Origin of the sequence: Streptomyces sp. NPDC127092 (assembly GCF_042722475.1) — a bacterium.
Lineage (GTDB): Bacteria > Actinomycetota > Actinomycetes > Streptomycetales > Streptomycetaceae > Streptomyces.
This window is the reverse complement of sequence record NZ_JBHXFE010000020.1, coordinates 1-55,444: the sequence shown is the minus strand read 5'-3', so window position 1 is coordinate 55,444 and position 55,444 is coordinate 1. Positions and strand designations below refer to the sequence as shown.

The window sequence follows — 55,444 nt, the reverse complement described above, 5'->3', positions numbered from 1 at the left end:
GGCCTCCTCAAGCCCACCTCGGGCAAGATCACCTTCGACGGCCAGGCGCTCAACGGCGTCCCGGCCCACAAGGTGGTCTCGATGGGCCTGGCCCACTCCCCCGAGGGCCGGCACATCTTCCCCCGGCTCACCATCGCCGAGAACCTCCAGCTGGGCGCCTTCCTGCGCAGCGACAAGGACGGCATCGAGCGGGACATCCAGCGCGCCTACGACCTCTTCCCGATCCTGGGTGAGCGTCGCAAGCAGGCCGCGGGCACCCTCTCGGGCGGTGAGCAGCAGATGCTGGCGATGGGCAGGGCGCTGATGTCCCAGCCCAAGCTGCTGATGCTGGACGAGCCCTCGATGGGTCTGTCGCCGATCATGATGCAGAAGATCATGGAGACCATCGCCACGCTCAAGGCGGAGGGCATGACCATCCTGCTGATCGAGCAGAACGCGCAGGCCGCGCTGTCCCTCGCGGACCAGGCGTACGTGCTGGAGGTCGGCAAGATCAAGCTGTCCGGCACGGGCCAGGACCTGCTCGTCAACGACGACGTCCGCAAGACGTACCTCGGCGAGGAGTAGCACTCCGCCACGAACAGAAGGCCCGCCCCACAGTGACGTGGGGCGGGCCTTCTTCCCGTTCGCGTACGGGGGCGCCTACTGCTCCTTGGCCTTGGCGGCCTTCTTCTCCTCGGCGTCCTCGATGACGGCCTCGGCGACCTGCTGCATCGACATGCGGCGGTCCATGGAGGTCTTCTGGATCCAGCGGAACGCGGCCGGCTCGGTCAGCCCGTACTGCGTCTGCAGGACCGACTTGGCGCGGTCGACGAGCTTGCGGGTCTCCAGGCGCTGGGAGAGGTCGGCGACCTCCTTCTCCAGGGCGCGCAGCTCGGCGAAGCGGGAGACGGCCATCTCGATGGCCGGCACCACGTCGCTCTTGCTGAACGGCTTCACCAGGTACGCCATGGCGCCGGCGTCGCGGGCGCGCTCGACGAGTTCGCGCTGGGAGAAGGCGGTGAGCATGAGGACCGGGGCGATGGACTCGCCCGCGATCTTCTCGGCGGCCGAGATGCCGTCGAGGACCGGCATCTTCACGTCGAGGATGACGAGGTCGGGGCGGTGCTCACGGGCCAGCTCGACGGCGCGCTCGCCGTCTCCGGCCTCGCCGACGACGGTGTAGCCCTCCTCCTCCAGCATCTCTTTGAGGTCGAGGCGGATGAGGGCCTCGTCCTCGGCGATGACGACGCGGGTCGTCAGCGGCGGGACGTGCGACGCGGTCGCGGCGTCGTCGTCGGCGGCGGGCTGGGGCGACTCGGGGGCGGTCACGCGGGCTCCTCGTTCAAGGCCTCGTTCCTTGCGGATGCGAGGCGGATACAGCTCACCATGAGCCTACCCACCTCCTGTAAGGTAGGGACACGGCGGGTAACCGCCGCCCTTCATTTCGAAGGAAGCCCCGGTAGCCCAGCGGTAGAGGCAATGGTCTCAAACACCATCTAGCGTGGGTTCGAATCCCACCCGGGGTACATTAACGCGATTTCCAAGGTCACGCTCCGACTGCGGCTTCCGGGGGACGGCCCGGCGGACAGTCCGAGGCCGACGCGGGACCGGTCCGAGGGCCTGTTCAGTTGGTGACGGGGTCCCCGATGTGGTGGACCCTGACCATGTTGGTGGAGCCCGGCACGCCCGGTGGTGAGCCGGCCGTGATGACCACGATGTCCCCCTTCTTGCAGCGGCCGATCCGCAGCAGTTCCTCGTCGACCTGGGCGACCATGGCGTCGGTCGAGTCGACGTGCGGGCCGAGGAAGGTCTCCACGCCCCAGGTGAGGTTGAGCTGGGAGCGGGTCGCCGGGTCGGGGGTGAAGGCGAGCAGCGGGATCGGCGAGCGGTAGCGGGACAGTCGCTTGACGGTGTCGCCGGACTGGGTGAAGGCGACGAGGAACTTCGCGCCGAGGAAGTCGCCGATCTCGGCGGCGGCGCGGGCGACGGCGCCGCCCTGGGTGCGCGGCTTGCTGCGTTCGGTCAGTGGCGGCAGGCCCTTGGCGAGGATGTCCTCCTCGGCGGCCTCGACGATCCGGCTCATGGTGCGCACGGTCTCGACGGGGTACTTGCCGACGCTGGTCTCGCCGGAGAGCATGACGGCGTCGGTGCCGTCGATGACGGCGTTGGCGACGTCGGAGGCCTCGGCGCGGGTGGGGCGGGAGTTCTCGATCATCGAGTCGAGCATCTGGGTGGCGACGATGACCGGCTTGGCGTTGCGCTTGGCGAGTTTGATCGCCCGCTTCTGGACGATGGGCACCTGTTCGAGGGGCATTTCGACGCCGAGGTCGCCGCGGGCGACCATGATGCCGTCGAAGGCGGCCACGATGTCGTCGATGTTCTCGACGGCCTGCGGCTTCTCGATCTTGGCGATGACGGGGACGCGGCGGCCCTCCTCGTCCATGATGCGGTGGACGTCCTCCACGTCGCGGCCGCTGCGGACGAAGGAGAGGGCGATGACGTCGGCGCCGGTGCGGAGGGCCCAGCGGAGGTCGTCGACGTCCTTTTCGGACAGGGCGGGTACGGAGACGGCGACTCCGGGGAGGTTGAGGCCCTTGTTGTCGGAGACCATGCCGCCTTCGACGACGCGGGTGTGCACGCGGGGGCCGTCGACGGAGGTGACTTCGAGGGTGACCCGTCCGTCGTCGACGAGGATGCGTTCGCCGGTGGTGACGTCTTCGGCGAGGCCGGAGTAGGTGGTGCCGCAGCAGTGGCGGTCGCCTTGGAGGGGTTCGACGGTGATGGTGAACTCGTCGCCGCGTTCAAGGAGTACGGGGCCCTCGCGGAACCGGCCGAGGCGGATCTTCGGGCCTTGAAGGTCGGCGAGGACGCCGACGCTGCGGCCGGTTTCCTCGGCGGCCTTGCGGACGCGTTGATAGCGCTCTTCGTGCTCGGCGTAACCGCCGTGGCTGAGATTGAAGCGGGCCACGTCCATTCCGGCTTCGATCAATGCCTTGATCTGGTCGTATGTTTCGGTGGCGGGCCCAAGGGTACAAACGATTTTTGCTCGGCGCATAAGGCGAGCCTAGGCCTTACCAGCGGGTAGCGAAGGGGCCGGGCATGACTACTCAACAACCTTTCCGTGAAAGGTTGTTGACAAGTCTTGAATGTGTGCGGAGGGTCGCTCCGATGAGCGGCTGAAGGCCCGAAAAGCCGTTCGTCTCAGAGTGCGGGCGGTGCCATCGTGAATCGTGCCGCGACTTCCGCGGTGACCGTCTGCCGCTGTGGTTCCAGATCGAGTGGAGCGGGTGTTTCCGCCGCTTCCGCGGCGAAGGCCATGCGCATTCCGCCGGCGGGCGCGGGCATGCCGGGTGTGAGTCCCGTGTCGGAGAGTTCGAGCAGTGCCACGAGTGAGGTGCCGAGTGCCTCGGCGTATTCGCGTGCCCGTCGCACCGCGTCCCGCACCGCCTGCCGGCGGGCCTCCGCGTGGGCCGGCGAGTCCTGGCGCAGCGACCACCACGGGCCGTCGACGCGTGTCCACTCCAGGTCGGCGAGCCGCATGCTGAGCTCGCCCAGGGCGGAGAAGTCGGTGAGTTCGGCCGTCAGGTGCACCCAGCCCTGGTAGGCGCGTACCCGTTCGCCGCGGCCGTGCCGGACCGGTTCGGGTGTGACGGACAGGGCGCCGGTCTCCAGGGCGGCGACGGCCTCGCCGTAGGACGTGACCAGGGCGATCGCCTCGGCGTTGCGGGAGGTGAGGGCGGCGAGGACGTCGGCCCGCTCGGTGCCTCTGGCGCGTACGGACACGCCGATGCGGGCGAGTTCCGGCTCGACCTCGAGACGGCCCTCGCCGCGGACCGTCACCTGGGGTGCCTCGGGGGTGGGGTGCGGCTGTGTCATACCGAACACTTTCCCACTCCGTAACCCGAAAGGGCTGTTGCGACAGTGCGGTCTGAGCCAGAATCTACGCGCGTTGTGCGCCACTGAAGGCGCGGACGCCGCAGATCACAAGGGGAGAAACGCACATGCCGCTGAACCGCCGGGCCTTCTTGGAGAGCTCCGCCGCCGTCGGAGCCGGAGTCGCACTCACCGCCGGGGCCACCGCCCCCGCGGAGGCCCACGAAGCCCGCCCGCGGCCGGCCAAGCGGTACTCCTTCACCGTGATGGGCACCACCGACCTGCACGGGAACGTCTTCAACTGGGACTACTTCACCGACAAGGAGTTCGACGACAAGGCCCACAACGACGTCGGCCTGGCGAAGATCTCCACCCTGGTCAACCAGGTCCGCGAGGAGAAGGGCCGCCGGAACACCCTGCTCATCGACGCGGGCGACACCATCCAGGGCACCCAGCTGTCCTACTACTACGCCAAGGTCGACCCGATCACCCAGGCCGGCGGCCCGGTCCACCCCATGGCCCAGGCCATGAACGCCATCGGCTACGACGCCGCCGCGCTCGGCAACCACGAGTTCAACTACGGCATCCCGGTGCTCCGCAAGTTCCAGGACCAGTGCGACTTCCCGCTGCTGGGCGCCAACGCGCTCGACGCGAAGACGCTGCGCCCGGCCTTCCCGCCGTACAGCATGCACTGCCTGCGGACCCCGCACGGCCGTGACGTCAAGGTCGCCGTGCTCGGCCTCACCAACCCCGGCATCGCCATCTGGGACAAGGCCAACGTCACCGGTCAGATGGTCTTCCCCGGTCTGGAGGAGCAGGCCGCGAAGTGGGTGCCGAAGCTGCGTTCCATGGGCGCCGACGTAGTGATCGTCTCCGCGCACTCCGGTTCCAGCGGCACCTCCTCCTACGGTGACCAGCTCCCGTACATCGAGAACGCGGCGGGTCTGGTCGCCGAGCAGGTCCCGGGCATCGACGCGATCCTCGTCGGTCACGCGCACACCGAGATCCCCGAGTACAGGGTCACGAACAAGGAGACCGGCAAGGACGTCGTGCTGTCCGAGCCGCTCAAGTGGGGCCAGCGCCTCACCCTCTTCGACTTCGACCTGGTGTGGCAGAAGGGCCGCTGGGTCGTCGAGAAGGTCGGCGCCCAGGTCCTCAACTCCAACACGGTGGCGGAGGACCCGGAGATCACGGCGCTGCTCTCCGACGAGCACAAGAAGGTCGTGGAGTACGTCAACCAGGTCATCGGCACCTCGACCGCCGTCATGACCACGGCCGACGCGCCGTGGAAGGACGAGCCGATCATCGACCTGATCAACACCGTCCAGGCCGAGACGGTGAAGGCGGCCCTCGCGGGCGGCCCGTACGCGGGCCTGCCGGTGCTCTCGCAGGCCTCCTGCTTCTCGCGCACGGCCCGCATCCCGTCCGGGCAGATCACCATCAAGGACGCCGCCGGGCTCTACCCCTTCGAGAACACCATGGAGGCCCGTCTGATGACGGGCGCCCAGCTGAAGGACTACCTGGAGTTCTCGGCGCGGTACTACGTGCAGACCCCGGCGGGCGCGCCGGTGGACACCGCGAAGCTGACCAACGCGAACGGCACCCCGGACTACAACTACGACGCCGTGTCCGGTCTGACGTACGAGATCGACATCGCCAAGCCGGCCGGCTCGCGGATCGTGAACCTGTCCTTCCAGGGCAGGCCGCTCGACCCGGCGGCGCAGTTCGTGCTGGCGGTCAACAACTACCGGGCGAACGGCGGCGGTGCCTTCCCGCACGTCGCCGCCGCGCAGAAGCTGTGGTCGAACTCGGACGAGATCCGCAACACCATCATCCAGTGGGTGAAGGCGAAGGGGACCGTCGACCCGGCGGCGTTCGCGTCGGTGGACTGGAAGCTGACCCGGGACGGCGTTCCGGTCTTCTAGTACGCGCGCCGGCGGCGTACTTCCCGTACGTCAGTGCTGGACGAGAGGCGTCAGCTTCTGGCCCTGGGCCGGAATGCCCGGCGCCTCTCGGGCGTCCAGGCCGAAGGTGGTGAAGGCGGTGCGGCGCGGCAGGGGATACGGCTCCTTGCCGGTCACCGAGTTGAGGATGACGGCGCTGCGCCAGGCGGCGAGGCCGAGGTCGGGCGCGCCGACGCCGTGGGTGTGCCGCTCCGCGTTCTGCACGTAGACCGAGCCGCCGACCGACCCGTCGAGGACCAGCCGGTAGTCGGCGTCGATCCGGGCCCGGCCGGCCGAGTCGTGGCGCAGGTACGGGTCGAGGCCGGCGAGCATCCGGTCGACCGGGCGCTCGCGGTAGCCGGTGGCCAGGACGACGGCGTCGGTGGTCAGCCGGGAGCGGGTGGACTGCTGGACGTGTTCCAGGTGGAGCTCGACCCGGGTGGTGGCGACGCGGCCGGCGGTGCGGACCCGGACTCCGGGTGTGAGGACGGCGTCCGGCCAGCCGCCGTGCAGGGTGCGGCGGTACAGCTCGTCGTGGATGGCGGCGATGGTCTCGGCGTCGATGCCCTTGTGCAGCTGCCACTGGCGGGGGACGAGTTCGCCGCGGACGGGTTCGGGCAGACCGTGGAAGTAGCGGGTGTAGTCGGGTGTGAAGTGCTCGAGTCCCAGCTTGGAGTACTCCATCGGCGCGAAGGCCTCGGTGCGGGCCAGCCAGTGCAGCTTCTCCGCGCCGGCCGGGCGGGCGCGCAGCAGGTCGAGGAAGACCTCCGCGCCGGACTGGCCGGAGCCGATGACGGTGACGTGTCCGGCGGCGATCAGGGACTCGCGGTGGGCGAGGTAGTCCGCGGAGTGGATGACGGGGACACCGGGGGCGTCGGCGAGGGGCTTGAGGGGTTCGGGCACGTAGGGCTCGGTGCCGACGCCGAGGACGACGTTGCGGGTGTACGAGCGGCCCAGGGCCTCGGCTTCGCCGTCGGCGTCGAGCTGGGTGAAGTCGACCTCGAACAGGCGGCGTTCGGGGTTCCAGCGGACCGAGTCGACCTGGTGGCCGAAGTGCAGTCCGGGGAGCTTCTCGCTGACCCAGCGGCAGTAGGCGTCGTACTCGGCGCGGTGGATGTGGAACTTCTCCGCGAAGTAGAACGGGAAGAGCCGGTCGCGGGAGCGGAGGTAGTTGAGGAAGGTCCAGGGGCTGGCCGGGTCGGCGAGGGTCACCAGGTCGGCGAGGAAGGGGACCTGGAGGGTGGAGCCCTCGATGAGGAGCCCGGGGTGCCACTGGAACGCGGGCCGCTGTTCGTAGAAGGCGGTCGCGAGGCCGCCGGGGACGCCGTGGGCGAGCGCGGCGAGCGACAGGTTGAACGGGCCGATGCCGACGCCCACCAGGTCGAGCGGACGGTCGAGGTCGTGCTGCGGGGTGCTGCCGGTCATCGGTGGGTGCTGCCTTCCACGAGGGTGAGGATCTCTTCGAGGTCGCCGGGGGTGGCGTGGGGGTTGAGCAGGGTGGCCTTGAGCCAGAGACGGCCGTCGGCGGCGGCCCGGCCGAGGACGGCGCGGCCGTCGGCGAGCAGGGTGCGGCGGATCTCGGCGACGGCCTCGTCGGGGGCGCCGTGCGGCCGGAGGAGGACGGTGGTGAGGGTGGGCCGGGCGTACAGCTCCAGGCCCGGTGCCTTCTCGACGAGGTCGGCCAGGTGGCGCGCCCGGTCCACGCAGGCGTCGACGAGCGCGCCGAGGCCGGAGCGGCCGAGGGCGCGCAGGGTGACGGCGGTCTTGAGGACGTCGGGGCGGCGGGTGGTGCGCAGCGAGCGGCCGAGGAGGTCGGGCAGCCCGGCTTCGGTGTCGTCGTCGGCGTTCAGGTAGTCGGCGGTGTGTCCGAGTACGGCGAGGTCGGCGGTGTCGCGTACGGCGAGGAGTCCGGCGGCGGCGGGCTGCCAGCCCAGTTTGTGCAGGTCGACGGTGACCGTGCGGGCGCGGTCGAGGCCGTCGAGGAGGTGGCGGTGGGTGTCGCTGAACAGGGCGGGGCCGCCGTAGGCGGCGTCGACGTGGAGGTCGGCGCCGTGTGCGGCGCACAGTTCGGCGATCCGGGGAAGCGGGTCGATCAGGCCGGCGTCGGTGGTGCCGGCGGTCGCGGTGACGAGGAGGGGCCGCCCGGCGAGTGCGGTGAGGGCCTGGTCGAGGGCGACGGGGTCGATGGTGCCGCCGGGGGCGGGGACGACGACGGGCTCGGGCAGGCCGAGGAGCCAGGCGGCGCGCCGGAAGGAGTGGTGGGCGTTGGCTCCGGTCACGGTGCGGACGGTGCCGTGTCGTTCCCGGGCGAGGAGCAGGGCGAGCTGGTTGGACTCGGTGCCGCCGGTGGTGACGAGGGCGTCGGGCGCCGGGGCGCCGGGGAAGACCTCGGCGGCGAGGGCGGCGGTGACCAGCGTTTCGAGTGCGGAGGCGGCGGGGGCCTGGTCCCACGAGTCGAGGGAGGGGTTCAGCGCGGAGGCGGCGAGGTCGGCGGCGGCGGCGAGGGCGAGCGGCGGGGTGTGCAGGTGTGCGGCGCACAGCGGGTGTGCGGGGTCGGCGGCGCCGGCGGCGAGGGCGTGCACGAGGGTGCGCAGGGCCTCGTCCTGGCCTGTTCCGTGCTGCGGCAGCACGGCGCCGACGGCTTCCCGTACCCGTCGCGCCGCCGCGTCCGCGCCTCCACTCGGCAGGGGTCCGCCCCGCGCTGCCGCGCCGTCGCGCAGGGCTCCGAGGACGACGTCGAGCAACGGGCGCAGGGCCTCCGGCCCGTGAACGCCTCCGGCGAGGGGTGCGGCACGCATGGACGACAGGGTGCCGGGGGTTGTCGGGGATTGTCCGGAGAGTGCGGTGGTGTGACCCGAAAGGGGGACGGGCGGTTGCGGGCCGGCGCCCGTGACCGGCCCGGTGGCCGCTGCTGTCGGCATCGTGCGTCCCTCCCTTTTGTCCGCGGGAGGGGAGGGCCGTGGCCCGGCATGACCGGGGCGATATGCTTTCCAAGATCAATATCGCTAGGGAGCTGTGTCCCCGGGGGCAGGATGGATCTCCACGCGCTCAGACAGTTCGTCGTCGTCGCACGCCTGGAGCACCTCAGCCGCGCGGCCGAGGAACTCCGCGTGGCCCAGCCCTCGTTGAGCCGGACGATCGCCCGGCTGGAGAGCGAGCTGGGTGCGCCGCTGTTCGACCGGGCCGGCCGGCTCCGGCTCAACGAGGCCGGGAAGGCGTTCCTGCGGCACGCCGAGCGTTCCCTCGGGGAGCTCGACGCGGGCCGCCGGGCCGTCGCCGCGATCACGGGCGGGGAGTCCGGCACCGTACGGCTGGCCTCGGAGACCTTCCTCACCCTGACCGGCCCGCTGGGGGCGTTCAAACGGGCCCATCCCGGCGTCGAGGTGGAACTCCACCAGATGGCCGCCGACGAGATGGAACGCCGCCTGCGCGCCCGGGAGGTGGACCTCTGCGTGGCCTCGCAGCCGGTGCCGCCCGAGGGCCTGGAAGCGGTGCGGCTGCTCGACGAGCAGGTCTGGGTGGTCACGCCGCTCGGCCACCCCCTGGCGGGCCGCACCTCGGTGACCGTCGCCGAACTCGCCGACGAACCCTTCGTCACCACCCGCGCGGGCCACTGGCAGCGCCGGCTCCTCGACCGGCTCTTCGCGGGGAACGGCCTCGCACCCGCGAAGGTCGTCTGCGAGGGCGACGAGCCCAGCGCCACCGCGATCCTGGTCGCGGCGGGGCTCGGCATCGGCCTCCTCCCGGACATGGCGCGGCGCAGCGCCACCCGCGCCCCGGTCGCCTGGCTGGCCGTCGACGGCCCCGGCTGCCGGCGCACCCTCACGCTGCTGCGGTACGCCGACGGCCGGCCGGCGGGCGCCGCGCGCCTGATGCACGCGGCGCTCACCGGCTGGGACTGGGCTGCCGGGCCGGCCTAGGCCGGCCCGTCTAGCCGCGTGCCCGCAGGGCCCGGCGCAGGTCGTCCAGCTGGTCGGTCAGCTGGCGGCGGAGGGCCGGGATCATCGTGTCCTCCGCGAGGTGCCGCTCGCCGAGGGCCAGGGCCTCCGCGTCGACCGCGTACGCCGGGAAGCCCCGGCGGCCGGCGGCCTCCGCCATGGCGGGGCCGCGGCGCTCGGCCATCGCGACGGCGTCGGGATAGAAGCGGGCCAGGTAGCCGCGCAGCAGCTCGGCCTGCTCGGGCTGCCAGAAGCCCTGGGCGGTGGCCGTGAACAGGTAGTTCGACAGGTCGTCGGAGTCGAACATGGCGGACCAGGCGGCCGCCTTCGCCTCCGCCGTCGGCAGCGCGGCGCGGCAGCGGGCCGCGCCCTCCTGGCCGGTGGCGCTGGGGTCGCGCTCCAGCTCGGCGGCGATCGCGGCCTCGTCCGTCGCGCCGAGGACGGCGAGCCGGGCGAGGATGCGCCAGCGCAGCTCCGGGTCGAGCTCGGGGCCGCCGTGGACGGTGCCCTCCTCCAGCCAGGAGGCGATCTTGTCGGGCGTGGTCGCGCTGTCGACGAGGACGCGCACGGCGGTCAGGCGCAGACCCGGCGCCTCGCCGTCCTCGGTGCGGCGCAGCAGGTCGCGGGTGATCGCCGTGATCGTGGCGAGGGCGGCCGGGCGCTCGGCCTCCGAGACGTACCGGTCGGCGATCTGGGTGCGGGCGAAGCCCAGCACGCCCTGGACGACGGCGAGTTCGGTCTCCTCCGGGAGGTGCGCGGAGGCGAACTCCAGGTACTCGGCGCCGCCGAGCTCGCCGTCGCGGACCATGTCGCGCATGGCGTTCCAGACGACCGCCCGGGTGAGCGGGTCGGGGATGCGGGAGATGCCGCGCAGCGCGCTCTCCTCGGACACCTCGTCGAAGCGCATCTTCGCGTAGGTGAGGTCGCCGTCGTTGAGGACGACCAGCGCGGGCCGCGGCCCGTCCAGCTCGATCGGGGCGTCCTGCGGGACGTCGGCCCCCACGCGTTCGCGCAGCACGAGCTCGCCGGCCGCGTCGTGGTCGTACACGCCGGCGGAGAGCCGGTGCGGGCGGCTGCCCCGGCGGTCGACGGTGAGCCGCCACCTGGTGCCCTCGCCCTCCAGGCGCGGGGTGAGGACGTCGACGCCCGTCGTGCGCAGCCACTGCTCGGCCCAGGCGTGGACGTCGCGGTCGGTGGCGGCGGCGAGGTTGTCGACGAAGTCGGCGAGGGTGGCGTTGCCGAACTTGTGCCGCTTGAAGTGGATGTTGATGCCGGCGAGGAAGTCCTTCTCCCCCATCCAGGCGACGAGCTGCCGCAGCGCGGAGGCGCCCTTGGCGTAGGAGATGCCGTCGAAGTTGAGCAGGGCGGAGGCGGTGTCGGGCACGGCGTCCGGGTCGGGGGCGACGGGGTGGGTGGAGGGGCGCTGGTCGGCCTCGTAGCCCCAGGACTTGCGGGTGACGCCGAAGTCGATCCAGGTGTCGGCGAAGCGGTCGGCGCAGGCCTCGTTGATGGTCTGGAAGCCCATGTACTCGGCGAAGGACTCGTTCAGCCAGATGTCGTCCCACCAGCGCAGCGTGACGAGGTCGCCGAACCACATGTGGGCCATCTCGTGGGCGATGACCATGGCGCGGGTCATCCGCTCGGTGTCGGTGACGGCGGAGCGGAAGACGAACTCGTCGCGGAAGGTGACGAGTCCGGGGTTCTCCATGGCGCCCGCGTTGAACTCGGGGACGAAGGCCTGGTCGTACGAGTCGAAGGGGTACGGCTCGTCGAACTTCTCGTGGTAGCGGTCGAAGCAGGCCTTGGTGACGTCGAGGATCTCGTCGGCGTCGGCGTCCAGGTGGGGCGCGAGCGAGCGGCGGCAGTGGATGCCGAACGGCAGGCCGGCGTGCTCGGTGCGGACCGAGTGCCAGGGGCCGGCGGCGACGCAGACGAGGTAGGTGGAGAGCAGCGGGGTGGGCGCGGCCTTCCAGCGGCCGTCGGGCTGCTGCTCGGTGATGCCGTTGGACAGGACGGTCCAGCCCTCGGGCGCGGTGACGGAGACCTCGAAGACGGACTTGAGGTCGGGCTGGTCGAAGGCGGCGAAGACGCGCTGGACGTCCTCCATGAACAGCTGGGTGTAGACGTACGCCTCGCCGTCGGTGGGGTCGGTGAAGCGGTGCATGCCCTCGCCGGTGCGCGAGTAGCGCATGGTGGCGGTGGCGGACAGGGTGTGCTCGCCCTCGGTCAGGGTGAGGGGGAGCCGGTTGCCGTCGAGGGTCGTGACGTCGAGCGGTTCGCCGTCGAGGACGGCGGAGTGGAGGGTGTCCGGCTTGAGCTCGACGAAGGTGGTCCCGGCGGCGCGGGCGCCGAACCGGATGAGGCTGGTGGACCCGAAGGTCTCGTCGCCGGTGGTGAGGTCGAGGTCCACGGTGTAGTGGTGGACGTCGAGGAGCTGGGCACGGGTCTGCGCTTCGTCGCGCGTCAGTACGGACATGGGCCCCATGCTGCCCGATGCCTCCGGGCCCGGGGAGGGGCGTTCACCGAGAGCTCAGGACCGGGCCCGTCCGGCGGCCCCGCCGTGGTGGGCCAGGACGGGCCGCGGGGCGTGCCGTCCGGACCGGGCCTGCGGGGCCTGCCGGGTCAGGTGAGTCCGCCGGGTCTGCCGGGCCTGCCGGGCCTGCCGGGTCAGGCGAGTCCGCCGGGGGTGCCGGGCCTGCCGGGCCCGCCTGGTGTGCCGGGCCCGCCCTGCCGGTCAGGCGAGTCCGGCGCCGTCGAAGTGGGCGAAGGCGGCGGAGATCCGGGGCCGGTCGTAGCCGGCCGGTCCCCTGGCGCCGCTGGAGAGCAGGGCGTGCAGCAGCAGACGGGCCTTGGCCGGGGCGAGCGGGCCCGCCGGGATCAGGCCGCGGTGCAGCAGGTCGTACTCGGAGCCGGGGCTCCGGTAGGTGTCGGAGAGGGTCGCGCCGGCACCGGTGCGGGAGGCGAGGACGACCGGCATGCGCTCGGCGAGCGCGGCCAGCGGCTCGACGAACCAGGCGGGCACGTGTCCGGCGCCGAAGGCGGCGACGACGAGGCCGCCGTGGCGGTCGGCGACGGCGTCGAGGAGTTCGCCGCGGTCGCCGAGGGAGAGCGTCAGGAGGGCCACCCTCACGTCCGGGTCGAGGCGCAGCGGGCAGACCCGGGCGGGGACGGCGGGGCGCAGCAGGATCCGCGGCACGCCCTCGACGACGGATCCGAGCGGGCCGGCGCCAGGCGAGGTGAAGGTGGCGACGGAGGTGGTGTGGGCCTTGTGGGCGAAGCGGGCCGCGTGGATCTCGTCGGCGAGGACGACGAGGACGCCGAGCCCGCGGCACCCCGGGTCGGCGGCGACGGCGAGGGCGGCGGCCAGGTTGGCGGGGCCGTCGGCGCCGGGCAGGTCGGGGCGGCGCATGGCGCCGGTGACGACGACGGGCTCCTCGGTGGTGCAGAGCAGGTCGAGGAGGAAGGCGGTCTCCTCCAGGGTGTCGGTGCCCTGGACGACGACCACGCCGGAGCCCTCGGCGACGGTCTTGCCGACCTCGTCGGCCAGGGCGGCGACGTCCTCGAAGGAGAGGGTGGAGCTGGGGACGCGCCGGAAGTCCCGCAGTTCGACGTCGACGCCGGCGGGCGCGACGCCGAGCTCGGCGAGCACCTCGGCGCCGGACATGCGGCTCGCGTCACCGCCGCGGGCCGAGATGGTGCCGCCGAGGGTGAATACGGTGACGCGTGCCATCAGCGTGCTCCGTCCGCGATCGTCCGGTCCGTCGTCGCCGTCGTCGTGGTGCCCTCGGCGCCGGGCCGGCCCTCGGCCACGTCGTCCGCGGTCGTGCCGTCCGCGATCGTCTCGTGGTGGCGGATGACCTCCGCGATGATGAAGTTCAGCAGCTTCTCCGCGAACGCCGGGTCCAGTTTCGCGCTCTCGGCGAGTTCCCGCAGCCGGGCGATCTGACGGGCCTCGCGGGCCGGGTCGGCGGGCGGCAGCTGGTGCCTGGCCTTGAGGACGCCGACCTGCTGGGTGCACTTGAAGCGCTCGGCGAGCATGTGGACCACCGCCGCGTCGATGTTGTCGATGCTCTCGCGCAGCCGGGTCAGCTCGGCCCGTACGGACTCGTCGATCTCGCTCATGACCAGCGAGCCTATCCGGATCCGGTGAGGATGGTGGGCGGGTGTTCGGGATCCGGAACGGTGTTGCTCCAGCCGCCCGGCACGGTCCTGCCCTGCTGCTCGCGGAAGCGGATGGGGGCGGTGCCGACCCGGCGGGTGAAGAGCCGGGAGAAGTAGGCCGGGTCGTCGTAGCCGACGCGGCGGGCGACGGCGGCGACGGGCAGGTCGGTGGCGGCGAGGAGTTCCTTGGCGCGGCCGAGGCGGACGGTGAGCAGGTAGTCCTTGGGGCTGCAGCCGGCGGCGCGGCGGACGGCGGTGCGCAGCTCGGCGGCCGTCATGCCGTGTCGTGCGGCGTGCTCGGCGACGGACATCCGGCTGAAGGCGTCGCGGGCGAGGGCGGACAGGACCGGGTCGCCGTCGGCGTTGGTGTCGGCGCGGGCACGGCGCAGCGCGACGAGGAGTTCGTGGACGGCCGCGGCGGTCTCGACCTCCAGGAGCGGGTTCCCGGGGCGGGCGGCGCGGGCGATGCGGCCGACGGCGGCGCGGGCGGGCGCGGCGTCGGCGAGCGGGACGACGGGCCGCTCGGGCTCGATGTAGCCGAGTTCGGTGTAGGTGGCGGTGGCGGGTCCGGTGAAGTCGACGAAGGACTCGTCCCAGCCGGTGCCGGGATCGGCGGAGTAGTGGTGGGGCACGCCGGGGGTGAGCCAGATCAGGGCGGGCGCGGTGACGGTGGCGCGGCGGCCGTCGGGGCCGCGGTACCAGCCGCTGCCGGAGCTGACGACGACGGCGACGTGGTGGTCGAGGGTGCGGGGGCCGACGGTGGGCAGGGCGCCGTGCTGCAGGCCGACGCCGAGGCAGACCAGGCCGAGCCGGTGGTGGACGGGGCTCGGCGTGAAGTAGCGCATCCAGGTGTGGTACATCGCGCGGCTGCCTCCTCAACGTCCCGCTGAACGTCCAAACTGCGACGATCTTTGTCCATGGACCGGTCCGCCGCCAGAGGGCGAAGGTGAGGCGCATGAGCGAGTTCGTGGTGGGTGACGAGGACTTTCTGCTCGACGGGCGGCCGGTGCGCCTCCTGTCGGGTGCGCTGCACTACTTCCGGGTGCACGAGCAGCAGTGGGAGCACCGGCTGGGGATGCTGCGGGCGATGGGCCTCGACTGTGTCGAGACGTACGTGCCGTGGAACCTGTACGAGCCCGAGCCGGGCCGGTACGGGGACGTGGACGCGCTCGGCCGGTTCCTGGACGCGGTGGCACGGGCCGGGATGCGGGCGATCGTGCGCCCGGGGCCGTACATCTGCGCGGAGTGGGAGAACGGTGGCCTGCCGCACTGGCTGACGGGGCCGCTGGGGCGGCGGGTCCGCACGGACGACGCGGAGTACCTGGCTCCCGTGGACCGCTGGTTCCGGCGGCTGCTTCCGCAGGTGGTGGAGCGGCAGGTGACGCGGGGCGGCCCGGTGATCCTGGTGCAGGTGGAGAACGAGTACGGCAGTTACGGCACGGACGCCGGGTATCTGCGGCACATGGCGGACCTGCTGGTGGAGTGCGGGGTGGAGGTGCCGCTGTTCACCTCGGACGGCCCGGAGGACCACATGCTGACGGGCGGCTCGGTGCCGGGCGTGCTCGCGACGGCGAACTTCGGCTCGGGCGCCCGGGAGGCCTTCGCGACGCTGCGGCGGCACCAGCCGAAGGGGCCGCTGATGTGCATGGAGTTCTGGTGCGGCTGGTTCGACCACTGGGGCACGGAGCACGCCGGGCGGGACGCGGCGGACGCGGCGGCGGCGCTGCGGGAGATCCTGGAGTGCGGGGCCTCGGTCAACGTCTACATGGCGCACGGCGGGACGAGCTTCGCCGGCTGGGCCGGGGCGAACCGGTCGGGCAGGCTGCACGACGGCGCGCTGCGGCCGACCGTGACCTCGTACGACTACGACGCGCCGGTCGACGAGGCGGGGCTGCCGACGGAGAAGTTCTGGCGGTTCCGCGAGGTCCTCGCGGAGTACGCGGAGGGACCGCTGCCGGAGGTGCCGGAGCCGCCGGTGCGGATCGGGGCGCCGGCGGCCGGCGTCCCGGACGGCTGGGCGCCGCTCGCGGAGGTCCTGGAGGTGCTGGGCGACGAGGAGTCGCAGTCGCCGGTGCCGCCGGCCTTCGAGGAGCTGGGCGTGGACCGGGGCCTGGTCCGCTACCGGGTGACGGTGCCGGGGCCGCGGCAGCCGTATCCGCTGTCCGTGACGGGCCTGCGGGACCGGGCCGTGGTGTACGTGGACGGGCTTCCGGCCGGGGTCCTGGAGACGGAGGACGCGGTGCTCGCCGAGCCGGTGGCGGGACCGGCCGTCGTGGACCTGTGGGTGGAGTCGCTGGGCCGGGTGAACTACGGGCCGCGGCAGGCGGAGCCGAAGGGCATCACGGGCGGGATCCGGCACGAGCGGCAGTTCCTGCACGGGGTACGGGCGCGGGGCCTGCGGCTGGACGCGTTCGAGGCGGCGGCGGTGGCGAAAGTGCCGTTCGGTCCCGTGGGCGCCGGGGCCGGGCCGGGGCTGTACCGGGCCACCGTGGAGGTCGGCTCGCCGGGCGACGCGTGGCTGCGGCTGCCGGGCCGGACCCGCGGCTTCGTCTGGGTCAACGGCTTCTGCCTGGGGCGCTACTGGAACGCCGGCCCGCAGGAGTCCCTGTACGTGCCGGGCCCGGTGCTCACGGCCGGCGCGAACGAGGTGTGGGTGCTCGAACTGGAGGGCGGGGACGCGGCCGGGCCGGTGGAGCTGGCGTAGGGCGTGGTTTCCGCGGTCGGTCCGGGGCCCGTCCGGCGGACCGGGGCCGGTGTCGCCTGAAGGCGGAGTGCCCGGGACCTGTCGGTCCCGGGCACTCCGTACGTGCGTCGCCGGTCGGTCGGCGTGCGGTCTTACAGGATGAGGTGCTAGAGGGTGGCCGCCGCGGACTTGATCGCGGAGGCGAAGGTGGAGACCTCGGTGTAGACGCCGGGGTAGCCCGCGCGGGCGCAGCCCTCGCCCCAGCTCACGATGCCGACCTGGATCCAGGCACCGTTGTTGTCCTTGCGGAACATCGGGCCGCCGGAGTCGCCCTGGCAGGTGTCGACGCCGCCCTCGTTGTAGCCGGCGCAGATCTCCTCGCCGGGGACGAGGGAGCTGCCGTACGCGGACTGGCAGTCGGCGTCCGAGACGAACGGGACGGTCGCCTTGCGCAGGTACCGCTGCTGGGAGCCGCCCTCACGGGTGGCGCCCCAGCCGGCGACCGTGAACGTGCCGCTGTTGTACGCGGTGGTCTCGGCGATCTTCAGGTTCGGCAGGCTGGTGATGGGCGAGGCGAGCTTGATGAGGGCCCAGTCCTTGCCCTGCCCGTTGTAGCCGGGGGCCTGGTAGACCTTGGTCGAGCGGACCTTGATGGCGCTGCTCGACTGGAGGTCGACGACGCCGGCGGTGGCGGTGATGCCGGTGTTGTTGCCGGAGCCGCTGACGCAGTGCGCGGCGGTGAGGACGACCTGAGGGGTGATCAGGGAGCCGCCGCAGCCCATGGAGAGCCTGACCATCCAGGGGAACTCGCCCTGGGCGGCGCGGGTGCCGCCGACGACGGGCGCGGGCGCGGCGGAGGCGGTGGTGGGCTGGAGGCTGACGGCGGCGAGGACGACGGCGCCCGCTGCGGCGAGTTTCTGCAGCGCGCGGACCAGCCTGTTCTTCTTCTGCATACGACTGCCTTCTTTCATGGGGGGTTGATCTTGATGGCATGTGCCCGTCAAGACGTGGTCCGGATTATGGAGACGGCGCAACGGGCGTCACAAGAAGGCCTTTTCGGCCAGACGGGCGACGGCCCGGGCCGGGCCGGGGCCGGCCGGACCCGGCCGGGGTCAGCCGTACGGGCTCCAGGTCGGCCGGCGCCCGTACCCTGGACGGCAGGGGGTGATCCGGGATGCCGCACAGCGATGAAGTCTCTCCCGTGGTCCACGGGTTCCCGCACCTCGACACGGTCCGCTCGTCCGTCACGGCGCTCTATCGGCGGCTCTCCCCGGACGGCGTACGGCGCTACGAGGTCAGCGTCCCCGCCTCGGACGTCCTGGTCGACGACAGCGACGGGCTGCACCTCGGCGCCCAGCGGGTGGCCCGCGCGCTCGTCCGCCAGCTGCGGCTGCCGGAGGCCCGGATGGTCGTGAGCTTCCGGGCCATGGAGCACGCGGCGAGCGTCGAACTGGGCGCGGGCCCGGAGTACTTCGTCGAGCTCAACGAGCGCTTCGCCCGCCGCGAGCACCGGCGCGACATCGGCGCCGCGCTCGCCCACGAGATCACCCACGTCCTGCTGCACCGGCTCGGCCTCACGATGCCCACGACCGCCGGGAACGAGATCCTCACCGACGTCGCCGCCACCTACCTCGGCGCGGGCTGGCTGCTCCTCGACGCCTTCCGCCGGGACGGCATGTCCAGCCAGAAGCTCGGCTACCTGACGCCCGAGGAGTTCGGCTACGTGCTCGCCAAGCGGGCCGCGGTCTTCGACGAGGACCCGTCGCCCTGGTTCACCAGCGCGGTCGCGTACGAGGCGTGGCTGCGCGGCCGGGAGGAGGCCGCCCGCGACTGGCGGCGCCCGCCGCTGGCCGGCGCGGGCTGGGCGGCCCGCCGCAGGGCCAGGGCGGCGGGCGGGGACGGCGTGTTCCCCTGCCCGGTGTGCGGGCAGCGGCTCCGGGTGGCCGCCGGCGGGCAGCGGCGGGTCAAGGCCAGGTGCGGGGTGTGCGGCACCGTCCTGGAGTGCGCGACCTGACCGCGAGGGGCACCGCGCACCGCAATGGGTTTGCGCCGTTCGGGCGCTTCGGGTGAAGGTCGGGCCCATGAGCAGGTTGTGGGACGCACTGTGGACCGATGACGACGACGGGCTCGTCCGGGCCCTGCGCGAGGGTGCCGACGCCGAGGCCCGGGACGACGGCGAGACGCCGCTCTACCGCGCGGCCGTCGGGAACCAGCCGGTCGCCGTGCGCCTGCTGCTCGCCGCCGGCGCCGACCCGGGGCGGGCGAGCGGCGAGGACGACGGGGACCTGCCGCTGTGCGGGGCGGCCTGCGGCGGCCACACCGAGGTCGTACGGGCGCTGCTCGCGGCCGGCGCGGACCCGGACCAGGAGGAGGGCTACGGCTTCACCGCCCTGGCCTGGGCGGTACGGCTCGGACACACCGAGGCGGCCGGGGCGCTGCTCGCGGCCGGCGCGGATCCCGCCCGGCCCGGCCCCGACGGGCTCGTCCCGCTGACCGCCGCCGCCCGGCGCGGCTCGCCCTCGCTCGTCCGCCTGCTCCTGGAACACGGCGACGGACGCGACCGCGCGGTCCTCGCGGAGGCGCTGGCCGAGGCCCGGCGCTGGATCGGTGCCGACATGGCGGCGGTGCTGCGGCGCGGGCTGGTCGGAAGCGGCGGCGCGGCGGACACGTACGAGGCGGTGGTGCGGCGCGTGCCGGAGGACGGCGGGATCACCGTGGTCGTCGAGCTGCTGCGCGAGGACGGCGCGCCGAGCCGCGGCGACGAGCGGCAGACCGGCCACGCGGCCGTCGCCACTCTCCTGGAGGGCGCGCTCCGCGCGTCCGTGCCGCTCGAGGAACTCGCCGGGCGCGCGCTGGCCTGCGGCGATCCCGAGCAGGACGACTGGACGACGGCGGTCGACGCGCTGGCCGCCCGCGCCGACGAGACGGTGTTCGTCACCGCCACGGGCTGGTGCGCGAGCCCGGACCCCCTCCGCCGCGCACTGGGCGCCCGCGTCCTCGCGGCCCTGCCCGGCTTCACGGCAAGCGCCGTACCGGTCCTGCGCCGCCTGGCGGCGACGGAGACGGAGGTCGCGGAGGGGTACGGGGCCGGGGCGGGGGACGGAGCCGGCGCGGGGCCCGGAGCCGGGTCGGGAGAGGTCGGGCGGGAGCCCGTTATTTCCGTGGTCGTCGCGCTCGGGCGGTGCGGGGACGGGAGCGCCGTGCCCGAGCTGCTCGCCTTCGCCGGGCATCCGGACCCCGAGGTACGGCGGCAGGTGGCCGCCGCGCTCACGGGCATCGTGCCGGCGGGGCACGCCGAGGCGGTCGGGACGATCGTGGCGCTGAGCAGGGACCCCGACGCGCGGGTACGGGACTGGGCGACGCTCGCGCTCGCCGAGCTGCCCGACGACACGCCCGTCGTCCGGGAGGCGCTGGCCGCCCGGCTCGCCGACCCGGACCCGGAGACGGCCGCCGAGGCGGCCCGCGGCCTGGCCATCCGTCAGGACCCGCGGGCGATCGAGGCGCTGGCCCGCGCCCTGGCGGACGGCGACCCGGAGGGCCCGGCCCGCGAGACGGCCCTGTCCGCGCTGGAGCACGTGACGGACCCCCGCGTCAGGACCCGCCTCGAGTGGACCGCGCCGCGCTGCCGCTGACCCTCCCGCCCCGGCGGAGGGAGCCGTCGCCGGGCCCGGCCGCCGGCCGCGGTTCAGCGCCCGGCCGTGGCGCCCCGCTCGGTCGCGTTCGGCCAGACCGTCACGCTCTTGCCGGCACCAGGGTGTCGTTCACCCGGGCATCCTGGGTGCGGGCGGGGCCGGTTCAGGTGCCGTAGACGGGATGCGGGGGTTCCGACGCGGCCAGGAGTTTCCGGGTGGCCTCGCCCGCTTCCCTGGGGGTCCAGCGGGTGGGGCTGGTCGCCGTGGGGCCGGGGCGCCAGCCTTCCATGACCGTCAGGCGGCCGCCTTCCGCCTCGAAGACGCGCCCGGTGACGCCGGCGGACGCGGTGGAGCCGAGCCAGACCACGAGGGGGGAGACGTCTTCGGGGAGTGCGGCGAGGTCCGCGAAGGTCTGCTCGGTCATGCGCGTGCGGGCCGCCGGGGCGATCGCGTTCACCTGGACGCCGTAGCGGGCCGTCTCCGCCGCCGCGACCAGCGTGAGGCCGACGATCCCCGCCTTGGCCGCCGCGTAGTTGCCCTGGCCGACGCTGCCGAGGAGGCCCGCGCCCGAGGTCGTGTTGATCACGCGGGCGGCCACCGGACGGCCCGCCTTGGACTCGGCCCGCCAGTGCGCGGCGGCGTGCCGAAGCGGCAGGAAGTGGCCCTTCAGGTGGACCCGTACCACCGCGTCGAAGTCGTCCTCGGTCAGGTTGACGAGCATCCGGTCGCGCAGGAAGCCGGCGTTGTTGACCAGGGTGTCGAGCCTGCCGAAGGAGGCGAGGGCGGTCCGCACCAGGGCCGCCGCGCCCTCCTCCGTCGCGATGTCGCCGCCGTGGGCGACGGCCTCGCCGCCGGACGCGCGGATCTCCTCGGCGACCCGTCCGGCCGGGCTGTCGGCGTCCGGCCGCCCGTCGAGCCCGACGCCGAGGTCGTTGACGACCACCCGGGCGCCCTCCGCGGCGAAGGCCAGGGCGTGCGCCCGCCCGAGCCCCCGTCCCGCGCCCGTCACGACCACCACGCGTCCGTCACACAGACCCATGTCCGTCCTCCTTGTCGGCTGTTGCGGCGTCCAGGAACGCGGGGCGCTCCCCGCCGCCGTGCACGAGCAGCGACGCCCCCGACACGTACGCGGCCCGGTCGGAGGCGAGGAAGACCGCCGCCTCCCCGATCTCGGCCGGCTCCGCGAGCCGGCCGAGCGGGACGGTGCGGCCCACGGCGGCGACGCCCTCGGCGTCTCCGTAGTGCAGGTGGGACAGTTCGGTGCGCACCATGCCGAGGACGAGCGTGTTGACCCGTACCTCGGGGGCCCATTCGACGGCCATGCTGCGGGCCAGGTTCTCGAGTCCGGCCTTGGCGGCTCCGTACGCGGCGGTGCCGGGCGAGGGCCGGGTGCCGCTGACGCTGCCGATCATGACGACGGAGCCGCGGGCGGCGCGCAGCTTCTCGTACGCGGCGAGCGAGACGGCCAGCGGGACGGTCAGGTTGAGTTCCAGGACGCGCGCGTGCCGTTCGGCGCCGTCCGTTCCCGTCAGGGGCCGGTAGGGCGTCCCGCCCGCGTTGTTGACGAGCGTGTCGAGCCGTCCGTACCGCTCGTCGACGCGGGCGAGGAAGGCCGTCACGTCGGCGGGTCTGCGCAGGTCGGCAGGCTCGAACACGGCCGTGCGGCCCGCCTCTTCGACCGGTTCGTCCGGTGGCCGGCGGGCGCAGACCACGACCTGCGCGCCGGCCCGCAGGAAGGCCCGGGCGATGCCCGCGCCGACTCCTCGGGTTCCGCCGGTGACGACGGCGACCCTCCCGTCCAGCTCCATCGGCTGCTACCTTCCTCCCAGCGCACACCTAACAAACGTTTGGTGGAAAGGTAGCTGATCCGCTCATGGGTGTCTCCACCTCCCGCCCGGACAAGGGCGTCGCACTCGTCACCGTCGACTTCCCCCCTGTCAACGCCCTCCCGGTGCGGGGCTGGTACGAGCTCGCCGACGCCCTGCGCGGCGCCGGGCGCGACCCGGAGATCCGCTGTGTCGTCCTCGCCGCCGAGGGCCGCGGCTTCAACGCGGGCGTCGACATCAAGGAGCTCCAGCGCGACCCGGGCCACCACGCGCTGGTCGGCGTCAACCACGGCTGCGCCGAGGCCTTCGCCGCCGTCTACGACTGCGAGGTGCCGGTGGTCGCGGCGGTCGGCGGCTTCTGCCTGGGCGGCGGCATCGGCCTCGTCGGCAACGCGGACGCGATCGTCGCCGCCGACGACGCCGTCTTCGGGCTGCCCGAGCTCGACCGGGGCGCGCTCGGCGCCGCCACCCATCTGGCCCGGCTCGTGCCGCAGCACCTGATGCGCGCGCTGTACTACACCTCGCGCACCGCCACCGCCCGGGAGCTGCACGCCCACGGCTCGGTCTGGAAGGTGGTGCCACGCGCGGAACTCCTCGCCTCCGCCCTGGAACTCGCGGGCGAGATCGCCGCGAAGGACGGCACGCTGATCCGGCTCGCCAAGGCCGCCATCAACGGCATCGACCCGGTCGACGTACGCCGCGGCTACCGCTTCGAGCAGGGCTTCACCTTCGAGGCCGCTCTCGCCGGAGTCGCCGACCGGGTCCGCGACGCCTTCGGGAAGGACGGCGGCGAGCGGTGACCGACAAGACCATGACCCCGGACGAGGTGGCCGGACGGCTCCGCTCCGGCATGACGGTCGGAATCGGGGGCTGGGGCTCGCGGCGCAAGCCGATGGCCCTGGTCAGAGCGCTGCTCCGGTCCGAGATCACCGATCTCACCGTCATCTCCTACGGCGGCCCCGACGTCGGCCTGCTCGCCGCCGCCGGCCGGATCCGCCGGCTCGTCGCCCCCTTCGCGACCCTCGACTCCATCCCGCTCGAACCGCACTTCCGGGCCGCCCGCGAGCAGGGCCGGATCGCGATGACCGAGTACGACGAGGCCATGTTCATGTGGGGGCTGCACGCCGCCGCCAACCGGCTGCCCTTCCTGCCCGTACGGGCCGGTCTCGGCTCCGACGTCATGCGGGTCAACCCCGAGCTGCGCACGGTCACCTCCCCCTACGCGGACGGCGAGGAGTTCGTCGCCGTGCCCGCGCTGCGCATGGACGCCGCCCTCGTCCACCTCAACCGCGCCGACCGGCTCGGCAACGGCCAGTACCTGGGCCCCGACCCGTACTTCGACGACCTGTTCTGCGAGGCCGCCGACACCGCGTACGTCTCCTGCGAACGGCTCGTCGACGCCTTCCCGGCCGACACCGTCCCGCAGACCCTGCTGGTCAGCCGGCACAGCGTGACCGGCGTCGTCGAGACCCCGAACGGGGCGCACTTCACCTCCTGCGTCCCCGACCACGGCCGCGACGAGCCCTTCCAGAAGCTCTACGCGACCACTCCCTGGCCCGAGTTCGCCGCACGCTTCCTGTCCGGCAAGAGCGAGGACGACTACCAGGCCGCCGTCCGCGTCTGGCGCGAGGAGGACCAGAAGTGATCACCCGTGCCGAGTACTGCGTCGTCGCCTGCGCCGAGGCCTGGCGCGACAACGGCGAGGTGCTCGCCAGCCCCATGGGCCTCGTGCCCTCGCTCGGCGCCCGGCTCGCCAGGCGGACCTTCTCCCCCGACCTCCTGCTCACCGACGGCGAGGCGCTGCTGGTCGGCCTCGACGGCCGGCCGGAGGGCTGGCTGCCGTACCGCCGCCACCTCACCATGGTCACCGGCGGCCGACGGCACGTGATGATGGGCGCGAGCCAGCTCGACCGCTACGGCAACCAGAACATCTCCTGCATCGGCGACTGGGACCGGCCCGCCCGCCAGCTGCTCGGCGTGCGCGGCGCACCCGTCAACACCCTGAACAACCCAGTCAGTTACTGGATCTCCCGGCACTCGCCGCGCGTCTTCGTCGAACGCGTCGACATGATCAGCGGAGTGGGTTACGACCACGCCGTCGGCCCGTACCACCGCCTGCCCCGGGTGGTCACCGACCTCGCCGTGCTCGACTTCGCGACGCCCGACCACCGCATGCGGCTCGCGTCCGTGCACCCGGGAGTGACCGTCGACGAGGTCAGGGCCGCGACCGGCTTCCAGCTCGTGACCGACGGCGAGGTGCCGTACACCCGCGAGCCGAGCGCCGAGGAGCTGCGCCTGATCCGCGAGGTCGTCGACCCGGGCGGGCTGCGCGACCGGGAGGTCGCGCCCCGATGACGGTCCCCGTCCTCAAGACCGCGCTCACCGAGCTCGTCGGCGTCGAGCACCCGATCGTGCAGACCGGCATGGGCTGGGTCGCCGGGCCCCGGCTGGTCTCCGCCACCGCGAACGCGGGCGCCCTCGGCATCCTCGCCTCCGCCACCATGACCGTCGGCGAACTGCGCTCCGCCGTACGGGAGGTGAAGTCCCGCACCGACCGTCCCTTCGGCGTGAACCTGCGCGCCGACGCGGGCGACGCCCGCGAACGCGTCCGGATCGTCATCGACGAGGGCGTCCGGGTCGCGTCCTTCGCCCTCGCGCCCTCCCGCGAGCTGATCGCCGAGCTCAAGGACGCCGGAGTCGTCGTCATCCCGTCCGTCGGGGCGCGCCGGCACGCCGAGAAGGTCGCCGCCTGGGGCGCGGACGCGGTCGTCGTCCAGGGCGGCGAGGGCGGCGGACACACCGGCGAGGTGGCCACGACGGTGCTGCTGCCGCAGGTGGTCGACGCCGTCGGCATCCCGGTGATCGCGGCCGGCGGCTTCCACGACGGCCGCGGCCTGGTCGCGGCGCTCGCCTACGGGGCGGCGGGCATCGCGATGGGCACCCGTTTCCTGCTCACCTCCGACTCGACCGTGCCCGATGCCGTCAAGGCGCGGTACCTGGCGGCGACGGTCAGGGACGTCACCGTCACCACGGCGGTGGACGGGCTGCCGCACCGGATGCTGCGCACCGAGATGGTCGCCGCGCTCGAACGGGCGGGGCGGGTACGGGCGCTGGCGCAGGCCGTGCGCCGCGCCTCCGGCTTCCGGAAGGTCTCCGGCCTGTCCTGGACCGCGATGGTCCGCGACGGGCTCGCGATGCGCCACGGCAAGGACCTGTCCTGGAGCCAGGTCCTGCTCGCCGCGAACACCCCGATGCTCCTGAAGGCTTCCATGGTCGAGGGCCGCACCGACCTCGGCGTCATGGCCTCCGGACAGGTCGCGGGGGTGATCGAGGACCTGCCGAGCTGCGCGGAACTCGTGAACCGCGTCATGTCCGAGGCCGCGCACGTGCTCCGTACCCTTCCACCCACGTAAGGGAGTCAGCCATGTCTCTGTCGAGACGCGCACTGCTGAGCACCGCCGGTGCCACCGCCCTCCTCGCGGTCGCCGCCCCGCCCTCGCTCGCCCGGCCCCGGCCGCGGCCCGGGCTCACCACGGACGCCATCCGGCAGATCCCGCTCCAGGGCGCGGTCAACGTCCGCGACCTGGGCGGATACCTCACGTACGACGGGGCCAGGGTGCGTCACGGCCTGGTCTACCGCGGCGACCACCTCGGCAAGCTGACCGACGCCGACGTGGCCGCGGTCGGCGCGCTGGGACTCACCCGGGTGATCGACTTCCGGATCCCGCTGGAGGTCCAGTACGACGGCGCGGACCGGCTGCCGGCCGGGGTCGCCGGGGTCTCCCGGTCCGTCACGGACAACGGCCTGTTCGGGCAGCTGCTCACCGCGATCGGCTCGCGCGACCCGGTCCGGCAGGAGCAGATGCTGGGCGGCGGCCGGGCGGCGGCCTTCATGACCGAGGTGTACCGCACCTTCGTCACCGACGCCGCCAACCGGCAGCAGTTCGGCGCGACCCTGCGCGAGCTCGCCGCGCCGGGCGCGGGCCCGCAGCTCTACCACTGCACCTCGGGCAAGGACCGCACGGGCTGGGCGAGCTGGCTGGTGCTCACGCTCGTGGGAGTGCCGGAGCGCTCGGCCACCGAGGACTACCTGGCCTCCAACACCTTCCGCGCCGCGTACGACGCCCGGGTGCGCGAGGGCCTGAAGCAGGCCGGGCTGATGCAGAACCCGGACCTGCTCATCCCGCTCCAGGAGGTGCGCCAGGAGTACCTGGACGCGGCCCTCGCCGAGGTCCGCACCGGCTACGGCAGCCTCTACCAGTACGTCACGCAGGGCCTGGGCGTGGACCTGCGCACCCTGGCGGGGCTGCGGGAGCGGCTGGTCGGCTGACCGGACGGGACGGAGCGCGGCCGGGGGGCCGCGCTCCTCCCCGCAGTACTGCAGCCCCCGCGGTACTGCAGCCCCCGTAGTGCTACAGCCGCTCGACGATCGTCACGTTCGCCTGCCCTCCGCCCTCGCACATGGTCTGGAGTCCGTAGCGGCCGCCGGTGCGTTCCAGTTCGTGCAGGAGGGTCGTCATCAGCTTCACGCCGGTCGCGCCGAGCGGGTGGCCGAGGGCAATCGCGCCGCCGTTGACGTTGACGCGCTCGGGGTCGGCGCCGGTCTCCTTCAGCCAGGCCAGGACGACCGGGGCGAAGGCCTCGTTGATCTCGACGAGGTCCATGTCGTCGATGGTCATCCCGGTCTTCTTCAGGGCGTGGGCGGTGGCCGGTATCGGCGCGGACAGCATGCGGATGGGATTTTCGCCGCGCACCGACAGGTGGTGGATGCGGGCCCGCGGGGTGAGCCCGTGCTCGCGTACGGCGCGTTCGCTCGCGATCAGCATCGCCGCGGCGCCGTCGGAGACCTGCGAGGAGCAGGCGGCGGTGATGGTGCCGCCCTCGACGACCGGGTCGAGTGCGGCCATCTTCTCCAGGCTGGTGTCGCGGCGCGGCCCCTCGTCGACCGTGACGTCCCCGTAGGGGACGGTCTCGCGGGCGAAGCGGCCCTCGTCGATCGCGCGGACCGCCCGCCGGTGCGAGCGCAGGGCGAACTCCTCCTGGTCGCGGCGGGTGATGCCCCACTTGGCGGCGATGAGTTCGGCGCCGTGGAACTGGTTGACCGGCGCGTCCCCGTACCGGGCTCGCCAGCCCTCGGATCCGGCGTACGGGCCCTGGGTGAGGCCGAGCGGTTCCGCGGCCTGCCGGGAGGCGAAGGCGATCGGGATCATGGTCATGTTCTGGGTGCCGCCCGCGACGACCAGGTCCTGGGTGCCGGAGAGCACGCCCTGGGCGGCGAAGTGGATCGCCTGCTGGGAGGAGCCGCACTGGCGGTCGACGGTGACGCCGGGGACCTCCTCGGGCAGTCCGGCGGCGAGCCAGCAGGTGCGGGCGATGTCGCCGGCCTGCGGCCCGACGGTGTCGAGGCAGCCGAAGACGACGTCCTCGACGGCGGCCGGGTCGACACCGCTCCGGTCGACGAGCGCCTTCAGGACGTGGGCGCCGAGGTCCGCCGGGTGGACGGCGCCGAATCCGCCCTTGCGCCGGCCCACCGGGGTGCGGACCGCTTCGACGATGTAGGCCTCGGCCATGGCTGTTCCTCCTGTGGCTAGGGGGTGCGTACGGCGATGCCGTCGAGCACCATCGACAGGTACTGACGGGCGATCTCCTCGGGGCTGTGCTGTCCGCCGGGGCGGTACCAGGACGCGGCGACCCAGACGGTGTCGCGGACGAACCGGTAGGTGAGCCGGACGTCGAGGTCGGCGCGGAAGGCGCCGGATCCGACGCCGCGCTCCAGGGTGCCGAGCCAGGCCTTCTCGAACTTGACCTGCGAGTCGGCGAGGTAGTGGAAGCGGGGCTGGTCGACGAGGTGACGGGCCTCCTTCTGGTAGATCGCGACGGCGGCGCGGTGCCGGTCGATCTCCCGGAAGGACTCGGTGACGAGGGCCTCGATGGTCTCCCGGGGGCCGAGCCCGGCGGCGAGCACGGCGTCGTAGCCGTCCCACAGCTCGTCCAGGAAGGTGGAGAGGATCTCGTCGAGCATCGATTCCTTGGAATCGAAGTGGTAGTAGAGGCTGCCGGCGAGCATGCCCGCCTCGTCCGCGATCTTGCGGACGGTGGTGGCGTTGTAGCCCTGGGCGGCGAACACCTCGGCCGCCGTGTCGAGGAGTTCCCTGCGCCGCTCGGGCGAGGCGGTCACCTGCGTCTTCTTCTTCGTCGTTGGCACCCGTCCATTCTGGTCCTAGGCGCGCTGACTGCTGACGGAGACCGTCTCCCCGGTCATGTACGAGGAGTAGCCGCTGGCCAGGAAGACGATGACGTTGGCGACCTCCCAGGGTTCGGCGTACCGGCCGAAGGCCTCGCGTTCGGTCAGCTCGGCGAGCAGCCCGGCGGAGGTGACCTTGACCAGGTGCGGGTGCATGGCGAGCGAGGGCGCGACGGCGTTGACGCGGACGCCGAGGGCGGCGGCCTCGACGGCGGCGCAGCGGGTGAGGGCCATGACGCCGGCCTTGGCGGCGGCGTAGTGGGCCTGGCCGGTCTGGGCGCGCCAGCCGACGACGGAGGCGTTGTTGACGATCACTCCCGTGGTGCCGCTGTCGCGGAAGCGGCGGAGGGCGGCGCGGGTGCAGCGCATGGTGCCGGTGAGGGTGACGTCGAGGACGCGGTTCCACTGCTCGTCGGTCATGTCGGCGAGTGCGGCGGTGCCGCCGAGGCCCGCGTTGTTGACGAGGACGTCGAGGCCGCCGTGGAGCCGTACGGCCGTGTCGTAGAGGGCCTGGACCTGGCCCTCGTCGGTGACGTCGCAGGGCTGGGCGGCGACCCGGCCGGCGCCGAACTCGGCGGCGAGGGCGGTCTCGGTCTCCTTGAGGCGGCGGGCGTGGGCGTCGCTGACGAGGACGCGGGCGCCTTCCTCCAGGAGCCGGCGGGCGGTGGCGCCGCCGATCCCGGCGCCCGCGGCGGCGGTGACGACGGCGGTGCGGCCGGCGAGCAGCCCGTGCCCGGGCACGTACTCCGGTGCGGTGCTCATGGGCGCGGCTCCTTCGGCAGGCCGAGCACCCGCTCGGCGATGATGTTCCGCTGGATCTCGCTGGATCCGGCGTAGACGGTGTCGGCGCGGGAGAAGAGGAACAGCCGCTGCCAGTCGTCGAGTTCGTACGGCTCTCCGGCGGCGAGGGTCGCGGCGGCGCCGCGCACGTCCATGGCGAGCTCGCCGAGGTCGCGGTGCCAGTGGGACCAGTAGAGCTTGGCCGTGGAGGGGTCGGTGCCGCACAGGGCGTGGGCGCGCATGGTGCGCAGTCCGGTCCAGGCGCGGACGAGCCGGTCGCGGATGAGGGGGTCGGCGGCGGCGCCGTTGGCGCGGGCGAGGCCGATCAGGGCTTCGAGCTCGCGGCGGAAGCCGACCTGCTGGCCGAGGGTGGAGACGCCGCGCTCGTAGCCGAGGGTGGCCATGGCGATGCGCCAGCCGTCGCCGGGCGCGCCGACCACGTGGCTCGCGGGCGTCCGGGCGCCGTCGAAGAAGACCTCGTTGAACTCGCTGGTGCCGGTGAGCTGGGTGATGGGCCGGATCTCGACGCCGGGCTGGTCGAGCGGGACGAGGAGGTAGGAGAGCCCGGCGTGCGGGCGGGCGCCGGGTGCGCGGGGCTCGGTGCGGGCGAGGACGAAGCACCACTGGGCCTCGTGGGCGAGCGAGGTCCAGGTCTTCTGGCCGTGCACCACCCATGCGTCGCCGTCGCGGACGGCGCGGGTGCGGACGGCGGCGAGGTCGGAGCCGGCGCCGGGCTCGCTGTAGCCCTGGCACCAGAGTTCCTCGACGGCGCGGATCGACGGCAGGAAGCGGGCCTTCTGCTCCTCCGTGCCGTGGTCGATCAGCGTGGGGCCGAGGAGCTGTTCGCCGATGTGGTTGACGCGGGCGGGGGCGTCGGCGAGGGCGTACTCCTCGTGGAAGGCGATCTGCTCCGCGACGCTCGCGCCGCGGCCGCCGTACTCCTCCGGCCAGCCGACGCAGGTCCAGCCGTGGGCGGCCATGTGCCGCTCCCAGGCGAGCCGTTCGGCGAACGCCTCGTGTTCCCGGCCGGGTCCGCCCAGGCCCTTCAGCGCGGCGAACTCGCCGCCGAGCCGGTCCTCGAGCCAGTCGCGTATCTCGGTGCGGAACTCCTCGACGCCGCCCGTGGCGCTCCTCATGGCGCTGCTCATGACCGTACGTTAACCTACCAAACACTTGTTAGGGAAGGATGGGGCCTTCGTCCGCCGGTCCCGTCCGCCGATCCCCGTCCGCCAAGGAGGCGCACGCCTGATGGACCTCACCCACGACGCGGAGACGGAGGAGTTCCGGGCCGAGGCCCGCGCCTGGCTGCGCGCCCACGTGCCCGCCGAGCCGCTGCCCTCCCTGGAGACCGAGGAGGGCTTCGCCGCCCACCGCGCCTGGGAGGCGGAACTCGCCGCCGGCCGCTGGTCGGTGGTCTCCTGGCCCGAGCGCTACGGCGGCCGCGGCGTCGACGTCTTCCGCTGGCTGGTCTTCGAGGAGGAGTACTACGCGGCGGGCGCGCCCGGCCGGGTCTCCCAGAACGGCATCAGCCTGCTCGCGCCCACCCTCTTCGAGCACGCCACCGAGGAGCAGCGGGCCCGTGTCCTGCCGTCCATGGCGACCGGCGCGACGATCTGGGCCCAGGCCTGGTCCGAGCCCGAGGCGGGCTCGGACCTCGCCTCGCTCACCTCGCGCGCGGTGCGCACCGAGGGCGGCTGGCTGCTGTCCGGGCAGAAGACCTGGTCCTCGCGGGCCGCGTTCGCCGACCGGGCCTTCGGCATCTTCCGCACCGACCCGGCGCCGGCGGCGGAAGGCCGCCCGCACCGGGGCCTGACGTACCTGATGTTCGACCTCCGCGCCCCCGGGGTGACCGTGCGGCCCATCGGGCGGCTCGACGGCAGGCCGGCCTTCGCCGAGCTGTTCCTGGACGAGGTGTTCGTACCGGACGAGGACGTCATCGGCGAGCCGGGCCAGGGCTGGCGGATCGCCATGTCCACCACCGGCAACGAGCGCGGGCTCACCCTCCGCTCGCCCGGCCGCTTCCTGGCCGCCGCCGACCGGCTCGTACGGCTGTGGCGGGAGCGGGCGGACGAGGAGGACACCGCGCTGCGCGACCGGGTCGCGGACGCGGTGATCGGGGCGCGCGCCTACCAGCTGTTCACGGCGGCCGGCGCCTCCCGCCTCGCGGCCGGCGACACCGGCGGGGCTTCGGGGGCCGGAGGTGCCGCCGGGGCCGGCAGGTCCGCCGGTGGCGTCGGTGCCGGCGGGGCCACGGGCGCCGAGTCCAGCCTCAACAAGGTGTTCTGGTCGACGTACGACATCGCCCTCCACGAGACCGCGCTCGACCTGCTCGGCCCGGACGGCGAGCGGGCGGACACCGAGTGGGCCGAGGGCCATGTCTTCTCGCTCGCGGGGCCGATCTACGCGGGCACCAACGAGATCCAGCGCGACATCATCGCCGAGCGCCTGCTCGGCCTCCCGAAGGGCCGCCGCTGATGCGTTTCCTGCCGACCGACGAACAGCGCGACTTCGCGCGCTCCCTCGACGCGATGCTGACCGCGGCGGACACTCCGGCGGTGGCACGGGCCTGGGCGGCCGGCGACCCGGCACCCGGGTGCGCCCTGTGGGCGCGGCTCGGCGCGGCCGGCGTCTTCGCGCTCGCGGCGCCCGAGGCGTACGAGGGCGTGGGCCCGCTGCCCGTGGAACTCGCCCACGCCCTCGTGGAGTCGGGCCGCCACGCCGTCCCCGGCCCGCTGACGGAGACGGTCGCGGCGACCGCGCTGCTCGCCGGGCTGGCGGCGCGGGGCGAGCCGGCCCCCGCGAAGCGGCTGCTGCCCGGACTCGTCTCCGGGGACACGGTGGCGACGCTCGCGATGGCCGACGTCTCGCCGTACGCGCTCGACCCCGACGCCGCCGGCCCGGTGTTCGCCGTCGACGGCGAGGAGCTGCGGCTCGCTCCCGGGCACGAGGAGATACGGGTGTCCGCCGACCCGGTACGGCGGCTGGCGCGGCCGGCGCCGGGCGGCGAGCTGCTCGCGGCCGGGCCCGCCGTCGCCGCCGCGGCCCGGCACGCCCGGGACTGGGCGCTGCTCGCGACGGCCGCCCAGTCCCTCGGCGTCGGCCTCGCGCTCCTGGACCGGACGGTGGCGTACGCGAAGCAGCGCACCCAGTTCGGCACGGTGATCGGCTCGTTCCAGGCGGTGAAGCACCGGCTCGCGGACACCCTGATCGGCCTGGAGTTCGCCAGGCCGCTGCTGTTCGGAGCGGCGCTCACCTTCGAGAGCGGCGATCTCGCGGCGGCCAAGGTGGCGGCCGGGGAGGCGGCGCACGCGGCGGCCGCCACCGCCCTCCAGATCCACGGCGCCGTCGGCTACACCGAGGAGCTGGACCTCTCCCTCTGGCTGCGCAAGGCCCGTCCGCTGCGGGACGCCTGGGGCACGCCGTCCTGGTGCCGGGCACAGGTGCTCGCGGCGCCCGGCCAGGGACCGGCGAGCGTCAGGGACCGGCGGGCGGGCAGGGACCGGCGGGCGGGCAGGGACCAGCGAGAGGACGGGGACTGACGGGCGGTCAGGCCTGAGGGGTGTCCTCGCGCGGCGGGCTGTCGTCGTTCCCGCGCCGGAGCGTCCGTGCCCCGCGTCCCGGGGACCAGGTGCGCAGGACGATCTCCTCGCCGTCGACGTACGTCCGGACGACCTCCGTGAGCTCGGCCCGGAAGACGTGGAACGGCATCGGCATGCCGACCTCGGCCGCGTACCAGTCCAGCTTCCGCGGGTCGGTGATCTCGACCGCCCGCCCGGAGACGCGGACGTCGCCGCCGCCCATGCTCGTGCCCTCGCCCGGGTTGGCGAGCAGCGAGAAGCGCGGGTCGCGCCGCACGTCGCGGGCCTTGAGCGAGCGGGGCATCATGCCGAGCCACAGCTCACCGGCCCGGAAGTCGGCCTCGATGCCGCTGAGCCGCGGCGAGCCGTCCTTGCGCAGGGTGGCGAGGGCGTGGTGGGTGTACATGCCGAAACGCTCGCGCACGGTGGCGGCGAGCTCGGGCTCGGCGGACTCGAAGGCGGACCAGGAGACGGCGGTCGGGGTGGTTCCGGTGGTTCCCATGGTTCCAGGGAACACCGGAAACCCGACATCCTCTGTCCGGATTACTCCGACTACGCCTGCGCGGCCTCGGTGGCGGCACGCTCGGCCTTGCTGCGCTCGACGCAGAACTCGTTGCCCTCCGGGTCCTGGAGGACCACCCAGCCCGTGCCGTCGGGCCGACGCTGGTCGTCGAAGAGCGTCGCGCCGAGCGAGATCAGCCGCTCGACCTCCTCGTCGCGGGTGCGGTCCTGCGGCTGGAGGTCCAGGTGGACCCGGTTCTTCAGGGACTTCTTCTCCGGGACCTGGATGAAGAGCAGGCCGGCGCCGGGCGTCTCGACCAGCGCCTCGGGGTCGCCGGGCTTGTCGTCGTCGGAGACCTGGGAGTCCAGGGCCCGGGCCCAGAAGGAGGCGAGGGCGTAGGCGTCGGAGCAGTCGATGGTGACGTGTCGCACAAGAGTGGTCATGCGGTCACTATCGCCCGCTCCGCGCTCCCTGACGAACGGTTTACTCCCGCGTCGCGGCCAACTCCCGCCCCTCTGTGGCGGCGACCAGCGCGGCGAGCGAGGAGCGGGTGCCCTGGAGGTCGTGGATGCGCTCGTCGATCGCGTCGAGCTGGGCGACCAGGAGCGGGCTGAGGCAGGGCTCGATCTCCGCCTCACTGCCGCACACGCAGTCCAGGACCTCCGCGATGACCCGGGTCGGCAGCCCGGCCCCGAGGAGCGCGCGGATCCGCCGGACGACGGCGGGCGCGTCCGCGCCGTAGACCCGCTGCCCGCCGGGCGTGCGCTCCGAGCCGAGCAGGCCCTGCTCCTCGTAGTAGCGCAGCAGCCGGACGCTGACGCCGGTCTCCCGTGACAGCTCACCGATCTTCACTGTGATCCCCCTCACACACCCTTGAAGCTCACATGGGTGTGAGCTCCTAGCGTTCCCGCCATGACCAACACGAACGCGAACACGCCCGCGGACAAGCCCGCGCGCACGGACTTCCCCAACGTATTTCACCTCGGCGGCGATCTCCCGGTCCGCCGCATCGGCTACGGCACCATGCGCCTCGCCGACGGCCCCGGCGACCCCACCGGCCCCGAGGCCCGCATCTGGTCGCCGCCCGCCGACCGGGCCGCCGCCCTGGACCTGCTGCGCACGGCCGTCGAGTCCGGGGTCACCCTCTTCGACACCGCCGACGCCTACGCGCTCGGCGCGGGCGAGGAACTCCTCGCCGAGGCGCTGCGGCCGTACGGGGACGAGGTCGCCGTCGCCACCAAGGTCGGCAACCTGCGGCCCTCCCCCACCGAATGGGTGCCGCTCGGCCACCCCGCGTATCTGCGCCAGCAGACCGAGCTGAGCCTGCGCCGGCTGCGCACCGAGCGCATCGACCTGCTCTACCTGCACCGCATCGACGAGAACTACCCGGTCGCCGAGCAGCTCGGCGCCCTGAAGGCCCTCCAGGAGGAGGGCAAGGTGCGGCACATCGGGCTCTCGGAGGTGACCGTCGAGCAGCTGACGGAGGCCGAGCGCACGGCGCCGGTCGCGGCCGTGCAGAACCTCTACAACCTGTCGGCCCGTCACCACGAGGCGGTCCTGGACCACACGGCGGAGCGCGGGATCGCCTTCGTGCCCTTCTTCCCGGTGGCCATGGGCGCGCACGCGGATCCGGAGGGACCGGTCGCCCGGGTCGCCCGCGAGGTCGGCGCGACGCCCTCCCAGACGGCACTCGCCTGGCTGCTGCACCGCGGCCCGCACGTCGTCCCGATCCCCGGCACGACCTCGGAGCACCATCTGAAGGAGAACATGGCCGCGCTCGACGTCCGGCTCACGGACGAGCAGTTCGCGGCGATCGGAGGTGCGGTCTGAGGTGCGGTCCGGGCGGTCGCCGTCCGGCTCAGGTGCGGACGATGCCCTGGGCGCGGGCGGCGGCGAGCCAGGCGGGCAGGTCGGCGACCAGCCGGTCGTACAGCTCCTCGTCCCTGACCCGGCGCGGGTCCTTGCCGGCGTGGAAGAACCCGGAGTTGTCGACCGGCCGCTTCGCCGGCACCGCCAGCTCGTCGAGCCGGCGCAGGAACTCGAACTGACGGCTGCCCGGGTCGCCGAAGCCGACGAACTGCCAGAAGATCGGCAGCCGGGCCGCCTTGCAGACGTACCGCTCGGCGGCGAGCTTGTTGATCGGCCCGCCGTCGGTCTGGAAGACGACCAGGGCGGGCGCGGTCGACCCGCTGTCGAGGTAGTGGTCGATGACCGCGTCCATGGCCAGGTGGTAGCTGGTCTTCCCCATGTGGCCGAGGCCGGCCACGATCCGGTCGATCCGCCCCTCGTGCTCGCCGAGGACGATGTCGGTCTCCGCGTCCACGTCGGTGGAGAAGAACACCACCGGCACGCGGCCGTCGTCGTCGAGCTGGGCCGAGAGCCCGAGCACGCGGTCGGCGAGGGCCTGCACCGTGCCGTCGGCGTAGTACGGCTTCATGGAGCCGGAGTAGTCGACGACGAGATAGACGGCGACCCGCTGTCCGTCGATCCCGTGCCGCCGGAGGGAATCCCCCGCCTTCTTGTACAGGTCGACCAGCGCGGGCGCGGCCTCCTCGACCTTGCGCAGACTCAGAGCCACGGACGGTCCCCCTCCTTCGTGCCGTCGGCGCCCCGCCGCCGCTCGCGCTCCGCCTCCAGCTCCTCGATGTCGGCGAGCATGGCGTCGGCGAGGTCGCGCTCGGAGGCGTAGTACCGCTCGGCCCACTTCAGGGTGAGCGTCGGATAGGCCCAGGCCTCGTCGGCCCTGGCGCCCTCGGCGTCCTCCTCGGCCCGCTGCCGCATGGTCTCGGCGAACTCGCGGTGGCCGGCCAGGACCTCCCGCGTCCGCTGGGGTTCGAGGAGGTGGCCGAGCCAGAGCCGGAGCATCGGCCCGTGCTTGAGGACCGGCGGGTCGATCGGCGCGGTGCGGGCCCAGGCGCGCACGGCGGACAGGCCCGCGTCGGTGATGCGGTAGACCCGCTTGTCCCGGGTGCCGGCCTCCGGCGCGACCAGGCGCGAGGTCGCGTAGCCGGCCTTCTCCAGGCGCTTCAGCTCGCCGTAGATCTGACTGAACGACGGGCTCCAGTAGAAGAGGCCCAGCGACCGGTCCGACCACTTCTTCAGGTCGTAGCCCGACAACTCCCGCCCGAAGGACAGCAGGCCGAGCACCGCCCAGCTGGTCGGGGGAAGCCCCGGCACGCCTTCTTCGTCCACCACGGGTGGCAGTGTACGGCTCTTCCCTCCCCTCTCTATGCCTGCTAGAAGTATTTCGATTAGGCATACACGTCGGCAGCCGTCGGCAGCAGGCCGGTCGGCACCGGGAGGAGCTCCCCGTGAAGTTCTCGATGATCTTCGAAGCCCAGCTCGTCGACCCGACCCGCGAGCGCGAACGCCAGGTCCTCCACGACTGTGTCGAACAGGCCGTCCTCGCCGAGGAGACGGGCTTCGACCGGATCTGGGCGGTCGAGCACCACTCCCTCACCCAGTACGCCCACATGAGCGCGTCCGAGATCTTCCTGGCCTGGGTCGCCGCCCGGACCAGCACCATCCGGATCGGCCACGGCGTCGTCACGATGCCCTTCGGCTACCAGCACCCGGTGCGGGTGGCCGAGCGCGCCGCCATGCTCGACGTCCTCTCCGGCGGCCGGGTCGACGTCGGCGCCGGACGCGGCGCGACCAGGCAGGAGATGCGGATGTTCGGGGTCAGCCCCGAGGACACGCACCCGCAGACGGAGGAGGCGCTGCGGATCTTCGCCTCGGCGTGGCGCGAGGAGGAGTTCGAGTGGCACGGCTCGCTCGACATCGGCCCCGGCGCGGTGCTGCCCCGTCCCGTGCAGGACCCGCACCCGCCGCTCTTCATGGCCTGCTCCCGGCACGAGACCCTCAGGCTCGCCGCCGAACTCGGCATGGGGGCCCTGGTGATGGGCTTCGCCGGCGCCGACGACGTGCGCGCGATGCGCACGGTGTACGACGAGGCCATCGCGGCCCGCGACGGTTCGCGGTTCGTCTCCACCGAGGTCAACGACCACTTCTCGGCGCTCTGTCCGACGATCGTCCTGGACGACCGGGCCCGCGCGCTGCGGCTCGGCACCCGCGGACAGCGCTTCTTCGCCGAGTCGATCGCCCACTGGTACGGCGGCGCGCCCGCGCCCACCGGATACGCGGAGGACGAGGACCACGCCGGCGCCCTGGCCCGCGAGCGCGACGCGCTGGTGGCCCGCCTCCACGAGGCGGACATCCCCGCCCGGCCGGTCGACACCGGCACGTACAACACCGACCACGCCTACGGGGACGCCGAGACCGCCGTCGCCTACGTCGAGCGGCTGCGGCGGATCGGGGTCGACGAGGTGATGTGCCTGATCCAGATGGGGACGGTGCCGCAGGAGGTCTGCCTGGAGACCATCCGGCAGTGGGGCGAGCACGTCATCCCGCGCTTCCGCGCGACCGGGGCGGCGTCGTGAGCGGGCAGGGGCCGGCCGGCAAGGTCGTGATCGTCACCGGCGCGGCGCGCGGTCAGGGCGCCGCCGAGGCACGGCTCCTGGCGGAGGCCGGGGCGCGGGTGGTCCTCACCGACGTACGGGAGGAGGAGGGCCGGGCGGTCGCGGCGGAGCTGGGCGCGGGGACGGCCGTGTTCGTCCGGCACGACGTGACCTCGGCCGAGGACTGGAAGACGGTCGTCGGGAGCGCCCTCGCCGTCCACGGACGGCTGGACGGCCTGGTCAACAACGCGGCCCTGTGGCGGACCGCGCCGGTGGAGTCGGAGACGTACGAGAACTTCGCACTCCTCCTCAGGGTCAACCTGCTGGGGCCCTTCCTCGGCATGCAGGCGGCGCTGCCGGCGCTGAGGGAGTCGCCGGGGGCCTCGATAGTGAACGTCTCGTCGACGGCCGGCCTGGTCGGCGTCCCCGGGCACGCGGCCTACGGCGCGGCCAAGTTCGGCCTGCGCGGCCTCAGCCGCTCGGCGGCCCGCGACCTGGCCCCGTACGGCATCCGCGTCAACACGGTCCACCCCGGCGCCGTCGACACGCCCATGACGGCGGCGGTGGCGGACCGGGACTGGTCGCACCTGCCGCTCGGCCGGATGGGCCGGCCGCGCGAGGTCGGCGAACTGGTCGCCTTCCTGCTCTCGGACGCGGCCTCGTACGTGACGGGCGCCGAGTTCACCGTGGACGGAGGCCTCACCGCATGACGCCGGACCCCCTGACTCCGGCCGCCCGCGCGCTGTGCGACGCGATGGCGGCCGCCTTCCCGCTTCCCGGGGCGGACCCGGCGGCCTTCCGCGCGGCGGCCCGGGCGCACCTGGGCGACATCCCGCCGGGCTCCGCGGACGCCGAGGCGTACGGCGTCCCGGTCCGCGTGTACGAAGGGGAGGCCGGCCCGGTCGTCGTCTTCGCGCACGGCGGCGGCTGGGTCCTGTGCGACCTGGACACCCACGACCGCCTCTGCCGCGCGCTGGCCGCCCGCACCGGCGCCACCGTGGTCTCCGTCGACTACCGCCGCGCCCCCGAACACCGCTTCCCGGCGGCCGAGGACGACGTGTACACGGCCCTGGAGTGGGCGGCGGCCCGCCACCCGGGCCGCCCCCTCGTCGTCGCCGGCGACTCCAGCGGCGGCAACCTCGCCGCGGCGGCGGCCCTGCGCGCCCGCGACCGGGGCGGCCCTGCCGTCGCGGGCCAGCTCCTCGTCTACCCGGTCCTGGACCACCGCCTCGACGGGGAGTCGGCACGCACGTACGCGACGGGCTTCTTCCACACCACGGCCCACATGCGCTGGTACTGGGAGCAGTACCTGGGCCCGGCCGGCGACCCGGTCGCCGCCTCCCCGGGCCTGGCCGCCGACCTCACGGGCCTGCCCCCGGCACTGCTCGTCCTCGCCGACTGCGACCCCCTGCGCGACGAGGGCCTGGCCTGGGCCCGCCGCCTCTCCGCCGCCGGTGTGACGGCCCACGTCCAGCTCCACACGGGCGTCTTCCACGGCTTCCTGGGCGGCGTCGGCCTGCTTCCGGAGGCCGACCGGGCGCTGGAGGGGGCGGCGGCCTGGCTCAGCGGGCTGGCCACATGAGGCTCCAGAACGCCTCCCGCACCCCCGAGAATCGCCCGCCCCCACCCACCCGCACCGGATCACCTGCGGCAACCACACGCGGAGCGCACGGGCACCGCCTCGGCCACAGCGGACCTCCGCGCACCCGCACCCAGACGCACCGCGGCGCTCGCCCAGTCGTCCAGGTCGGGGACAGTGGGGCAAGCGCCGCGCTCAGTTCCGCACGTCGTTGTACGGGACGGATGAGGGGTGATCCGGCGGATCAGACCGTCAGTGCACGGTCCGTCGGGCGGATCGGGGCCGGCAGGGAGCTGGCGCCCGTCAGGTGGCGGTCCACGCCGCGGGCGGCCGAACGGCCCTCCGCGATGGCCCACACGATCAGCGACTGACCGCGGCCGGCGTCACCGGCGACGAAGACGCCATCGACGTTGGTGGCGAAGTCCGCGTCACGCGCGATGTTACCCCGCTCGTCGAGGTCCAGACCAAACTGGGCGACCAGGCCGTTCTCCACGTCCGTGCCGGTGAAGCCCATCGCGAGCGTGACCAGCTGGGCGGGGATCTTCCGCTCGGTGCCCGGCTTCTGGGTCAGCTTGCCGTCGACGAACTCGACCTCGACCAGGTGCAGGAACTGGACGTTGCCGTCCTCGTCGCCCTCGAAGTGGGTGGTGGAGACGGAGTAGACCCGCTCGCCGCCCTCCTCGTGCGCCGAGGTGACCTTGTAGAGCATCGGGAAGGTCGGCCAGGGCTGGTTGGCGTTCCGCTCCTCGCCCGGCCGCGGCATGATCTCCAGCTGCGTGACCGAGGCCGCGCCCTGGCGGTGCGCCGTACCGACGCAGTCCGCGCCGGTGTCGCCGCCGCCGATGACCACGACGTGCTTGCCCTCGGCGGTGATCGGCGAGGTCACGAAGTCGCCCTCGACGACCTTGTTGGCGAGCGGCAGGTACTCCATCGCCTGGTGGACGCCCTTGAGCTCGCGGCCCGGCACGGGCAGGTCGCGGGCGGTGGTGGCGCCGGCGGCGATCACGACCGCGTCGAACCGCTTGCGCAGGTCGGTGGCGGTGATGTCGCGGCCGACCTCGATGCCGGTGCGGAACTTGGTGCCCTCCGCGCGCATCTGCTCGATGCGGCGGTTGATGTGCCGCTTCTCCATCTTGAACTCGGGGATGCCGTAGCGCAGCAGACCGCCGATGCGGTCGGCCCGCTCGTACACGACCACGGTGTGGCCGGCCCGGGTCAGCTGCTGGGCGGCGGCGAGGCCCGCCGGGCCCGAGCCGATCACGGCGACGGTCTTGCCGGACAGGCGCTCGGGCGCCTGCGGCCTGACGTCGTTCGCGTCCCAGGCCTTGTCGATGATCGAGACCTCGACGTTCTTGATGGTGACGGCCGGCTGGTTGATGCCGAGCACGCACGCGGACTCGCACGGAGCCGGGCACAGACGGCCGGTGAACTCCGGGAAGTTGTTCGTGGCGTGCAGGCGCTCGGACGCGGCCGACCAGTCCTCGCGGTAGGCGTAGTCGTTCCACTCGGGGATCAGGTTCCCCAGCGGGCAGCCGTTGTGACAGAACGGGATGCCGCAGTCCATGCAGCGGCCGGCCTGCTTGCTGATGATCGGCAGCAGGGAGCCGGGGACGTAGACCTCGTTCCAGTCCTTGACGCGCTCGGCCACGGGACGGGTCCGGGCGACCTCGCGGCCGGTGGTGAGAAAGCCCTTCGGGTCAGCCATGGGTCGCCGCCTCCATCATCTTCTCGGTGGTCTCCTGCTCGGAGAGACCGGCGAGCTCAGCGGCGTCCTTGGCGGCGAGCACTGCCTTGTACGTGGTCGGGATGATCTTGCTGAAGCGGCTCACCGCCGCGTCCCAGTCGGCGAGGAGCTTCTCGGCCACGGTGGAGCCGGTCTCCTCGTGGTGGCGGCGCACCACGTCGTGCAGCCACTCCCGGTCGGTGTCCGACAGGGCCTCGATCGCCTCCAGGTTGCCGGAGTTGACGTTGTCCCGGTCGAGGTCGATCACGTAGGCGACGCCGCCCGACATGCCGGCCGCGAAGTTGCGTCCGGTCTCGCCGAGGACGACCGCCGTGCCGCCGGTCATGTACTCGCAGCCGTGGTCGCCCACGCCCTCCGAGACGACCAGGGCGCCGGAGTTGCGGACGCAGAAGCGCTCGCCGGTGCGGCCGCGCAGGAACAGCTCGCCGCCGGTCGCGCCGTACGCGATGGTGTTGCCCGCGATGGTGGAGTACTCGGCCAGGTGGTCGGCGCCGCGGTCCGGGCGGACGATCACACGGCCGCCGGAGAGGCCCTTGCCGACGTAGTCGTTGGCGTCGCCCTCCAGGCGGAGGGTGACACCCGCCGGCAGGAAGGCGCCGAAGGACTGGCCCGCGGAGCCCGTGAAGGTGATGTCGATGGTGTCGGCGGGCAGGCCCGCGCCACCGAACTTCTTCGTCACCTGGTGGCCGAGCATGGTGCCGACGGTCCGGTTGATGTTCCGGATCGGGACCTGCGCGCGCACCGGCTGGGCGGTCTCGGCGGACTCGGCGCCCAGGGCCTCGGCGGCGAGCTCGATCAGCTCGTTGTCGAGGGCCTTCTCCAGGCCGTGGTCCTGCTCGACCAGGGCGTGGCGGACCGCGCCCTCGGGCAGCTCGGGCACGTGGAAGAGCGGCTCCAGGTCCAGGCCCTGCGCCTTCCAGTGGGAGACGGCGCGGCTGGTGTCGAGCAGCTCGGCGTGGCCGACCGCCTCCTCCAGGGTGCGGAAGCCCAGCTCGGCGAGGAGCTCGCGGACCTCTTCGGCGATGAACTCGAAGAAGTTCACGACGTACTCGGCCTTGCCGGAGAAGCGGTCGCGCAGGACCGGGTTCTGGGTGGCGATGCCGACGGGGCAGGTGTCCAGGTGGCAGACGCGCATCATGACGCAGCCGGAGACGACGAGCGGCGCGGTCGCGAAACCGAACTCCTCGGCGCCGAGCAGCGCGGCGATGACGACGTCGCGGCCGGTCTTCAGCTGGCCGTCGGTCTGGACGACGATCCGGTCGCGCAGCCCGTTGAGCAGCAGGGTCTGCTGGGTCTCGGCGAGGCCGAGCTCCCAGGGGCCGCCCGCGTGCTTCAGCGAGGTGAGCGGCGAGGCGCCCGTGCCGCCGTCGTGGCCGGAGATGAGGACGACGTCCGCGTGGGCCTTGGAGACACCGGCGGCGACCGTGCCGACGCCGACCTCGGACACCAGCTTCACGTGGATGCGGGCGGCCGGGTTGGCGTTCTTGAGGTCGTGGATCAGCTGAGCCAGGTCCTCGATGGAGTAGATGTCGTGGTGCGGCGGCGGGGAGATCAGGCCGACGCCCGGCGTCGAGTGACGCGTCCTGGCGACCCACGGGTAGACCTTGTGGCCGGGCAGCTGGCCGCCCTCGCCGGGCTTGGCGCCCTGGGCCATCTTGATCTGGATGTCGTCCGCGTTGACCAGGTACTCGCTCGTGACGCCGAAGCGGCCGGAGGCGACCTGCTTGATCGCGGAGCGGCGCGCCGGGTCGTACAGGCGCTCCGGGTCCTCGCCGCCCTCACCGGTGTTGGACTTGCCGCCCAGCTGGTTCATGGCGATGGCGAGGGTCTCGTGGGCCTCGCGCGAGATGGAGCCGTACGACATGGCGCCGGTGGAGAAGCGCTTGACGATCTCGGAGACCGGCTCGACCTCGTCGACGGAGATCGACGGGCGGTCGCTCCTGAAGCCGAAGAGGCCGCGGAGCGTCATCAGGCGCTCGGACTGCTCGTCGACGCGCTGCGTGTACTTCTTGAAGATGTCGTACCGCTTGGAGCGCGTGGCGTGCTGCAGGCGGAAGACGGTCTCCGGGTCGAAGAGGTGCGGCTCGCCCTCGCGGCGCCACTGGTACTCGCCGCCGATGTCCAGGGCGCGGTGCGCCGAGGCGACGCCGGTGGCCGGGTACGCCTTGGCGTGCCGGGCGGCGACCTCCTTGGCGACGACGTCGAGGCCGGCGCCGCCGATCTTGGTGGCGGTGCCGTTGAAGTACTTCTCGACGAAGGCGGTGTCGAGGCCGACGGCCTCGAAGACCTGGGCGCCGCGGTAGGAGGCGACGGTGGAGATGCCCATCTTGGACATGACCTTGAGGACGCCCTTGCCGAGGGCGTAGATCAGGTTCCGGATGGCCTGCTCGGGCTCGATGTCCGTGATGAAGGTCCCGGCCCGGACCAGGTCCTCGACGGTCTCCATGGCCAGGTACGGGTTGACGGCGGCGGCGCCGTAGCCGATGAGCAGGGCGACGTGGTGGACCTCGCGGACGTCACCGGCCTCGACGAGCAGGCCCACCTGGGTGCGCTGCTTGGTGCGGATGAGGTGGTGGTGGACGGCCGAGGTGAGCAGCAGCGACGGGATCGGCGCGTGCTCGGCGTCGGAGTGCCGGTCGGACAGGACGATCAGGCGGGCGCCGCCCTCGATCGCCGCGTCGGCCTCGGCGCAGATCTCCTCGATGCGGGCGGCGAGCGCCTCGCCGGCGCCGGAGACCCGGTAGAGACCGGACAGGGTCACGGCCTTCATGCCGGGCATGTCGCCGTCGGCGTTGATGTGGATGAGCTTGGCCAGCTCGTCGTTGTCGATCACCGGGAAGGGCAGGGTGACCGAGCGACAGGAGGCCGCCGTCGGGTCGAGCAGGTTGCTGCCCGGGCCGAGCGAGGACCGCAGAGAGGTGACGAGCTCCTCGCGGATGGCGTCCAGCGGCGGGTTGGTGACCTGCGCGAACAGCTGGGTGAAGTAGTCGAAGAGCAGCCGCGGGCGCTCGGACAGGGCCGCGATCGGCGAGTCCGTACCCATGGAGCCGATCGGCTCGGCGCCGGTGCGGGCCATCGGGGCGAGGATGACGCGGAGCTCTTCCTCGGTGTAGCCGAAGGTCTGCTGGCGGCGGGTGACCGAGGCGTGGGTGTGCACGATGTGCTCGCGCTCGGGCAGGTCGGAGAGCTCGATCTCGCCGGTCTCCAGCCACTCCGCGTACGGCTGCTCGGCGGCGAGGGCGGCCTTGATCTCGTCGTCCTCGATGATGCGGTGCTCGGCGGTGTCGACGAGGAACATCTTGCCGGGCTGCAGGCGGCCCTTGCGGACGACCTTGGCGGGGTCGATGTCGAGGACGCCGACCTCGGAGGAGAGCACGACGAGACCCTCGTCGGTGACCCAGTAGCGGCCGGGGCGCAGACCGTTGCGGTCGAGGACCGCGCCGACCTGGACGCCGTCGGTGAAGGTGACGCAGGCCGGGCCGTCCCAGGGCTCCATCAGGGTGGAGTGGTACTGGTAGAAGGCGCGGCGGGCCGGGTCCATGGAGTCGTGGTTCTCCCACGCCTCGGGGACCATCATCAGGACCGCGTGCGGCAGGGAACGCCCGCCGAGGTGGAGCAGTTCGAGCACCTCGTCGAAGGAGGCGGAGTCGGAGGCGTCCGGCGTGCAGACCGGGAAGATCCGCTCGATGCCGCGGCCGTCGGCGGCGGTGCCGAAGACGTCGCCGGCGAGCTGGGCCTCGCGGGCGGTCATCCAGTTGCGGTTGCCCTTGACCGTGTTGATCTCGCCGTTGTGGGCGACGAAGCGGTACGGGTGGGCGAGCGGCCAGCTCGGGAAGGTGTTGGTGGAGAACCGGGAGTGGACCAGGGCCACGGCGGTGGCGCAGCGGCGGTCCGACAGGTCCGGGAAGAAGGGCTCGAGCTGGCCGGTGGTCAGCATGCCCTTGTAGACGATGGTGCGGGCGGAGAGCGACGGGAAGTAGGTGCCCGCCTCGCGCTCGGCGCGCTTGCGCAGGACGAAGGCCTTGCGGTCGAGCGCGATGCCCGTGCTCTCGCCGTCGGCGACGAAGAGCTGGCGGAAGACCGGCATGGTGGCGCGGGCGGAGGCGCCGAGCAGCTCGGGGGCGACGGGGACCTCGCGCCAGCCGAGGACGTTCAGACCCTCCTCGGACGCGATCGTCTCGATCCGCGAGACGGCCTGTGCGGAGCCGTCTGCGGGGAGGAAGGCGATGCCGACGGCGTAGGAGCCGGCCTCGGGGAGCTCGAAGTCGGTGACCTCGCGGAGGAAGGCGTCGGGGACCTGGAGCAGGATGCCGGCGCCGTCACCGGAGTCCGGCTCGGAGCCGGTGGCGCCGCGGTGCTCGAGGTTGCGCAGTACGGTCAGCGCCTGCTCGACCAGTGCGTGGCTGGCAACACCGGTGAGGGTGGCCACGAACCCGACACCACAGGCGTCGTGTTCGTTACGGGGGTCGTACAGCCCCTGCGGGGCGGGGCGACCGTCCATGGGCGACCAGGCGTCGGAACGCATCGGCTCTCCCGTCGTCGTCGTGGCATATGCAGCAGCCGAGGGACGACGTTGGCCCTCCGCGAAATTTCGTGCAGGTTACATGATGGCTGGCTTCTCGGGAAGCGGATAGCTCATTCCAGCATGCGGACACCGCCGATACGGGCGGTGGCGGGTGGTTCAGCTGTGAGACACGGGAACTTCGGCGTTCCCGCAGGGGACGGGCCCGGGATTCCGGGGTGATTCCGGGTTCTCCGGCGACCCGTCGCAGAGCGGGCCTCATTGCCCGCGGCGCTTGTCCCTCATGCCCGGCGGCCGAGGTTTCGAAACCGGCAGGTAACCGGCTAGTTATGTGGCGCTGTGCATAGTGTCCCACCGGTGGGGCCGATCCGCCCAGGGAGATACGTCACAGGGACAGGGACGGACGAACCGCGCGCGGGGCGTCGAAAGGCCCCCGGCCGGGACGACCAGGGGCCTTGCGGGGGAACGCTGCGGCGTGCGGCGCTACGGCGTTACGGCGCCGCGGGCGCGAAGGGCGCGCGCGGAACGGGCTACAACGCGGCTCCGAACGCCATGCCGAGGCCGTACGTGACGGCCGCGGCGGCACCGCCGAGGACGAGCTGGCGCAGACCGCTGAACCACCAGCTGCGGGCCGTGACCCGGGCGACGAGCGCGCCGCAGGCGAAGAGACCGACCAGCGCCAGCAGGACGGCCGGCCACAGGGCGGTCGCGCCGAGCAGGTACGGCAGGACGGGCAGCAGCGCGCCGAGCGCGAACGAGCCGAACGACGACACCGCGGCGACGGTCGGCGACGGCAGGTCGTCGGGGTCGATGCCCAGCTCCTCGCGGGCGTGGATCTCCAGCGCCTGCTCCGGGTCGCGGGACAGCTGCATGGCGACCTCGCGGGCGAGCGCGGGCTCGACGCCGCGGGAGACGTAGAGCGCGGCGAGCTCCTCCATCTCGTCGACGGGGTGCTTGCGCAACTGGCGGCGCTCGACGTCCAGTTCGGCCTGGACGAGCTCGCGCTGCGAGGCGACGGAGGTGTATTCGCCGGCGGCCATCGAGAAGGCGCCCGCGGCGAGTCCGGCGAGACCGGTGATGACGACGGTCTGGGAGGACACCGCGCCGCCCGCCACACCGGTCATGAGCGCGAGGTTGGAGACGAGTCCGTCCATCGCGCCGAAGACCGCGGGACGCAGCCAGCCGCCGTTGACGTCACGGTGGGTGTGGTTGTCGCGGTGGGCCTCGTGGAGCGGTGCGACGGCTTCGATGATGGACATGCTTCTCCCCTTGTCTTTCTGCGGGTTCGGCTGCCCGCCCCCCTTCGACACGATCGAAAATACGCCCGATGTAAGGGGCGCGCCAGCAAGGCAGGCCGTACTTAGTAAGGCTCGCCTTGGTGGGGAACGGCGACTGACGAGGTGTCAACGGGGTGACAGAAACGTTTCCGTGAGCGTGGGACGCACGCGCGTGGCAGGGATGTGGAGGAGCGCGGAAGGGGAGCGCGAGGGGGAACGCGGGAGGGAGGTGAAGAGACGGAGGGGCGGAGAGGCGGAGAGGCGAAGGGGCGGAGAGGCGAAGGGGCGGAGAGGCGAAGGGGCGGGAGTGGAGGAACGGCGGGGCGAAGTGGCGGGCGAGGAAGGGGAACGAGGACGAGATGACCGGGGTGACGACTGCCGGGACGACCGGCGGGACGACTGACGCGGCGGTTGGTGGGACGGCGGGCGGGGCGGCCGGCGCGACGGCTGGTGGGGCGGCCGGCGCGACGCCAGGTGGGACGGCCGCTGGGACGGCGGGCGGGGCGGCCGGTGCGACGGCTGGTGGGGCGGCGGCTGCGACAGCGACAGCGACAGCGGGAACGGCGACAGAGGGAACGGCGGCGACGACGGGGAGGGCCGTCGGAGGCGCGGCAGGCGGCGGGCTGCGGGAGCGGGCGCGGGGCGCGCTGCTCGGACTCGCGGTGGGCGACGCGCTCGGCGCGCCCGCCGAGAACCTGCGGCCCTCGGAGATCCGCCGCCGCTGGGGCCGGATCGAGGGCTTCCTGACGGACCGGCCGGCGGGAACGGACGACACCGAGTACGCCATCTTCTCCGGGCTGCTGCTCGCCCGGCACGGCTCGGCCCTCACCGTCGCCCATGTCGAACGGGCCTGGCACCACTGGATCGCCGACCTGGACGAGGGTCCGTTCCGGGGCGCCGGCTTCTCGGAGCGCGGCACCCTGGAGAACCTCCGCCGGGGTCTGGCCGCGCCCATCTCGGCGCAGCACCGGCACGCGTGGAGCGACGGCCTCGCCATGCGGGCGGCGCCGTTCGGCGTCTTCGCCGCCGGGCGGCCCGCCGAGGCGGCGAGGCTCGTCGCCATCGACGGCAGCGTCAGCCACGAGGGCGAGGGCATCTACGGCGGGCAGGCGGTCGCGGCGGGCGTGGCGGCGGCGATGGACGGCGCGTCGGTGACGTCGGTGATCGCGGCGGCCCTGTCGGTGGTGCCGATGGACTCGTGGACGGCGCGTTCGATGCGCCGCGCGGTGGTGGCGGCGCAGCGGGTCGAGCCGGATCCGCTGACGCGCGAACGCGCGGTCCGCTCGGCGGTCGTCATCGGCGGCTACCCGTGGACGGACCTGGCCCCCGAGGCGGTGGCCCTCGCCTTCGGCGCGTTCGCCGCGGCCCGCGGGGACTTCCGCACCTCGGTGCTGACCGCCGTCAACATGGGCCGCGACGCCGACACGACGGCAGCGGTCGCGGGCGCCCTCGCCGGGGCGCTGGGCGGCGCCGCGGCGATCCCGGAGGAGTGGTCCTCCGTCATCCCGCCGGTCGCCGGCAGCTGCCTTCCCTCGATGCGCGGTTACCACGTCCTGGACATCGCGGACCTTCTGACCCCGGAGGAGGACTCCTGATGAGCGCCGACCTGACGACCACTGCCCCGCCGGAGGCCCTGGCGCACCGGACCTCGCCGCAGGAGCCGGACTCCGGAACCGACGCTGCCGACACCACCGGCGCTCACGGCTCGCCGGGCGGGGTGCCGGAGTGCCCGCCGTGGCCGTCGGCCGACGGTGACACCGCCGCAGCACGCGGCGCGGCCCTGACGGGTCACCGCGTCCTGCGGGACGAGCGGCGGAAGCCGGCCCGCCCGGCGTGGCCGCCGGCGGAGGAGGGCGGCCGGCCCGCGGTCGGAGCGCCGGACGGCGCACGTCGGGCGCCCGTGCTCGGAGCCGGGGGGCGTAAGGGGCGCTCGGGCGTGTCGTACCGGGGGCGGGTCGAGGGGCTGTTGCTCGGGCTCGCCGCCGGGGACGCCGCCGGGTGGCCGGCCGCGCGGCACCGGGCCGCCCGGATGCCCGAGTGGACACGCCGTCTCACCCGCGAGCTCGACGCCTTCGCCGAGGACAACGCGACGACCACCCTCCCCGTCCCCATCGCCCTCAACCAGCCGCCCGAGCCGCTCCGCCTCGGCCCCTCCGACGACGCCGAGTGGGCGGTGTTCACCGCCGAGTCGCTGCTCGCCGCGACCGGCCCCCTCTTCCGCACCCTCGCCCCCGAACGCCGTCTGCGCGCCGCCGTCGACCTCGCCTGGAACTCCCTCGCGAGCCAGGTCGCCGCAGCCGCCGACCGCGCGCCCGAGGTCGAGTCAGCCGTCCTTCCGCTGCGCGCCCGGATCTCCGTCCGGGCCGGGCTCGGCAACCTCGCGACCGGTCTGCGCCCGCCCGCCACCGGTCACGACAACCCGCACTACTTCGACGACGCGGCCTGCGTCCGCGCCGCCGTCCTCGCGCTCGCCCACCCGGGCGAACCGCTGCCCGCCGCCGAACTCGCCGAGTTCGACGCCCGCTACACCCAGGACGGCGACGGAGTCCACGGCGCCCGCGCGATGGCGGCGGCCGTCGCGGCCGCACTCGGCGGGGCCTCGGCCGACGACGCGGTGCAGGCGGCCCTCGCGCAGCTGCCGCCCTCGACGGAGATCGGTCGCAACGGCCGGTACGCGGTGCGGCTCGCCCGTACCGCCACCACCGCCTTCGAGCTGGTCCCGCTTCTCGAGCACCAGATCGTCGACCACGTCTACAGCTACGGCATCGCCGCCGCCGAGACCGTTCCGGTCGCCCTCGCCCTCGCCCTGGCCGCCCGCGGCGAGGCGGCGGCAGCGGTGCCGGCCGCCGCCTGCCTGTCCCGCGTCGCCGACTCGGCCCCGGCGCTCGTGGGCGCGCTCACCGGCGCGCTGGGCGGCGGAGGCGCGGTCCCGGCGACCTGGCGGGAGGCGTGCCGCAGGCTCGCGGGCTGCGCGCTGCCCCGCCTCGCGGGCACGGACCTGGTCGAACTCGCCGGTCTCCTCGCAGCCACGGAACCGGCCACCCCGGGTGGACAATTCCGCCATGAGCCCTCAACCGCAGCAAACCTCTCCAACACCTCAGAACGCTCAAACACCTCAAAGCCCTCAAAGCCGGCCGATCCCTCGGTCCGTCCCCCCGCTGGATGACCGGATCACCGGCAGCCTGCTCGGGGCCGCCGTCGGCGACGCCCTCGGCGGTCCCGTCGAGGGCTACAGCCCCGAGCAGATCCTGGAACGCCACGGCGGCCGCGTCACCGGCATCGTCGGCCCGTGGAACGGCGAGGCCTGGCGCACCGCGCGCCCCATCGCGCCGTACCACAAGGGCGACGGGCACGTCACCGACGACACCCTTATGACGCACGCCCTCATCAGGGTGTACGAGAAGGTCCGCGACCACCTCGACGCGTACGCGGTCGCCGAGCACCTGGTGCCCGAACTCATGGGCCGTACGGTCTGGATCCCGGAACTGGAGGCCGAGGCGCTGCCGCTCCAGCGGGTCTTCCTCGCCGAGAAGTGGATCGTCACCCGGCTCCACTACGGGCACGCCGACCCGCGCGAGGCCGGCAGCGGAAACATCGTCAACTGCGGTGCGGCCATGTACATGGCGCCGGTCGGCCTGGTCAACGCCGCCAACCCGGCGGGCGCCTACGCCGAGGCCCTCGACGTCGCGGGCGCCCACCAGTCCTCGTACGGGCGGGAGGCCGCGGGCGTCTTCGCGGCCGCGGTGGCGGCGGCGTGCGCGCCCGGCGCCACGCCGCGCTCGGTCGTCGACACGGCACTCGCCCTGGCGAAGGACGGCACCCGGGCGGCCATCGAGGCGGTCGCCGAAGTGGCGGACGAGCACCGTGACTTCGAGACGGCGCTGGCCCCGCTGCGCTCGGCCGTCGCCCCGTACGACTCGGTCGGCCCCGACTACCGCGCCCCCTCGCTCGACGCCCGCCGCCCGTCCCGCGTCCACGCGATCGAGGAACTGCCCGTCGCCCTCGGCATGCTGCTGGTCGGCGAGGGCGACTACCGCCGCACGGTCCTCGGCGCCGTCAACTACGGCCGCGACTGCGACTCGATCGCCACCATGGCGGGCGCGCTCGCCGGTGCGCTGCACGGCGAGTCCGCCGTCCCGGCGGAATGGGCGAAACAGGTCTCCGAGGCCAGCCGGCTCGATCTGCACGGCCCGGCCGCCGCACTGGCCGCGGTGGCCCACGAGGTCTTCGCCCGCGACACGGCACGCCGCCGCGCCCACGAGTCGGCCTACGCGGCGCTGACGGACAGCGCGCGATGACGCCCGGCGCGACGGCGGACGCCGTCCGGCTCACCTGGGTCCAGCCCGAGGACCTGGTGGGCCACGAACTGCGCCAGGCGGCGGAGGACGGCCGCGACGCCCGCGCCCTCGCCGCCCGCTGGCACGCCGCCGGCGGCCCCGAGGCGCCGCCCACGGCGGGCGCCTCCCCCACCCCGCGCCCCGCGCTGCGCCCCCTGGCCGAGGAACTCCTCGACGCCCTCGCCGCCCTCCCCTCCTCGCTTGTCCCTCGGGAACCCACCCGCCTCGCCGACATCACCACCGCCTGCCCCCACTGGCCCACGCCTCGCCCACCCGTTCCGGGCGGCGGCGGGGTGCGGGACAACGCCCTGCTCCCGCGCCTGCACGCCGCCTGGCTCGGCCGGGCCGCCGGGTGCCTGCTCGGCAAGCCCGTGGAGAAGCTGCCGCTGCACGCCATCCGGGCACTGGCCCGGGCCACCGGCAACTGGCCGCTCGGCGACTGGTTCACGGCGCGCGGCGTGCCGCCGAAGCTGCTCGCCGCGCATCCCTGGAACCGCCGTTCCGCCGGCACCTCCCTCGCCGAGAACATCGACGGGATGCCCGAGGACGACGACCTCAACTACCCCCTCCTCAACCTGCTCCTCCTCCAGCGCCACGGCCGCGGCTTCACCACCGCCGACGTCGCCCGGCTCTGGCTCGACGAACTGCCCGCCGGGCGGACCTTCACCGCCGAGCGGATCGCCTACCGCAACCTCCTCGACGGCGTCGAGCCGCCGTTCACCGCCTCCCGCCGCAACCCGTTCCGGGAGTGGATCGGCGCGCAGATCCGCGCCGACATGCACGGCTGGACCAACCCCGGCGACCCGGCCGCCGCCGCCCGGCAGGCCCACCGGGACGCGGTGCTCACCCACACCGCCAACGGCGTGTACGGCGCCATGTTCGTCGCCGCGACCGTCGCCACCGCCGCCGTCGGCGCCGCCGACGTCCACGAGGCCCTGGCCACCGGGCTCGCGGTCGTGCCGCCGGAGTCCCGGCTCGCCCAGGCGGTCCGGCTCGGCATCGCCACCGCCCGCGCGCACCCGGGCCACCGCGACTTCGACACCGTGGTGGACCGGCTCCACGCCGCACTCGGCGGGTATCACTGGGTCCATGCCGTGCCCAACGCCGCCCTGCTCGCCGCCGCGCTCACCCACGCCGACGGCGACTTCACGCGCTCCGTCTGCGCGGCGGTCTCCGGCGGCTGGGACACCGACTCCAACGGCGCCACCGCCGGCTCGGTCGCGGGGCTGCTGGCCGGGCACCCGGACCGCCTTCCCGAATCCTGGACCTCCCCCCTCAAGAACCGGCTCTCCACCTCGGTGCCGTCCTTCGACGGCATCGGCTTCGACACCCTGGCCGCACTGACGCACTCGGAGGCAGTACGCCCATGACCAGCAGCATCGTCGTGCTCGGCAGCACGAACATGGACCTCGTGGCCTACGTGGCCAAGGCACCCGCCCGCGGCGAGACCGTCACCGGCCGCGAGTTCCTCACCGTGCCCGGCGGCAAGGGCGCCAACCAGGCCGTCGCCGCCGCCCGCGCCGGCGCCGAGGTCTCGATGATCGGGGCGGTCGGCGCCGACGACTTCGGCGTGCGGATGCGGGCCGCCCTGGAGCACAGCGGCGTCGACACCGATCTGCTGCGCACCGTCGAAGGCCCGTCCGGCACCGCCCACATCGTCGTCGACGACGAGGGCGGCAACGCCATCGTCGTGGTGCCCGGAGCCAACGGCACCGTCACCTCCCTCGACCACGGCGACGAGGCGCTGATCGGCACCGCCGACGCCCTGCTCCTCCAGCTCGAACTCCCCCTCTCCGTCGTCGTCGAGGGCGCCCGCGCCGCCCGTGAGCGCGGTGTCCGCACCGTCCTCACGCCCTCCCCCGTCCGCGCCCTCCCTCCGGAACTCCTCGCCGCCACCGACCTGTTGGTGCCGAACGAGCACGAGGCCGTCGCCCTCACCGGCCGCACCGACCCGCAGGCCGCCGCGCAGGCCCTCCTGGAGCAGGTGCCCGAGGTGGTGGTCACGCTCGGCTCGGCCGGCTGCCTCTACGCCGCACGCGGCGCCGAACCGCTGACCGTCCCCGCGCCCAGCGTGCGGGCCGTGGACACCACCGCCGCCGGCGACACCTTCGTGGGCGTCCTGGCCGTGGCCCTCACCGAGGGCCGGCCCATGCCGGAGGCCCTCAGCTGGGCCGCGGCGGCCGCGGCGCTCTCCGTCCAGCACGCGGGCGCGTCCACCTCGATGCCGTACCGCGTCGCGATCGAGGCGGCCCTCGCATGAGCCACCCGCACACCCCGGCTCCCGCCGCCGGCCGCGTCGGCCCCGCCCGGCCGCTCGACGGACTGCGCGTCCTCGACCTCGCCACCCTCTTCGCCGGGCCGCTCGCCGCGACCCTGCTCGGCGACTTCGGCGCCGACGTGGTCAAGATCGAGCACCCGCGCAAGCCCGATCCCTCCCGCGGCCACGGCCCCGCCAAGGACGGCGTCGGCCTGTGGTGGAAGGTCCTCGGCCGCAACAAGCGGACGATGACGCTCGACCTGTCCGCGCCCGGCGGGCGCGACACCCTGCTCCGGCTCGCCGCCGGCGCCGACGTGGTCGTGGAGAACTTCCGCCCCGGCACCCTCGAACGCTGGGGTCTCGGCTGGGAGGAGCTGTCCACGGTCAACCCGCGGCTCGTGCTCGCCCGGGTCACCGGCTTCGGCCAGTTCGGCCCGTACGCCCACCGGCCGGGGTTCGGCACCCTCGCCGAGGCGATGAGCGGCTTCGCCGCCATCACCGGCGAACCCGACGGACCGCCGACCCTGCCGCCCTTCGGACTCGCCGACTCGATCGCCGCCCTCGCCACCGCGTACGCCGTGATGACCGCGCTCGCCGCGAGGCACACCACCGGCCACGGCCAGGTCGTCGACATGGCCATCATCGAACCGATGCTCTCCGTCATCGGACCCCACCCCCTCTGGTACGACCAGCTCGGCTACCTCCAGCCGCGCACCGGCAACCGCTCCCGCAACAACGCGCCCCGCAACACCTACCGGACCGCCGACGGCTCCTGGGTCGCCGTCTCCACCTCCGCCCAGTCGATCGCCGAACGCGTGCTGCGCCTCGTCGGCCGCCCGGAGCTGATCGACGAGCCCTGGTTCGCCACCGGCACCGGCCGCGCCGCGCACGCGGAGGTCCTCGACGAGGCGGTCGGCTCGTGGATCGCCCGCCACACCCGCGACGAGGCCCTGGCCGCGTTCGAGAAGGCGGAGGCCGCGATCGCCCCCGTCTACGACGTCCGCGACGTCCTCGACGACCCCCAGTTCCAGGCCCTCGGCACCGTCACCGAGGTCCCCGACCCGGAGCTCGGCCCGCTCCGCATGCAGAACGTGCTCTTCCGGCTCTCCGACACGCCGGGCGCCATCCGCTGGGCCGGCCGGCCGCACGGCGCCGACACCGCCGAACTCCTCGCGGAGCTCGGCCTCGGCCCCGAAGAGATCGACACCCTCCGCGCCGAAGGAGCCGTATGAACCCGGACGCCCCTCCCCTCACCTGGCTCTACGCCCCGGGCGACCGCCCCGACGTGGTCCACAAGGCCCTGGCCTCCGGCGCCGATGTCGTCATCGTCGACCTGGAGGACGCGGTGGCCCCGGACCGCAGGGCCTACGCCCTGGCGGCCACCCGCGAGCTGCTCGCCGACCCCCAGCCCGTACCGGTCCACGTCCGCGTCCACGCACTCCGCGACATCCCATCCCTGGTCTCCCTCCCCGGACTCGTCGCTCTCCGTGTTCCCAAGGTGACACACGCCACTGACATCGCCCGGATCGCCGAGCTCTCCGCGGGCCTCCCGCTCTACCCGCTCCTGGAGAACGCCCTCGCGGTGGAGCACGCCTACGCCATCGCCACCGCCCACCCCTCGGTCCACGGCATCGCGCTCGGCGAGACCGATCTCGCCGCCGACCTGGGCGTACGCGAGGACCGGGGGCTCGACTGGCCGCGCAGCCGGATCGTCGTCGCCGCCCGGGCCGCCTCCCTGCCGCCGCCCGCCCAGTCCGTCCACCCCGACGTCCGCGACCTCGACGCCCTCGCCGCGAGCTGCGCGCGGGGCCGGGCGACGGGATTCCTCGGCCGGGCCGCCATCCATCCCCGCCAGCTCCCGGTGATCGAGCGGGCCTATCTGCCCACCTCCGACGAGATCGCCGCCGCCGAGGAGGTCGTCAAGGCGGCGGAGGCCCAGGAGGGCGCGCTCGCGCTGCCCGACGGCCGCTTCGTCGACGCGGCCGTCGTCACCGGCGCCCGCCGCGTCCTGGCCCTGGCGGCCCGCCGGGCCTAGGTCGTTTCTTTCGGATCAGGGCCGGATAGGCCGCGGCGTCTGGTGCGGTGCATCGCAAGGCGCCGGGGCGTCGCGATAGCGGAGCTATCGGGGCGCT

The 55,444-nt window shown here is 73.6% G+C and carries 48 protein-coding genes and 1 tRNA gene (1 of these 49 cut by a window edge); 25 read left to right on the top strand and 24 right to left on the bottom strand.

Annotation, left to right across the window (positions count from 1 at the left end; genetic code table 11):
* Window positions 1-564, top strand: partial view of an ABC transporter ATP-binding protein gene (locus ACFWJO_RS18375; RefSeq protein WP_386866296.1) — the 3' portion only. It extends 153 nt beyond the left edge of the window; 564 of the gene's 717 nt are visible here — the last part of the coding sequence; its start codon lies beyond the left edge, outside the window; its stop codon occupies window positions 562-564.
* A gap of 75 nt (window positions 565-639) precedes the next feature.
* Here the strand turns inward: ACFWJO_RS18375 and ACFWJO_RS18370 are convergent, their stop codons facing one another.
* Complete coding sequence (locus ACFWJO_RS18370) at window positions 640-1,308, bottom strand: ANTAR domain-containing response regulator (RefSeq protein ID WP_386866294.1); 669 nt, start codon at window positions 1,306-1,308, stop codon at window positions 640-642.
* Between the two features lie 124 nt (window positions 1,309-1,432).
* On the opposite strand from ACFWJO_RS18370, the gene ACFWJO_RS18365 reads away from it, so the two are divergent.
* A tRNA-Leu gene (locus ACFWJO_RS18365) sits at window positions 1,433-1,505 on the top strand.
* 98 nt (window positions 1,506-1,603) lie between these two features.
* Here ACFWJO_RS18365 and pyk read toward each other — a convergent pair.
* Both pyk and ACFWJO_RS18355 read right to left on the bottom strand, forming a co-directional pair.
* Entirely contained in the window at window positions 1,604-3,034 is a 1,431-nt protein-coding gene (gene pyk / locus ACFWJO_RS18360; protein WP_386866292.1) for a pyruvate kinase, read from the bottom strand.
* A 146-nt stretch (window positions 3,035-3,180) separates the two neighbouring features.
* A complete protein-coding gene (locus ACFWJO_RS18355; RefSeq protein WP_386866290.1) occupies window positions 3,181-3,855 on the bottom strand; it encodes an SIMPL domain-containing protein in 675 nt (224 codons plus the stop codon).
* A gap of 125 nt (window positions 3,856-3,980) precedes the next feature.
* On the opposite strand from ACFWJO_RS18355, the gene ACFWJO_RS18350 reads away from it, so the two are divergent.
* Window positions 3,981-5,777, top strand: a complete 1,797-nt coding sequence (locus ACFWJO_RS18350; protein ID WP_386866288.1) for a bifunctional metallophosphatase/5'-nucleotidase — start codon at window positions 3,981-3,983, stop codon at window positions 5,775-5,777.
* Between the two features lie 30 nt (window positions 5,778-5,807).
* On the opposite strand, the gene ACFWJO_RS18345 is transcribed toward ACFWJO_RS18350, so the two are convergent.
* Window positions 5,808-7,220 carry a lysine N(6)-hydroxylase/L-ornithine N(5)-oxygenase family protein gene (locus ACFWJO_RS18345; protein WP_386866286.1) on the bottom strand — a complete coding sequence of 471 codons (1,413 nt, stop codon included), beginning with the start codon at window positions 7,218-7,220 and terminating at the stop codon, window positions 5,808-5,810.
* On the bottom strand, window positions 7,217-8,593 hold the full coding sequence (locus ACFWJO_RS18340) for a pyridoxal phosphate-dependent decarboxylase family protein (RefSeq protein WP_386866284.1): 1,377 nt from the start codon (window positions 8,591-8,593) through the stop codon (window positions 7,217-7,219). The genes ACFWJO_RS18345 and ACFWJO_RS18340 overlap by 4 nt, the downstream gene beginning before the upstream one ends.
* A gap of 234 nt (window positions 8,594-8,827) precedes the next feature.
* Here ACFWJO_RS18340 and ACFWJO_RS18335 point away from each other — a divergent pair, with 234 nt between their 5' ends.
* A complete protein-coding gene (locus ACFWJO_RS18335; RefSeq protein ID WP_386866282.1) occupies window positions 8,828-9,715 on the top strand; it encodes a LysR family transcriptional regulator in 888 nt (295 codons plus the stop codon).
* 10 nt (window positions 9,716-9,725) lie between these two features.
* Here ACFWJO_RS18335 and pepN read toward each other — a convergent pair whose 3' ends face one another.
* From pepN to ACFWJO_RS18315, 4 genes are all read right to left on the bottom strand, one after another.
* On the bottom strand, window positions 9,726-12,209 hold the full coding sequence (pepN, locus tag ACFWJO_RS18330) for an aminopeptidase N (protein WP_386866280.1): 2,484 nt from the start codon (window positions 12,207-12,209) through the stop codon (window positions 9,726-9,728).
* A 258-nt stretch (window positions 12,210-12,467) separates the two neighbouring features.
* Window positions 12,468-13,463, bottom strand: coding sequence for an asparaginase (locus tag ACFWJO_RS18325; RefSeq protein WP_386866277.1), 996 nt, complete (start codon window positions 13,461-13,463; stop codon window positions 12,468-12,470).
* Entirely contained in the window at window positions 13,463-13,861 is a 399-nt protein-coding gene (locus ACFWJO_RS18320) for a chorismate mutase (RefSeq protein WP_386866419.1), read from the bottom strand. Before ACFWJO_RS18320 ends, ACFWJO_RS18325 begins: the two co-directional genes overlap by 1 nt.
* Window positions 13,862-13,866: 5 nt before the next feature.
* Window positions 13,867-14,754, bottom strand: a complete 888-nt coding sequence (locus ACFWJO_RS18315; RefSeq protein ID WP_386866275.1) for a helix-turn-helix domain-containing protein — start codon at window positions 14,752-14,754, stop codon at window positions 13,867-13,869.
* A gap of 95 nt (window positions 14,755-14,849) precedes the next feature.
* Between ACFWJO_RS18315 and ACFWJO_RS18310 the strand changes: the two genes are divergently transcribed.
* A complete protein-coding gene (locus ACFWJO_RS18310) occupies window positions 14,850-16,598 on the top strand; it encodes a beta-galactosidase family protein (RefSeq protein ID WP_386866273.1) in 1,749 nt (582 codons plus the stop codon).
* Window positions 16,599-16,744: 146 nt separating this feature from the next.
* On the opposite strand, the gene ACFWJO_RS18305 is transcribed toward ACFWJO_RS18310, so the two are convergent.
* Complete coding sequence (locus ACFWJO_RS18305) at window positions 16,745-17,530, bottom strand: S1 family peptidase (RefSeq protein ID WP_384418902.1); 786 nt, start codon at window positions 17,528-17,530, stop codon at window positions 16,745-16,747.
* 221 nt (window positions 17,531-17,751) lie between these two features.
* On the opposite strand from ACFWJO_RS18305, the gene ACFWJO_RS18300 reads away from it, so the two are divergent.
* Both ACFWJO_RS18300 and ACFWJO_RS18295 read left to right on the top strand, forming a co-directional pair.
* Window positions 17,752-18,591, top strand: coding sequence for a hypothetical protein (locus ACFWJO_RS18300; RefSeq protein WP_386866271.1), 840 nt, complete (start codon window positions 17,752-17,754; stop codon window positions 18,589-18,591).
* A 67-nt stretch (window positions 18,592-18,658) separates the two neighbouring features.
* A complete protein-coding gene (locus tag ACFWJO_RS18295) occupies window positions 18,659-20,209 on the top strand; it encodes an ankyrin repeat domain-containing protein (protein ID WP_386866269.1) in 1,551 nt (516 codons plus the stop codon).
* Between the two features lie 163 nt (window positions 20,210-20,372).
* Here the strand turns inward: ACFWJO_RS18295 and ACFWJO_RS18290 are convergent, their stop codons facing one another.
* The gene (locus tag ACFWJO_RS18290) at window positions 20,373-21,248 is read right to left on the bottom strand and encodes an SDR family oxidoreductase (RefSeq protein WP_386866267.1); all 876 of its coding nucleotides are present in this window, start codon (window positions 21,246-21,248) and stop codon (window positions 20,373-20,375) included.
* On the bottom strand, window positions 21,235-22,017 hold the full coding sequence (locus ACFWJO_RS18285) for an SDR family oxidoreductase (protein WP_386866265.1): 783 nt from the start codon (window positions 22,015-22,017) through the stop codon (window positions 21,235-21,237). Before ACFWJO_RS18285 ends, ACFWJO_RS18290 begins: the two co-directional genes overlap by 14 nt.
* Before the next feature lie 65 nt (window positions 22,018-22,082).
* On the opposite strand from ACFWJO_RS18285, the gene ACFWJO_RS18280 reads away from it, so the two are divergent.
* From ACFWJO_RS18280 to ACFWJO_RS18260, 5 genes are read left to right on the top strand one after another with little or no spacing between them, the layout of a single operon-like run.
* On the top strand, window positions 22,083-22,835 hold the full coding sequence (locus ACFWJO_RS18280) for an enoyl-CoA hydratase family protein (RefSeq protein ID WP_386866263.1): 753 nt from the start codon (window positions 22,083-22,085) through the stop codon (window positions 22,833-22,835).
* Entirely contained in the window at window positions 22,832-23,680 is an 849-nt protein-coding gene (locus ACFWJO_RS18275; protein WP_386866261.1) for a CoA transferase subunit A, read from the top strand. The genes ACFWJO_RS18280 and ACFWJO_RS18275 overlap by 4 nt, the downstream gene beginning before the upstream one ends.
* Complete coding sequence (locus tag ACFWJO_RS18270) at window positions 23,677-24,390, top strand: CoA-transferase subunit beta (protein ID WP_386866259.1); 714 nt, start codon at window positions 23,677-23,679, stop codon at window positions 24,388-24,390. The genes ACFWJO_RS18275 and ACFWJO_RS18270 overlap by 4 nt, the downstream gene beginning before the upstream one ends.
* Window positions 24,387-25,448, top strand: coding sequence for an NAD(P)H-dependent flavin oxidoreductase (locus ACFWJO_RS18265; protein ID WP_386866257.1), 1,062 nt, complete (start codon window positions 24,387-24,389; stop codon window positions 25,446-25,448). The genes ACFWJO_RS18270 and ACFWJO_RS18265 overlap by 4 nt, the downstream gene beginning before the upstream one ends.
* 11 nt (window positions 25,449-25,459) lie before the next feature.
* Complete coding sequence (locus ACFWJO_RS18260) at window positions 25,460-26,365, top strand: tyrosine-protein phosphatase (RefSeq protein ID WP_386866255.1); 906 nt, start codon at window positions 25,460-25,462, stop codon at window positions 26,363-26,365.
* Between the two features lie 82 nt (window positions 26,366-26,447).
* On the opposite strand, the gene ACFWJO_RS18255 is transcribed toward ACFWJO_RS18260, so the two are convergent.
* From ACFWJO_RS18255 to ACFWJO_RS18240, 4 genes are read right to left on the bottom strand one after another with little or no spacing between them, the layout of a single operon-like run.
* Window positions 26,448-27,605: an acetyl-CoA C-acetyltransferase gene (locus ACFWJO_RS18255; RefSeq protein WP_386866253.1), complete on the bottom strand. Its 1,158-nt coding sequence runs from the start codon at window positions 27,603-27,605 to the stop codon at window positions 26,448-26,450.
* Window positions 27,606-27,622: 17 nt separating this feature from the next.
* Entirely contained in the window at window positions 27,623-28,240 is a 618-nt protein-coding gene (locus tag ACFWJO_RS18250) for a TetR/AcrR family transcriptional regulator (protein WP_386866251.1), read from the bottom strand.
* A 15-nt stretch (window positions 28,241-28,255) separates the two neighbouring features.
* On the bottom strand, window positions 28,256-29,041 hold the full coding sequence (locus tag ACFWJO_RS18245) for an SDR family oxidoreductase (RefSeq protein ID WP_386866249.1): 786 nt from the start codon (window positions 29,039-29,041) through the stop codon (window positions 28,256-28,258).
* Entirely contained in the window at window positions 29,038-30,207 is a 1,170-nt protein-coding gene (locus ACFWJO_RS18240) for an acyl-CoA dehydrogenase family protein (RefSeq protein ID WP_386866247.1), read from the bottom strand. Before ACFWJO_RS18240 ends, ACFWJO_RS18245 begins: the two co-directional genes overlap by 4 nt.
* A 100-nt stretch (window positions 30,208-30,307) precedes the next feature.
* Between ACFWJO_RS18240 and ACFWJO_RS18235 the strand changes: the two genes are divergently transcribed.
* Together ACFWJO_RS18235 and ACFWJO_RS18230 are read left to right on the top strand one after the other, a co-directional pair.
* Entirely contained in the window at window positions 30,308-31,534 is a 1,227-nt protein-coding gene (locus ACFWJO_RS18235) for an acyl-CoA dehydrogenase family protein (RefSeq protein ID WP_386866245.1), read from the top strand.
* Window positions 31,534-32,598, top strand: coding sequence for an acyl-CoA dehydrogenase family protein (locus tag ACFWJO_RS18230; RefSeq protein WP_386866243.1), 1,065 nt, complete (start codon window positions 31,534-31,536; stop codon window positions 32,596-32,598). Before ACFWJO_RS18235 ends, ACFWJO_RS18230 begins: the two co-directional genes overlap by 1 nt.
* Window positions 32,599-32,605: 7 nt before the next feature.
* On the opposite strand, the gene ACFWJO_RS18225 is transcribed toward ACFWJO_RS18230, so the two are convergent.
* From ACFWJO_RS18225 to ACFWJO_RS18215, 3 genes are read right to left on the bottom strand one after another with little or no spacing between them, the layout of a single operon-like run.
* A complete protein-coding gene (locus ACFWJO_RS18225; protein ID WP_386866241.1) occupies window positions 32,606-33,139 on the bottom strand; it encodes a pyridoxamine 5'-phosphate oxidase family protein in 534 nt (177 codons plus the stop codon).
* A gap of 50 nt (window positions 33,140-33,189) precedes the next feature.
* Entirely contained in the window at window positions 33,190-33,582 is a 393-nt protein-coding gene (locus ACFWJO_RS18220) for a VOC family protein (protein ID WP_386866239.1), read from the bottom strand.
* A 40-nt stretch (window positions 33,583-33,622) separates the two neighbouring features.
* Entirely contained in the window at window positions 33,623-33,991 is a 369-nt protein-coding gene (locus ACFWJO_RS18215; RefSeq protein ID WP_386866237.1) for a MerR family transcriptional regulator, read from the bottom strand.
* 60 nt (window positions 33,992-34,051) lie between these two features.
* Between ACFWJO_RS18215 and ACFWJO_RS18210 the strand changes: the two genes are divergently transcribed.
* Window positions 34,052-34,969, top strand: coding sequence for an aldo/keto reductase (locus ACFWJO_RS18210; RefSeq protein WP_386866235.1), 918 nt, complete (start codon window positions 34,052-34,054; stop codon window positions 34,967-34,969).
* A 28-nt stretch (window positions 34,970-34,997) separates the two neighbouring features.
* Here the strand turns inward: ACFWJO_RS18210 and ACFWJO_RS18205 are convergent, their stop codons facing one another.
* Together ACFWJO_RS18205 and ACFWJO_RS18200 are read right to left on the bottom strand one after the other, a co-directional pair.
* Window positions 34,998-35,717, bottom strand: coding sequence for a VWA domain-containing protein (locus ACFWJO_RS18205; protein ID WP_386866233.1), 720 nt, complete (start codon window positions 35,715-35,717; stop codon window positions 34,998-35,000).
* On the bottom strand, window positions 35,708-36,334 hold the full coding sequence (locus ACFWJO_RS18200) for a helix-turn-helix transcriptional regulator (RefSeq protein ID WP_386866231.1): 627 nt from the start codon (window positions 36,332-36,334) through the stop codon (window positions 35,708-35,710). Before ACFWJO_RS18200 ends, ACFWJO_RS18205 begins: the two co-directional genes overlap by 10 nt.
* Window positions 36,335-36,450: 116 nt before the next feature.
* Between ACFWJO_RS18200 and ACFWJO_RS18195 the strand changes: the two genes are divergently transcribed.
* Genes ACFWJO_RS18195 through ACFWJO_RS18185 form a run of 3 tightly spaced genes read left to right on the top strand, consistent with a single transcriptional unit; the run spans window position 36,451 to window position 39,178 of the window.
* On the top strand, window positions 36,451-37,578 hold the full coding sequence (locus ACFWJO_RS18195) for an LLM class flavin-dependent oxidoreductase (protein ID WP_386866229.1): 1,128 nt from the start codon (window positions 36,451-36,453) through the stop codon (window positions 37,576-37,578).
* Complete coding sequence (locus tag ACFWJO_RS18190) at window positions 37,575-38,306, top strand: SDR family NAD(P)-dependent oxidoreductase (protein ID WP_386866227.1); 732 nt, start codon at window positions 37,575-37,577, stop codon at window positions 38,304-38,306. The genes ACFWJO_RS18195 and ACFWJO_RS18190 overlap by 4 nt, the downstream gene beginning before the upstream one ends.
* Window positions 38,303-39,178 carry an alpha/beta hydrolase gene (locus ACFWJO_RS18185; RefSeq protein ID WP_386866225.1) on the top strand — a complete coding sequence of 292 codons (876 nt, stop codon included), beginning with the start codon at window positions 38,303-38,305 and terminating at the stop codon, window positions 39,176-39,178. Before ACFWJO_RS18190 ends, ACFWJO_RS18185 begins: the two co-directional genes overlap by 4 nt.
* Window positions 39,179-39,419: 241 nt before the next feature.
* Here the strand turns inward: ACFWJO_RS18185 and ACFWJO_RS18180 are convergent, their stop codons facing one another.
* The 3 genes from ACFWJO_RS18180 to ACFWJO_RS18170 all read right to left on the bottom strand — a co-directional run bounded on the left by ACFWJO_RS18180 (window position 39,420) and on the right by ACFWJO_RS18170 (window position 46,700).
* Window positions 39,420-40,880, bottom strand: a complete 1,461-nt coding sequence (locus tag ACFWJO_RS18180) for a glutamate synthase subunit beta (RefSeq protein ID WP_386866223.1) — start codon at window positions 40,878-40,880, stop codon at window positions 39,420-39,422.
* On the bottom strand, window positions 40,873-45,444 hold the full coding sequence (gene gltB, locus ACFWJO_RS18175; protein ID WP_386866221.1) for a glutamate synthase large subunit: 4,572 nt from the start codon (window positions 45,442-45,444) through the stop codon (window positions 40,873-40,875). The genes ACFWJO_RS18180 and gltB overlap by 8 nt, the downstream gene beginning before the upstream one ends.
* Window positions 45,445-45,971: 527 nt before the next feature.
* On the bottom strand, window positions 45,972-46,700 hold the full coding sequence (locus tag ACFWJO_RS18170) for a VIT1/CCC1 transporter family protein (RefSeq protein WP_385694833.1): 729 nt from the start codon (window positions 46,698-46,700) through the stop codon (window positions 45,972-45,974).
* A gap of 641 nt (window positions 46,701-47,341) precedes the next feature.
* Between ACFWJO_RS18170 and ACFWJO_RS18165 the strand changes: the two genes are divergently transcribed.
* The 7 genes from ACFWJO_RS18165 to ACFWJO_RS18135 are packed head-to-tail and all read left to right on the top strand — an operon-like array spanning window position 47,342 to window position 55,347.
* On the top strand, window positions 47,342-48,313 hold the full coding sequence (locus ACFWJO_RS18165; RefSeq protein WP_386866417.1) for an ADP-ribosylglycohydrolase family protein: 972 nt from the start codon (window positions 47,342-47,344) through the stop codon (window positions 48,311-48,313).
* Window positions 48,313-49,884, top strand: a complete 1,572-nt coding sequence (locus ACFWJO_RS18160; protein WP_386866218.1) for an ADP-ribosylglycohydrolase family protein — start codon at window positions 48,313-48,315, stop codon at window positions 49,882-49,884. The genes ACFWJO_RS18165 and ACFWJO_RS18160 overlap by 1 nt, the downstream gene beginning before the upstream one ends.
* A complete protein-coding gene (locus ACFWJO_RS18155) occupies window positions 49,781-51,016 on the top strand; it encodes an ADP-ribosylglycohydrolase family protein (RefSeq protein ID WP_386866216.1) in 1,236 nt (411 codons plus the stop codon). Before ACFWJO_RS18160 ends, ACFWJO_RS18155 begins: the two co-directional genes overlap by 104 nt.
* Window positions 51,013-52,425, top strand: coding sequence for an ADP-ribosylglycohydrolase family protein (locus ACFWJO_RS18150; RefSeq protein WP_386866214.1), 1,413 nt, complete (start codon window positions 51,013-51,015; stop codon window positions 52,423-52,425). The genes ACFWJO_RS18155 and ACFWJO_RS18150 overlap by 4 nt, the downstream gene beginning before the upstream one ends.
* The gene (gene rbsK, locus ACFWJO_RS18145) at window positions 52,422-53,315 is read left to right on the top strand and encodes a ribokinase (protein ID WP_386866212.1); all 894 of its coding nucleotides are present in this window, start codon (window positions 52,422-52,424) and stop codon (window positions 53,313-53,315) included. Before ACFWJO_RS18150 ends, rbsK begins: the two co-directional genes overlap by 4 nt.
* Window positions 53,312-54,544 (top strand): CaiB/BaiF CoA transferase family protein, encoded by a 1,233-nt coding sequence (locus ACFWJO_RS18140; RefSeq protein WP_386866210.1) that lies wholly within the window; start codon window positions 53,312-53,314, stop codon window positions 54,542-54,544. Before rbsK ends, ACFWJO_RS18140 begins: the two co-directional genes overlap by 4 nt.
* Complete coding sequence (locus ACFWJO_RS18135; RefSeq protein ID WP_386866208.1) at window positions 54,541-55,347, top strand: HpcH/HpaI aldolase/citrate lyase family protein; 807 nt, start codon at window positions 54,541-54,543, stop codon at window positions 55,345-55,347. Before ACFWJO_RS18140 ends, ACFWJO_RS18135 begins: the two co-directional genes overlap by 4 nt.
* Window positions 55,348-55,444 lie beyond the last annotated feature (97 nt).

Coding starts and splice junctions, on each gene's coding strand:
- ACFWJO_RS18345 (WP_386866286.1), bottom strand. CDS start 7,220: ATGACCGGCAGCACCCCGCAGCACGACCTCGACCGTCCGCTCGACCTG.
- ACFWJO_RS18150 (WP_386866214.1), top strand. CDS start 51,013: ATGACGCCCGGCGCGACGGCGGACGCCGTCCGGCTCACCTGGGTCCAG.
- ACFWJO_RS18260 (WP_386866255.1), top strand. CDS start 25,460: ATGTCTCTGTCGAGACGCGCACTGCTGAGCACCGCCGGTGCCACCGCC.
- ACFWJO_RS18350 (WP_386866288.1), top strand. CDS start 3,981: ATGCCGCTGAACCGCCGGGCCTTCTTGGAGAGCTCCGCCGCCGTCGGA.
- ACFWJO_RS18140 (WP_386866210.1), top strand. CDS start 53,312: ATGAGCCACCCGCACACCCCGGCTCCCGCCGCCGGCCGCGTCGGCCCC.
- ACFWJO_RS18335 (WP_386866282.1), top strand. CDS start 8,828: ATGGATCTCCACGCGCTCAGACAGTTCGTCGTCGTCGCACGCCTGGAG.
- ACFWJO_RS18230 (WP_386866243.1), top strand. CDS start 31,534: ATGCGTTTCCTGCCGACCGACGAACAGCGCGACTTCGCGCGCTCCCTC.
- ACFWJO_RS18340 (WP_386866284.1), bottom strand. CDS start 8,593: ATGCGTGCCGCACCCCTCGCCGGAGGCGTTCACGGGCCGGAGGCCCTG.
- rbsK (WP_386866212.1), top strand. CDS start 52,422: ATGACCAGCAGCATCGTCGTGCTCGGCAGCACGAACATGGACCTCGTG.
- ACFWJO_RS18210 (WP_386866235.1), top strand. CDS start 34,052: ATGACCAACACGAACGCGAACACGCCCGCGGACAAGCCCGCGCGCACG.
- ACFWJO_RS18315 (WP_386866275.1), bottom strand. CDS start 14,754: ATGTACCACACCTGGATGCGCTACTTCACGCCGAGCCCCGTCCACCAC.
- ACFWJO_RS18185 (WP_386866225.1), top strand. CDS start 38,303: ATGACGCCGGACCCCCTGACTCCGGCCGCCCGCGCGCTGTGCGACGCG.
- gltB (WP_386866221.1), bottom strand. CDS start 45,444: ATGCGTTCCGACGCCTGGTCGCCCATGGACGGTCGCCCCGCCCCGCAG.
- ACFWJO_RS18295 (WP_386866269.1), top strand. CDS start 18,659: ATGAGCAGGTTGTGGGACGCACTGTGGACCGATGACGACGACGGGCTC.
- ACFWJO_RS18310 (WP_386866273.1), top strand. CDS start 14,850: ATGAGCGAGTTCGTGGTGGGTGACGAGGACTTTCTGCTCGACGGGCGG.
- ACFWJO_RS18255 (WP_386866253.1), bottom strand. CDS start 27,605: ATGGCCGAGGCCTACATCGTCGAAGCGGTCCGCACCCCGGTGGGCCGG.
- ACFWJO_RS18155 (WP_386866216.1), top strand. CDS start 49,781: ATGAGCCCTCAACCGCAGCAAACCTCTCCAACACCTCAGAACGCTCAA.
- ACFWJO_RS18290 (WP_386866267.1), bottom strand. CDS start 21,248: ATGGGTCTGTGTGACGGACGCGTGGTGGTCGTGACGGGCGCGGGACGG.
- ACFWJO_RS18280 (WP_386866263.1), top strand. CDS start 22,083: ATGGGTGTCTCCACCTCCCGCCCGGACAAGGGCGTCGCACTCGTCACC.
- ACFWJO_RS18235 (WP_386866245.1), top strand. CDS start 30,308: ATGGACCTCACCCACGACGCGGAGACGGAGGAGTTCCGGGCCGAGGCC.
- ACFWJO_RS18300 (WP_386866271.1), top strand. CDS start 17,752: ATGCCGCACAGCGATGAAGTCTCTCCCGTGGTCCACGGGTTCCCGCAC.
- ACFWJO_RS18180 (WP_386866223.1), bottom strand. CDS start 40,880: ATGGCTGACCCGAAGGGCTTTCTCACCACCGGCCGCGAGGTCGCCCGG.
- ACFWJO_RS18170 (WP_385694833.1), bottom strand. CDS start 46,700: ATGTCCATCATCGAAGCCGTCGCACCGCTCCACGAGGCCCACCGCGAC.
- ACFWJO_RS18160 (WP_386866218.1), top strand. CDS start 48,313: ATGAGCGCCGACCTGACGACCACTGCCCCGCCGGAGGCCCTGGCGCAC.
- ACFWJO_RS18135 (WP_386866208.1), top strand. CDS start 54,541: ATGAACCCGGACGCCCCTCCCCTCACCTGGCTCTACGCCCCGGGCGAC.
- ACFWJO_RS18220 (WP_386866239.1), bottom strand. CDS start 33,582: ATGACCACTCTTGTGCGACACGTCACCATCGACTGCTCCGACGCCTAC.
- ACFWJO_RS18325 (WP_386866277.1), bottom strand. CDS start 13,463: ATGGCACGCGTCACCGTATTCACCCTCGGCGGCACCATCTCGGCCCGC.
- pyk (WP_386866292.1), bottom strand. CDS start 3,034: ATGCGCCGAGCAAAAATCGTTTGTACCCTTGGGCCCGCCACCGAAACA.
- ACFWJO_RS18240 (WP_386866247.1), bottom strand. CDS start 30,207: ATGAGCAGCGCCATGAGGAGCGCCACGGGCGGCGTCGAGGAGTTCCGC.
- ACFWJO_RS18245 (WP_386866249.1), bottom strand. CDS start 29,041: ATGAGCACCGCACCGGAGTACGTGCCCGGGCACGGGCTGCTCGCCGGC.
- ACFWJO_RS18225 (WP_386866241.1), bottom strand. CDS start 33,139: ATGGGAACCACCGGAACCACCCCGACCGCCGTCTCCTGGTCCGCCTTC.
- ACFWJO_RS18265 (WP_386866257.1), top strand. CDS start 24,387: ATGACGGTCCCCGTCCTCAAGACCGCGCTCACCGAGCTCGTCGGCGTC.
- ACFWJO_RS18285 (WP_386866265.1), bottom strand. CDS start 22,017: ATGGAGCTGGACGGGAGGGTCGCCGTCGTCACCGGCGGAACCCGAGGA.
- pepN (WP_386866280.1), bottom strand. CDS start 12,209: ATGTCCGTACTGACGCGCGACGAAGCGCAGACCCGTGCCCAGCTCCTC.
- ACFWJO_RS18355 (WP_386866290.1), bottom strand. CDS start 3,855: ATGACACAGCCGCACCCCACCCCCGAGGCACCCCAGGTGACGGTCCGC.
- ACFWJO_RS18305 (WP_384418902.1), bottom strand. CDS start 17,530: ATGCAGAAGAAGAACAGGCTGGTCCGCGCGCTGCAGAAACTCGCCGCA.